Origin of the sequence: Mycobacterium sp. ENV421, assembly GCF_002887815.1 — a bacterium.
GTDB lineage: Bacteria > Actinomycetota > Actinomycetes > Mycobacteriales > Mycobacteriaceae > Mycobacterium.
In genome coordinates, this window is sequence record NZ_PDHO01000012.1 from 1 (window position 1) to 55,819 (window position 55,819).

At 68.2% G+C, this 55,819-nt stretch carries 59 protein-coding genes and 2 pseudogenes (1 of these 61 cut by a window edge); 38 read left to right on the forward strand and 23 right to left on the reverse strand.

Going from position 1 to position 55,819, the window contains the following annotated elements; genetic code table 11:
* From CRM90_RS15710 to CRM90_RS15725, 4 genes are all read left to right on the forward strand, one after another.
* Positions 1-1,010, forward strand: a 1,010-nt coding sequence (locus CRM90_RS15710) for a transglutaminase family protein (protein WP_199189915.1), incomplete at its 5' end; no start/stop codon positions are given.
* A 73-nt stretch (positions 1,011-1,083) separates the two neighbouring features.
* Positions 1,084-3,735 carry a circularly permuted type 2 ATP-grasp protein gene (locus tag CRM90_RS15715; protein WP_233209353.1) on the forward strand — a complete coding sequence of 884 codons (2,652 nt, stop codon included), beginning with the start codon at positions 1,084-1,086 and terminating at the stop codon, positions 3,733-3,735.
* Positions 3,732-4,655, forward strand: a complete 924-nt coding sequence (locus CRM90_RS15720) for a transglutaminase family protein (protein ID WP_102807892.1) — start codon at positions 3,732-3,734, stop codon at positions 4,653-4,655. Before CRM90_RS15715 ends, CRM90_RS15720 begins: the two co-directional genes overlap by 4 nt.
* Entirely contained in the window at positions 4,648-5,724 is a 1,077-nt protein-coding gene (locus tag CRM90_RS15725) for a zinc-binding metallopeptidase family protein (protein WP_102807893.1), read from the forward strand. The genes CRM90_RS15720 and CRM90_RS15725 overlap by 8 nt, the downstream gene beginning before the upstream one ends.
* Here CRM90_RS15725 and CRM90_RS15730 read toward each other — a convergent pair.
* From CRM90_RS15730 to CRM90_RS15740, 3 genes are read right to left on the reverse strand one after another with little or no spacing between them, the layout of a single operon-like run.
* A complete protein-coding gene (locus CRM90_RS15730) occupies positions 5,696-6,733 on the reverse strand; it encodes an SDR family oxidoreductase (RefSeq protein ID WP_102807894.1) in 1,038 nt (345 codons plus the stop codon). The genes CRM90_RS15725 and CRM90_RS15730 overlap by 29 nt on opposite strands.
* Positions 6,734-6,751: 18 nt before the next feature.
* On the reverse strand, positions 6,752-7,192 hold the full coding sequence (locus CRM90_RS15735; protein WP_199189916.1) for a MerR family transcriptional regulator: 441 nt from the start codon (positions 7,190-7,192) through the stop codon (positions 6,752-6,754).
* Positions 7,193-7,250: 58 nt separating this feature from the next.
* On the reverse strand, positions 7,251-8,483 hold the full coding sequence (locus CRM90_RS15740; RefSeq protein WP_102807895.1) for a serine hydrolase domain-containing protein: 1,233 nt from the start codon (positions 8,481-8,483) through the stop codon (positions 7,251-7,253).
* Between the two features lie 87 nt (positions 8,484-8,570).
* Between CRM90_RS15740 and CRM90_RS15745 the strand changes: the two genes are divergently transcribed.
* Both CRM90_RS15745 and CRM90_RS15750 read left to right on the forward strand, forming a co-directional pair.
* Complete coding sequence (locus CRM90_RS15745; protein WP_102807896.1) at positions 8,571-9,410, forward strand: DUF3097 domain-containing protein; 840 nt, start codon at positions 8,571-8,573, stop codon at positions 9,408-9,410.
* Positions 9,411-9,563: 153 nt separating this feature from the next.
* A complete protein-coding gene (locus CRM90_RS15750; RefSeq protein ID WP_102807897.1) occupies positions 9,564-10,775 on the forward strand; it encodes an acyl-CoA dehydrogenase family protein in 1,212 nt (403 codons plus the stop codon).
* Here CRM90_RS15750 and CRM90_RS15755 read toward each other — a convergent pair.
* Genes CRM90_RS15755 through CRM90_RS15765 form a run of 3 tightly spaced genes read right to left on the reverse strand, consistent with a single transcriptional unit; the run spans position 10,772 to position 12,887 of the window.
* Entirely contained in the window at positions 10,772-11,548 is a 777-nt protein-coding gene (locus CRM90_RS15755; protein ID WP_102807898.1) for an SDR family NAD(P)-dependent oxidoreductase, read from the reverse strand. The genes CRM90_RS15750 and CRM90_RS15755 overlap by 4 nt on opposite strands.
* Positions 11,545-12,021, reverse strand: coding sequence for a nuclear transport factor 2 family protein (locus CRM90_RS15760; RefSeq protein WP_102807899.1), 477 nt, complete (start codon positions 12,019-12,021; stop codon positions 11,545-11,547). Before CRM90_RS15760 ends, CRM90_RS15755 begins: the two co-directional genes overlap by 4 nt.
* Positions 12,022-12,032: 11 nt before the next feature.
* Positions 12,033-12,887: an LLM class F420-dependent oxidoreductase gene (locus tag CRM90_RS15765; RefSeq protein WP_102807900.1), complete on the reverse strand. Its 855-nt coding sequence runs from the start codon at positions 12,885-12,887 to the stop codon at positions 12,033-12,035.
* A 105-nt stretch (positions 12,888-12,992) separates the two neighbouring features.
* On the opposite strand from CRM90_RS15765, the gene CRM90_RS15770 reads away from it, so the two are divergent.
* Positions 12,993-13,718: an IclR family transcriptional regulator gene (locus tag CRM90_RS15770; protein ID WP_102808016.1), complete on the forward strand. Its 726-nt coding sequence runs from the start codon at positions 12,993-12,995 to the stop codon at positions 13,716-13,718.
* A 4-nt stretch (positions 13,719-13,722) separates the two neighbouring features.
* Here CRM90_RS15770 and CRM90_RS15775 read toward each other — a convergent pair whose 3' ends face one another.
* Both CRM90_RS15775 and CRM90_RS15780 read right to left on the reverse strand, forming a co-directional pair.
* Entirely contained in the window at positions 13,723-15,078 is a 1,356-nt protein-coding gene (locus CRM90_RS15775; RefSeq protein ID WP_233209354.1) for an HNH endonuclease signature motif containing protein, read from the reverse strand.
* A gap of 79 nt (positions 15,079-15,157) precedes the next feature.
* Positions 15,158-15,946 carry an SDR family NAD(P)-dependent oxidoreductase gene (locus CRM90_RS15780; RefSeq protein WP_102807902.1) on the reverse strand — a complete coding sequence of 263 codons (789 nt, stop codon included), beginning with the start codon at positions 15,944-15,946 and terminating at the stop codon, positions 15,158-15,160.
* Between the two features lie 97 nt (positions 15,947-16,043).
* Here CRM90_RS15780 and CRM90_RS15785 point away from each other — a divergent pair, with 97 nt between their 5' ends.
* Entirely contained in the window at positions 16,044-16,625 is a 582-nt protein-coding gene (locus CRM90_RS15785; protein ID WP_233209355.1) for a TetR/AcrR family transcriptional regulator, read from the forward strand.
* Here the strand turns inward: CRM90_RS15785 and CRM90_RS15790 are convergent.
* Positions 16,602-17,471, reverse strand: coding sequence for a DMT family transporter (locus tag CRM90_RS15790; RefSeq protein ID WP_102807904.1), 870 nt, complete (start codon positions 17,469-17,471; stop codon positions 16,602-16,604). The genes CRM90_RS15785 and CRM90_RS15790 overlap by 24 nt on opposite strands.
* Positions 17,472-17,506: 35 nt before the next feature.
* Here CRM90_RS15790 and CRM90_RS15795 point away from each other — a divergent pair, with 35 nt between their 5' ends.
* Positions 17,507-18,835, forward strand: coding sequence for a replication-associated recombination protein A (locus CRM90_RS15795; protein WP_102807905.1), 1,329 nt, complete (start codon positions 17,507-17,509; stop codon positions 18,833-18,835).
* 26 nt (positions 18,836-18,861) lie between these two features.
* On the opposite strand, the gene CRM90_RS15800 is transcribed toward CRM90_RS15795, so the two are convergent.
* Together CRM90_RS15800 and CRM90_RS15805 are read right to left on the reverse strand one after the other, a co-directional pair.
* Complete coding sequence (locus tag CRM90_RS15800) at positions 18,862-19,515, reverse strand: hypothetical protein (RefSeq protein ID WP_102807906.1); 654 nt, start codon at positions 19,513-19,515, stop codon at positions 18,862-18,864.
* Positions 19,516-19,583: 68 nt separating this feature from the next.
* The gene (locus CRM90_RS15805) at positions 19,584-20,204 is read right to left on the reverse strand and encodes an antibiotic biosynthesis monooxygenase (RefSeq protein WP_102807907.1); all 621 of its coding nucleotides are present in this window, start codon (positions 20,202-20,204) and stop codon (positions 19,584-19,586) included.
* Between the two features lie 128 nt (positions 20,205-20,332).
* On the opposite strand from CRM90_RS15805, the gene CRM90_RS15810 reads away from it, so the two are divergent.
* From CRM90_RS15810 to CRM90_RS15835, 6 genes are all read left to right on the forward strand, one after another.
* On the forward strand, positions 20,333-20,722 hold the full coding sequence (locus CRM90_RS15810) for a secondary thiamine-phosphate synthase enzyme YjbQ (protein WP_199189923.1): 390 nt from the start codon (positions 20,333-20,335) through the stop codon (positions 20,720-20,722).
* A gap of 71 nt (positions 20,723-20,793) precedes the next feature.
* Positions 20,794-23,490 (forward strand): alanine--tRNA ligase, encoded by a 2,697-nt coding sequence (gene alaS / locus CRM90_RS15815; protein WP_102807909.1) that lies wholly within the window; start codon positions 20,794-20,796, stop codon positions 23,488-23,490.
* A gap of 5 nt (positions 23,491-23,495) precedes the next feature.
* Entirely contained in the window at positions 23,496-24,029 is a 534-nt protein-coding gene (gene ruvX / locus CRM90_RS15820; protein ID WP_102807910.1) for a Holliday junction resolvase RuvX, read from the forward strand.
* Positions 24,022-25,251 (forward strand): endolytic transglycosylase MltG, encoded by a 1,230-nt coding sequence (locus CRM90_RS15825; RefSeq protein WP_102807911.1) that lies wholly within the window; start codon positions 24,022-24,024, stop codon positions 25,249-25,251. The genes ruvX and CRM90_RS15825 overlap by 8 nt, the downstream gene beginning before the upstream one ends.
* Positions 25,251-26,051, forward strand: a complete 801-nt coding sequence (locus CRM90_RS15830) for a shikimate dehydrogenase (RefSeq protein ID WP_102807912.1) — start codon at positions 25,251-25,253, stop codon at positions 26,049-26,051. The genes CRM90_RS15825 and CRM90_RS15830 overlap by 1 nt, the downstream gene beginning before the upstream one ends.
* Positions 26,052-26,060: 9 nt before the next feature.
* Entirely contained in the window at positions 26,061-26,489 is a 429-nt protein-coding gene (locus CRM90_RS15835; protein ID WP_102807913.1) for a prepilin peptidase, read from the forward strand.
* A 5-nt stretch (positions 26,490-26,494) separates the two neighbouring features.
* Here the strand turns inward: CRM90_RS15835 and CRM90_RS15840 are convergent, their stop codons facing one another.
* Entirely contained in the window at positions 26,495-26,863 is a 369-nt protein-coding gene (locus tag CRM90_RS15840) for a hypothetical protein (protein ID WP_102807914.1), read from the reverse strand.
* Between the two features lie 454 nt (positions 26,864-27,317).
* Between CRM90_RS15840 and CRM90_RS15845 the strand changes: the two genes are divergently transcribed.
* Complete coding sequence (locus tag CRM90_RS15845) at positions 27,318-27,602, forward strand: hypothetical protein (RefSeq protein ID WP_142391383.1); 285 nt, start codon at positions 27,318-27,320, stop codon at positions 27,600-27,602.
* 27 nt (positions 27,603-27,629) lie between these two features.
* Here CRM90_RS15845 and CRM90_RS15850 read toward each other — a convergent pair whose 3' ends face one another.
* The 7 genes from CRM90_RS15850 to CRM90_RS15880 are packed head-to-tail and all read right to left on the reverse strand — an operon-like array spanning position 27,630 to position 33,139.
* On the reverse strand, positions 27,630-28,427 hold the full coding sequence (locus CRM90_RS15850) for a hypothetical protein (RefSeq protein ID WP_233209356.1): 798 nt from the start codon (positions 28,425-28,427) through the stop codon (positions 27,630-27,632).
* On the reverse strand, positions 28,424-29,473 hold the full coding sequence (locus CRM90_RS15855; RefSeq protein WP_102807917.1) for a vWA domain-containing protein: 1,050 nt from the start codon (positions 29,471-29,473) through the stop codon (positions 28,424-28,426). The genes CRM90_RS15850 and CRM90_RS15855 overlap by 4 nt, the downstream gene beginning before the upstream one ends.
* Positions 29,470-30,468, reverse strand: coding sequence for a vWA domain-containing protein (locus CRM90_RS15860; protein WP_102807918.1), 999 nt, complete (start codon positions 30,466-30,468; stop codon positions 29,470-29,472). Before CRM90_RS15860 ends, CRM90_RS15855 begins: the two co-directional genes overlap by 4 nt.
* Positions 30,459-30,932, reverse strand: a complete 474-nt coding sequence (locus CRM90_RS15865; protein WP_102807919.1) for a hypothetical protein — start codon at positions 30,930-30,932, stop codon at positions 30,459-30,461. The genes CRM90_RS15860 and CRM90_RS15865 overlap by 10 nt, the downstream gene beginning before the upstream one ends.
* Positions 30,922-31,785 carry a DUF58 domain-containing protein gene (locus tag CRM90_RS15870; RefSeq protein WP_102807920.1) on the reverse strand — a complete coding sequence of 288 codons (864 nt, stop codon included), beginning with the start codon at positions 31,783-31,785 and terminating at the stop codon, positions 30,922-30,924. Before CRM90_RS15870 ends, CRM90_RS15865 begins: the two co-directional genes overlap by 11 nt.
* 3 nt (positions 31,786-31,788) lie before the next feature.
* A complete protein-coding gene (locus tag CRM90_RS15875; RefSeq protein ID WP_102807921.1) occupies positions 31,789-32,790 on the reverse strand; it encodes an AAA family ATPase in 1,002 nt (333 codons plus the stop codon).
* Positions 32,791-32,806: 16 nt separating this feature from the next.
* A complete protein-coding gene (locus CRM90_RS15880) occupies positions 32,807-33,139 on the reverse strand; it encodes a hypothetical protein (protein ID WP_102807922.1) in 333 nt (110 codons plus the stop codon).
* Between the two features lie 104 nt (positions 33,140-33,243).
* On the opposite strand from CRM90_RS15880, the gene aroC reads away from it, so the two are divergent.
* The 5 genes and pseudogenes from aroC to CRM90_RS15905 all read left to right on the forward strand — a co-directional run bounded on the left by aroC (position 33,244) and on the right by CRM90_RS15905 (position 37,534).
* A complete protein-coding gene (gene aroC, locus CRM90_RS15885) occupies positions 33,244-34,461 on the forward strand; it encodes a chorismate synthase (protein ID WP_102807923.1) in 1,218 nt (405 codons plus the stop codon).
* A 4-nt stretch (positions 34,462-34,465) separates the two neighbouring features.
* A pseudogene (locus tag CRM90_RS15890) lies at positions 34,466-34,978 on the forward strand (shikimate kinase); the annotation flags it as partial.
* Positions 34,979-35,127: 149 nt separating this feature from the next.
* On the forward strand, positions 35,128-36,213 hold the full coding sequence (gene aroB, locus CRM90_RS15895; protein ID WP_102807925.1) for a 3-dehydroquinate synthase: 1,086 nt from the start codon (positions 35,128-35,130) through the stop codon (positions 36,211-36,213).
* Positions 36,210-36,659: a type II 3-dehydroquinate dehydratase gene (gene aroQ / locus CRM90_RS15900; protein WP_102807926.1), complete on the forward strand. Its 450-nt coding sequence runs from the start codon at positions 36,210-36,212 to the stop codon at positions 36,657-36,659. The genes aroB and aroQ overlap by 4 nt, the downstream gene beginning before the upstream one ends.
* Complete coding sequence (locus CRM90_RS15905) at positions 36,656-37,534, forward strand: MBL fold metallo-hydrolase (protein ID WP_102807927.1); 879 nt, start codon at positions 36,656-36,658, stop codon at positions 37,532-37,534. Before aroQ ends, CRM90_RS15905 begins: the two co-directional genes overlap by 4 nt.
* On the opposite strand, the gene CRM90_RS15910 is transcribed toward CRM90_RS15905, so the two are convergent.
* Positions 37,531-38,406: a hypothetical protein gene (locus CRM90_RS15910; RefSeq protein WP_102807928.1), complete on the reverse strand. Its 876-nt coding sequence runs from the start codon at positions 38,404-38,406 to the stop codon at positions 37,531-37,533. The genes CRM90_RS15905 and CRM90_RS15910 overlap by 4 nt on opposite strands.
* A gap of 24 nt (positions 38,407-38,430) precedes the next feature.
* Positions 38,431-39,048 (reverse strand): B-4DMT family transporter, encoded by a 618-nt coding sequence (locus tag CRM90_RS15915; RefSeq protein ID WP_102807929.1) that lies wholly within the window; start codon positions 39,046-39,048, stop codon positions 38,431-38,433.
* A gap of 33 nt (positions 39,049-39,081) precedes the next feature.
* On the opposite strand from CRM90_RS15915, the gene CRM90_RS15920 reads away from it, so the two are divergent.
* The 4 genes and pseudogenes from CRM90_RS15920 to CRM90_RS15935 form a co-directional block, all read left to right on the forward strand.
* Positions 39,082-40,176 carry a M24 family metallopeptidase gene (locus tag CRM90_RS15920; protein ID WP_102807930.1) on the forward strand — a complete coding sequence of 365 codons (1,095 nt, stop codon included), beginning with the start codon at positions 39,082-39,084 and terminating at the stop codon, positions 40,174-40,176.
* 14 nt (positions 40,177-40,190) lie between these two features.
* Complete coding sequence (efp, locus tag CRM90_RS15925) at positions 40,191-40,754, forward strand: elongation factor P (RefSeq protein ID WP_036338071.1); 564 nt, start codon at positions 40,191-40,193, stop codon at positions 40,752-40,754.
* Position 40,755: 1 nt separating this feature from the next.
* Complete coding sequence (gene nusB, locus CRM90_RS15930) at positions 40,756-41,247, forward strand: transcription antitermination factor NusB (protein WP_102807931.1); 492 nt, start codon at positions 40,756-40,758, stop codon at positions 41,245-41,247.
* 4 nt (positions 41,248-41,251) lie between these two features.
* A pseudogene (locus CRM90_RS15935) lies at positions 41,252-41,519 on the forward strand (acyl-CoA dehydrogenase family protein); the annotation flags it as partial.
* On the opposite strand, the gene CRM90_RS15940 reads toward CRM90_RS15935, so the two are convergent.
* Entirely contained in the window at positions 41,516-42,322 is an 807-nt protein-coding gene (locus tag CRM90_RS15940; protein WP_102807932.1) for a BtpA/SgcQ family protein, read from the reverse strand. The pseudogene CRM90_RS15935 and the gene CRM90_RS15940 sit on opposite strands and share 4 nt — an antisense overlap.
* 170 nt (positions 42,323-42,492) lie before the next feature.
* Between CRM90_RS15940 and CRM90_RS15945 the strand changes: the two genes are divergently transcribed.
* The 8 genes from CRM90_RS15945 (at position 42,493) to CRM90_RS15980 (ending at position 50,469) form a co-directional block, all read left to right on the forward strand.
* Positions 42,493-43,302 (forward strand): DeoR/GlpR family DNA-binding transcription regulator, encoded by an 810-nt coding sequence (locus tag CRM90_RS15945; protein ID WP_233209357.1) that lies wholly within the window; start codon positions 42,493-42,495, stop codon positions 43,300-43,302.
* A complete protein-coding gene (locus CRM90_RS15950) occupies positions 43,299-44,783 on the forward strand; it encodes an FGGY-family carbohydrate kinase (protein ID WP_102807934.1) in 1,485 nt (494 codons plus the stop codon). The genes CRM90_RS15945 and CRM90_RS15950 overlap by 4 nt, the downstream gene beginning before the upstream one ends.
* Positions 44,780-45,553: an SDR family NAD(P)-dependent oxidoreductase gene (locus tag CRM90_RS15955; protein ID WP_102807935.1), complete on the forward strand. Its 774-nt coding sequence runs from the start codon at positions 44,780-44,782 to the stop codon at positions 45,551-45,553. Before CRM90_RS15950 ends, CRM90_RS15955 begins: the two co-directional genes overlap by 4 nt.
* 31 nt (positions 45,554-45,584) lie before the next feature.
* Positions 45,585-46,901, forward strand: coding sequence for an ABC transporter substrate-binding protein (locus CRM90_RS15960; protein WP_102807936.1), 1,317 nt, complete (start codon positions 45,585-45,587; stop codon positions 46,899-46,901).
* A 55-nt stretch (positions 46,902-46,956) separates the two neighbouring features.
* Positions 46,957-47,811, forward strand: a complete 855-nt coding sequence (locus CRM90_RS15965) for a carbohydrate ABC transporter permease (RefSeq protein WP_233209358.1) — start codon at positions 46,957-46,959, stop codon at positions 47,809-47,811.
* Positions 47,812-47,876: 65 nt separating this feature from the next.
* Positions 47,877-48,623 (forward strand): carbohydrate ABC transporter permease, encoded by a 747-nt coding sequence (locus tag CRM90_RS15970; protein ID WP_370506931.1) that lies wholly within the window; start codon positions 47,877-47,879, stop codon positions 48,621-48,623.
* 23 nt (positions 48,624-48,646) lie between these two features.
* Positions 48,647-49,729: an ABC transporter ATP-binding protein gene (locus CRM90_RS15975; protein WP_102807938.1), complete on the forward strand. Its 1,083-nt coding sequence runs from the start codon at positions 48,647-48,649 to the stop codon at positions 49,727-49,729.
* The gene (locus CRM90_RS15980; protein ID WP_102807939.1) at positions 49,729-50,469 is read left to right on the forward strand and encodes an inositol monophosphatase family protein; all 741 of its coding nucleotides are present in this window, start codon (positions 49,729-49,731) and stop codon (positions 50,467-50,469) included. Before CRM90_RS15975 ends, CRM90_RS15980 begins: the two co-directional genes overlap by 1 nt.
* Before the next feature lie 2 nt (positions 50,470-50,471).
* Here CRM90_RS15980 and CRM90_RS15985 read toward each other — a convergent pair whose 3' ends face one another.
* Complete coding sequence (locus tag CRM90_RS15985; protein WP_102807940.1) at positions 50,472-51,674, reverse strand: serine hydrolase domain-containing protein; 1,203 nt, start codon at positions 51,672-51,674, stop codon at positions 50,472-50,474.
* Between the two features lie 122 nt (positions 51,675-51,796).
* On the opposite strand from CRM90_RS15985, the gene pyrR reads away from it, so the two are divergent.
* The 5 genes in view from pyrR to carA are tightly spaced (each overlapping or abutting the next) and all read left to right on the forward strand, a layout consistent with a single transcriptional unit that may run on beyond the window.
* Positions 51,797-52,363 carry a bifunctional pyr operon transcriptional regulator/uracil phosphoribosyltransferase PyrR gene (pyrR, locus tag CRM90_RS15990; protein ID WP_102807941.1) on the forward strand — a complete coding sequence of 189 codons (567 nt, stop codon included), beginning with the start codon at positions 51,797-51,799 and terminating at the stop codon, positions 52,361-52,363.
* Positions 52,360-53,352 carry an aspartate carbamoyltransferase catalytic subunit gene (locus CRM90_RS15995; RefSeq protein WP_102807942.1) on the forward strand — a complete coding sequence of 331 codons (993 nt, stop codon included), beginning with the start codon at positions 52,360-52,362 and terminating at the stop codon, positions 53,350-53,352. The genes pyrR and CRM90_RS15995 overlap by 4 nt, the downstream gene beginning before the upstream one ends.
* Positions 53,349-54,641 carry a dihydroorotase gene (locus CRM90_RS16000; RefSeq protein ID WP_102807943.1) on the forward strand — a complete coding sequence of 431 codons (1,293 nt, stop codon included), beginning with the start codon at positions 53,349-53,351 and terminating at the stop codon, positions 54,639-54,641. Before CRM90_RS15995 ends, CRM90_RS16000 begins: the two co-directional genes overlap by 4 nt.
* Positions 54,638-55,168 carry a PH-like domain-containing protein gene (locus CRM90_RS16005; RefSeq protein ID WP_102807944.1) on the forward strand — a complete coding sequence of 177 codons (531 nt, stop codon included), beginning with the start codon at positions 54,638-54,640 and terminating at the stop codon, positions 55,166-55,168. Before CRM90_RS16000 ends, CRM90_RS16005 begins: the two co-directional genes overlap by 4 nt.
* Positions 55,165-55,819 carry the 5' portion of a glutamine-hydrolyzing carbamoyl-phosphate synthase small subunit gene (carA, locus tag CRM90_RS16010; RefSeq protein ID WP_102807945.1) on the forward strand. 467 nt of this gene lie beyond the right edge of the window, so only the first 655 of its 1,122 coding nucleotides appear in the window; it begins with the start codon at positions 55,165-55,167; the stop codon falls past the right edge of the window. The genes CRM90_RS16005 and carA overlap by 4 nt, the downstream gene beginning before the upstream one ends.

Below are 55,819 nucleotides of genomic sequence, written 5' to 3' on the forward strand. Positions count from 1 at the left end.
ATGGTCGCTCCGCAAGCGTCGCTCCCGATCATGGTCGCTCCGCAAGCGTCGCTCCGTGGATCGCCGACCGCGCGCTGCGCCACCTGCTCACCGACATCACCGGCAACACCCACCGCGCCGAGTTCTGCATCGACAAGCTCTACAACCCCGACAGTCCCCGCGGCCGGCTGGGCCTGTTGGAGCTGCGCGGTTTCGAGATGCCCCCGCACTTCCAGATGGCGATGGTGCAGTCGCTGCTGGTGCGCGCGCTGGTCGCACGATTCTGGGACCAGCCGCTGCGGGCGCCACTGATCCGGCACGGCCTGAACTTGCACGGTCGATACCTGTTGCCGCACTTCATCATCCACGATATCGCCGATGTCTGCGCCGACCTGCGTGCACACGGCGTCAACTTCGACACCAGCTGGCTTGACCCGTTCACCGAGTTCCGCTTCCCGCGGGTGGGCACCGCGGTGTTCGACCACGTCGAGATCGAGCTGCGCGGCGCCATCGAACCGTGGAACACCCTCGGCGAGGAATCCACCGGCACCGGCACCGCGCGCTACGTCGACTCATCGGTGGAGCGCATCCAGGTCCGCACCATCGGCGCCGACCGGCAGCGTCACATCCTCACCTGCAACGGCTACCCGATCCCGATGCTGGCCACCGACAACCCCGACGTCCTGGTCGGCGGCGTCCGCTACCGGGCCTGGCAGCCGCCGAGCGCGCTGCACCCGACCATCACCGTCGACGGCCCGCTGCGGTTCGAACTGGTCGACACGGCCACCGGGACGTCCCGCGGGGGCTGCACCTATCACGTCTCGCACCCCGGCGGCCGGGCGTACGACACCCCGCCGGTCAACGCCGTGGAGGCCGAATCGCGCCGCGGACGGCGCTTCGAGGCCACCGGGTTCACCCCGGGCAAGGTCGACGTCGGCGATATCCGGGAGAAACTGGCCCGGCAATCCACGGATGTCGGCGCGCCGGGGATCCTCGACCTGCGACGGGCCCGCACAGTGCTGCAGAACTGATGGGGACCACCGACCCGAATATGCTCGGGGCGGGCCACGCGTGCGCAGGTGTCTGGAATCAGGAGGTGGGCCGTTGTCGCTGTCCGCTGCCGGTTCTGGATTGAGCCGCTCGAGCCATGATCCGGACCGTCTGCTCGCCGGATACCGAGCCGCACGCGCCCAGGACGCCCTGTTCGACGTGCACGACGGTGGGGCGGGTGCCTTCGGCGACACCGGGTACGACGAGTTCGTCGACGCCACCGGGACCATCCGCCCGTCGTGGCAGGAACTCGGTGATCTCATCGGCGAGCTCGGCCGGGCCGGGCTGGAGCGGCTGCGCGGTGTGGTGCGCGGGTTGGTCGACAACGATGGCATCACCTACATCGAGGTCGACGACTCGGGAGCCGCCCCGGGCGAGGGCATCGCGACGCCGGGCACCTGGCATCTCGACGCGATACCGCTGGTGGTGTCCGCCGCCGATTGGGAAACGCTGGAAGCCGGTGTGCTGCAACGGTCCAGGCTGCTCGACGCCGTCCTGACCGATCTCTACGGCGAGCGGCGGGCGATCACCACCGGGATCCTGCCGCCGCAGTTGCTGTTCGGGCATCCCGGCTACATCCGGGCGGCCCGCGGCATCGAGAATCCCGGGCGCCATCAACTGTTCATGCTCGGCTGCGACGTCAGCCGGGCCGCCGACGGCCGGTTCGTCGTCAACGCCGACTGGGCGCAGGCACCGTCGGGGGCCGGGTACGCACTGGCCGATCGCCGGGTGGTCGCCCACGCCGTTCCCGACGTCTACGAGCGCATCGGTCCGCGCCCGGCCTCGCCGTTCGCCCAGGCGCTGCGGCTGGCGCTCATCGAGGCCGCACCCGAGGCCGCCGAGGATCCGGTGGTGGTGGTCCTCAGTCCCGGCATCCACTCCGAGACCGCCTTCGACCAGGCGTACCTGGCGTCGGTGCTCGGCTTTCCGCTGGTGGAGAGTGCGGACCTGGTGGTCCGCGACGGCAAGCTGTTGATGCGGTCGCTGGGCACCCTCAAGCGGGTGGACGTGGTGCTGCGCCGGGTCGACGCCGACTACGCCGACCCGCTGGATCTGCGACCCGATTCCCGGCTCGGCGTGGTCGGCCTGGTCGAGGTGCAGCGGCGGGGTGCCGTGACGGTGGTGAACACTCTTGGCGCCGGCATTCTGGAAAGCCCTGGGCTGCAGCGTTTTCTGCCGCAACTGGCGGAGCGGTTGCTGGGGGAGAAGCCGTTGCTCGACACCCCGCAGCTGTACTGGGGCGGATTCGACCGGGAGCGCTCACATCTGGTGGCGCGGCTGAATACCCTGCTGATCAAGTCGACGGTCGGCGGCGAGACGATCGTGGGGCCGGCACTGTCGGCGGATCAGCGTTGCGAACTGACCGCCCGCATCGAGGCACAGCCCTGGCAGTGGGTGGGCCAGGAGCTGCCGCAGTTCTCTTCCGCGCCCACCGACCGCTACCCGGGTGGGTTGTCGGCGGCCAGCGTCGGCATGCGTTTGTTCACGGTGTCCCAGCGCGGCGGATATGCGCCGATGATCGGCGGCCTCGGCTACGTGCTGGCGCCCGGCAACTCCGCCTATGCGCTGAAAACCATTGCTGCCAAGGATGTCTGGATACGGCCACCGACGCGCGCCAAGGCCGACACGCTGACCGTGCCGCCGGTGGAACTGCCCAGCGGCACCCGCTCGATCAGCTCGCCGCGCGTGCTCTCGGACCTGTTCTGGATGGGCCGTTACGGCGAGCGCGCCGAGAACCTGGCCCGGCTGCTGATCGTCACCCGCGAGCGGTATCACGAGTATCGCTACCGCCAGGACATGGACGGCAGCGAATGCGTGCCGGTCCTGTTGCACGCCCTGGGCGTGATCACCGGTACCGAGACCGACGCCGCAGGCACCTACGCCGAGGCGGTGTCCGCTGCTCAGCGCACGCTGTGGTCGTTGACCGTCGACCGGCAGCGCCCCGGATCGCTGGCCCACTCCGTGGAACGGCTCGGGCTGGCGGCCCGATCGGTGCGCGACCAGATGTCCAACGACACCTGGATGGTGCTCGGCGCCGTCGAGCGGGCGCTGGCCGAGCAGGCCGGCTCGCCGCGCGGGGCGCGGATCGACGATACGCAGCTCGCGCTCGCCCAACAGCAGACCCTCGCCGGAATGCTGGCGCTGTCGGGAGTGGCGGCCGAGTCGATGGTGCGCGACGCGGGATGGACCTTGATGGATATCGGCAAGCGCATCGAACGCGGGCTCGCCCTCTCGGCGTTGCTGCGTGCGACGCTGACCACCGTGCGCAGCCCGGACGCCGAACAGACCATCACCGAATCGGCACTGGTGGTGTGTGAATCGTCGGTGATCTACCGCAGGCGCAACCTGGGCAGGGTCAGCGTGGCCGCCGTGGCGGACCTGGTGTTGTTCGATCCGGAGAATCCCAGATCCCTTGTCTACCAACTGGAACGGTTGCGGTCGAACCTGCGGTTGCTGCCCGGCTCGTCGGGGTCGTCGCGGCCCGAGCGGCTGGTCGACGAGATCAGCACGCGGCTGCGCCGGCTGGACCCCGCCGAACTCGAGCACGTCGACGACGACGGCCGCCGAAGTGAGCTCGACGGGCTGCTGAGTGGAATGCACACCGCGCTGCGCGAGCTGTCCGACGTCATCACCCGGACCCAGTTGTCGCTGCCCGGTGGGATGCAGCCGCTATGGGGCCCCGATCAACTGCGAGTCATGCCATGACGACAGCCGAGAGCGCACCGCGCACCTACCGGATCACGCATCGGACCGCGTACGGCTATTCCGATGTGGTGACCAGTTCCTACGGCCGCGGCCATCTCACCCCCCGCGACACCACCGGACAGCGGTGTCTGGCCTACGAACTCGACATCGATCCGATACCCGCCGACCGATCCACCAGCCTCGACGTCTACGGCAACATCAGCTCCTACTTCCACGTCACCGAACATCACCGGGCGCTGACAGTGACCAGTCGCTCCGTCGTCGAGGTCGACCCGCCCCCGGCCGAGCGATATCACACCGGCTGGGCGCAATCGCCGTGGGAAGCCGTCCGGCCGGTCGGCCACAACGGGGCGCTGGCGTCCGAGTTCAGCCTGGACCTGCGCCCGCCGGAGATCACCGACGAAGTACGGGAGTACGCCGCGCCGAGTTTCGAGCCGGGTCGTCCGCTGGTCGAGGTGCTGCGAGATCTCAACTCACGAATATTCTCTGACTTCACCTACAAGTCGGGATCCACGACGGTGTCCACCCAGGTGAGTCAGGTTTTGCTGGCGCGAGAAGGGGTATGCCAGGACTTCGCCCGGCTGGCCATCGCCTGCCTGCGCGCCAACGGATTGGCGGCGAGTTACGTGTCGGGCTACCTTGCCACCGACCCGCCGCCCGGAAAGGAACGGATGTACGGCGTGGACGCCACCCATGCCTGGGCCGCGGTGTGGACACCGCAGAACGATTGGCTCGGGCTCGATCCCACCAACGATCAGCTGGTCGATGAGCGCTACATCACCGTGGGCTGGGGGCGGGACTATGCCGACATCCCGCCGCTGCGCGGAATCATCTACACCGACTCCGAACACAGTGTGATCGACGTCTCGGTGGACGTCGCGCCCTGCCCACCGTTTCAGGGGGATCTCCTTCATGCGTGACTTCATCTGCCCCAACTGCGGGCAGCATCTGGCGTTCGAGAACTCGGTCTGCCTGTCCTGCGGGAGCTCGGTCGGATTCTCGTTGGACGACATGGCGTTTCTGGTGATCGCCTCCGGTGAGGAAAGCGAGCACGGTGGCGCGGTCGACGCTGCCGAATTCCAGTTGTGCGCGAATCTGCATCTGGCCGAATGCAATTGGCTGGTTCATGTGGAACCGGTCCGGCGGTTGTGCGCGTCCTGCCGGCTCACCAGGACCCGGCCCAACGACAACGACGCCCCAGCGCTGGCCGCCTTCGCACTTGCCGAACGGGCCAAGCGCCGCCTCATCGCCGAACTGCACGAACTCAAGCTGCCGATCGTCGGCCGCGACGAGGACCCGGAGTTCGGGTTGGCCTTCGACCTGTTGTCCAGCGCCAACGAGAAAGTGTTCACCGGCCACGACAACGGCCTGATCACACTGGATCTCGCCGAGGGTGACGATGTGCACCGCGAGCAGCTGCGCACCTCGATGGACGAGCCGTACCGCACGTTGCTCGGACACTTCCGGCATGAGGTCGGCCACTACTACTTCTATCGACTGGTCGGCACCTCTCCGGCGTACCTGGAGCGCTTCAACGAACTGTTCGGCGACCCGGACGCCGACTACCAGGACGCGCTGGACCGGCACTACAGCGAAGGCGCGCCCCCCGGATGGGAGGAGAACTACGTCTCCTCCTACGCCACCATGCATGCGGCCGAGGACTGGGCCGAGACGTTTGCGCACTACCTGCACATCCGCGACACCCTCGACACCGCCGCCGCGTTCGGTATCGCCCCGGCGAATGCCACCTATGAGCGACGAGTGTTGGGGCCCAGCGGATTCGACAACATCCTCGAGATGTGGCTGCCGTTGGCGTGGTCGTTGAACATGGTGAACCGGTCGATGGGCAAAGACGACCTGTATCCGTTCGTCCTCCCGGTGCCCGTGCTGGAGAAGATGCGGTTCATCCACACCGTCATCGACGACGTGACGTCGTCGCCGACCAAACTGGACGCGGCCGTCAGCGGTCAGCAACAGCAACAGAACTGAGCGCCAGCAGGCCTTCCGCGGTCGCCGCAACGGTGTCGGCGGCCGAGCGTGGGTTCCAGCCCAGCTGCGTGACGGCCTTGGTGTTGTTCACCGACTTGGGTGTGCCGAGCAGACCGGCCAATTCGCGTAGCGGTGGGAGGAACCGCGCGCCGACCCGCACGGCCCAGTCCGGGATCTGCCGGCGCGGCACGTGTACGGCGCCGGCTCCGAGGCGGCCACGCAGCACCGCCGCGATCTCCGGCAGCGTCACCGGTTGGCCCGCCGCGGCCAGGTAACGCTGACCTGCGGCCTGCGGACTGGTCATCGCGCGGACCAACAGGTCGGCGACATCACGCACGTCGACCACCGCGAACGATGCGCGGGGCAGCAGTGGCGGTTGCCCGCGCAGCAAGGCGTCGATGATCTGCACGGAGGTCGACAGGTTCTGGTCCAGTGGCGGCCCGAACACCCCGACCGGGTTGATCACGGCGAGTTCAGGGCCACCCGGGCGTTGCGCGAAGTCCCATGCTGCGCGCTCGGCGAGCGTCTTGGACTTCACGTACGGACTGACTGCGTCGTCGGGGTTGGTCCAGTCGGTTTCGTCGTAAGGCGTCCCCGCCGGTTTGGGGCTGTAGCCGATCGCCGCGAACGATGAGGTGATCACCACGCGGCGCACTCCTTCGGCGGCGGCGGCGCGCAAGACCCGCAGGGTGCCTTCGCGCGCCGGGACGATGATCTCGTCCTCGTCGGCCGGCTGGCGGGGCGGGAACGGTGAGGCCACGTGCTGGACGAACCGGCAGCCGCGCACCGCCGCCGCCCAGCCGTCGTCGGAGTTCAGGTCGGTCACCACGACGTCCAGCCGGTCGAGGTCGGCGCCGGCGGCGGCCAGGGTGTCGCGAAGTTGCTTGTCGCGGTTGCGGTTTCGGACGGTTGCCCGAACCAGGTGGCCGTCGGCGAGCAGTCGCACGATCAGATGGCCCGCGATGAATCCGGAGCCACCGGTCACCAGTACCCGAGCAGGTTCAGACATGAGTCTTCTCCTCGGATATCAGTTGCGCTCCCAGCGCGATGATGTCGGGCACAACCGCTTCTTCAGCGGCGGTGTCACCCCGTTCCCGCGCCGCCCACAGCTGGGCTTTGGCGGCCGCGTACTTCTGGCGCACCTGCAGCCGGGCGATGTCGTCGGCCAGTCGTCTGGCGTGGTCGCTGAAAAGCTGCCGCTGTCGGCAGCGGCCGCGGTGCCGCGGCGGATGTTGTCGACATAGGCGCGCATGTTTTGCACGCTCATGCCGGTGCTACGCAGGCAGCTCAGTGATTCGATCGCGTCCACCAGTGCGGGCGGATAGCGGCGGTGACCGCTGCTGTCGTCGCGCGGTACCGGCTCGATGAGCCCGATCCGCTCGTAGTACCGCAGCGCGGACTCGGTCAGACCGCTCTGACGGGACACCTCCTGGATGGTCAGGTCCCTGGTCAACGGTGTGGTTGGCATAGAGCCACTATGGCGAACTTGAAGCGCTTCAAGTCAAGTGTGCGGCTGCTCACGTCTGCTAGGACTGGGGGCGTACGCCGAGAACATCGCGGAACACCGCCTGCCGCAACGCCAGTTCGCGTGGATCGCTGGCCAGGTGGAAGCCCAGGCGATTCATGACGTAGCCGAAGCCGACGCCGGTGTCGGGATCGGCGAAACCGAACGATCCGCCGAAACCCGGTGTGCCGAACGCCTTGTCGGAGGACCCGAACTGCACCATCGGCACCGGCTTGCAGAACCCCAGCGAGTACAGGATTTTGACGTTCATCACCCGGTCGCGGATCCCGCCACTGGGCGCCGAGGCAGGCCCGGTGAGGTCGTCCAGAACTGCGCCGGTCAGGCCGAGGTCGGCACCGCCGGCGGCGGCCGCGCCGTACAGCCGGGCCACCGCGCGGGCCGTCCCGATCCCGTTGCTCGACGGCATCTCCACCGCGCGCACCTCGTCGCGGTTGTAGTCGCCGTCCCACGGTTTGACGTCGCTGGGCACGCCGGTGGCGCGGGCGGCGAGTCCCACCGGGTTCAGCGCTGCCAGTGCGAAACCGGCCGGCATCACATTGAGGTGCAGCAGCGACTCGGCCCGTTTCCACTGATGCAGGTGCGCGACCCGGCCGCGGTCGACGTCGGCAGGAAGGCCGATGTGCAGATCCAGCCCCAACGGCGCGGCGATCTCGTCGGCCAGGAAGCGGCCCACCGTGCGGCCCGCCGGGTCGGTCCGGCGAATCAACTCGGATTGATACCAGCCCAACGTGATCGCGTGATAGCCGTGCCGGGTGCCCGGCCGCCACGCCGGCGCCTGACGGGCCAGCATGGGCGCCAGCCGCTCCGGGTCGGCGATATCGGCCAGGCTCGGCGCCGGGGTGAGTGCGCACAACCCGGCCTGATGAGCCAGCAGCTGGCGCACCGTCACCTCGCCCTTGCCGGCCTGAGCGAACTCCGGCCAGTAGTCCGCGACCTTGGTGTCGTAGGACAGCAGCCCCTTCGAGACCGCCACAGCGACGGCCATCGCGGTGACACCTTTGGTCGTGGAGAACATGTTGACCATCGTGTCGCGCTGCCATGGCGCCTTGGCTGTTCCGTCGCGGTAGCCACCCCACAGATCGACGACCTTGACGCCGTCGCGATACACCGCCACGGCGGCGCCGATCTCCTTGCCGGACGCCAGATTCGCGCGGAACGCGTCGGCGACCTTGCCGTACCCCTCGTCGACGTCGCCGCCCATCATGTCCGGGGACACGGCAACTTTGAGCACCATCGGCGACTCCCTTTTGTTGCCGAGAGGATATGCCGACGCGCCGCGCGGCAGGGCCGCATTCGCCGGGGCGGCCCCTACGATCGCCGGGTGGCTGATCGCTATGGCGCCGATGTACTCGCCAACAACCCGCACACCTCGAACCGAACCCGCTCGACCGAGCAGGCCGTCGAGCTCGGAATGGTCGTCGAGGACCCGCAGTCAGGATTCGTCGGCGCGGTGGTCGGCGTCGAGGGGCCGCGGGTGGAACTCGAGGACCGCAACGGCAAGCGGCGGGTGTTTCCGCTCGGACCGGGCTTCTTGTTCGAGGGCAGGCCGGTGATCCTGACCGGACTGCGTCGGCAGGCACCGGCGGCGGCGCAACGCACGAAATCCGGCTCGGTGAAGGTGGCCGACACCCGTGCCAAGGTGGCGCTGGCGAGCCGAATCTACGTCGAAGGCCGACACGATGCCGAGCTCGTCGAGCAGGTGTGGGGTGAGGACCTGCGGGTCGAGGGCGTCGTCGTCGAATATCTCGGCGGCGTCGACGATCTCGCCGGCATCGTGGCCGACTTCCGGCCAGGTCCGGGTCGCCGGCTCGGTGTCCTGGTCGATCACCTGGTGACCGGGTCCAAGGAGGCTCGCATCGCCGACGCCGTCCGGCGCGGTCCCGGCGGGGACCACACGCTGGTGGTCGGCCATCCGTATGTGGACATCTGGCAGGCCGTCAAGCCTGAACGCGTGGGGTTGAGGGCGTGGCCGTCGATCCCACGCGACGTCGAATGGAAGCACGGGATCTGCGCCGCGCTGCGCTGGCCGCACCAGGATCAGGCCGACATCGCCCGGGCGTGGCAGCGGATCCGGTCGTCGGTGCGGGATTGGACCGATCTGGAGCCCCAGCTGATCGGCCGGGTGGAGGAGCTCATCGACTTCGTGACCCAACCGGCCTGATCTCGCCCGAACATGTGACGAATGTCGCAGGTCCGATCGGTTCGCGCTCGGTGTACAGTCGTTCACTGTACGAGATTTACCGCCGACTGCAGTCTGGTCGTCGTCACTTGGTGCGGCCGACGCGGTACGACTTGATCCGGAGCCTGCACAGCCATGACTTTCTCCCTTGAACTGCCAGAAGAAGTCGTCACCGTCCGCGACTGGGTGCACCAGTTCGCCGCCGAGGTGGTACGACCCGCGGCCGCCGAGTGGGACGAGCGCGAAGAAACCCCCTGGCCGCTGATCCAGGAGGCCGCCAAGGTCGGCCTCTACACCCCGGAGCTTTTCGCCGAGATGTCCGTCGAACCGTCCGGCCTCGGAATGCTCACCGTGTTCGAGGAACTGTTCTGGGGCGACGCCGGCATCGCGCTGTCGATTCTCGGCACCGGACTGGCCGCCGCGGCGCTGGCCGCCAACGGCACCCCGGAGCAGCTGGGCCACTGGCTGCCCGAGATGTTCGGCACCCCCGGCGACCCGCACCTGGCGGCGTTCTGTTCCTCGGAGCCGGGCGCCGGTTCCGACGTCGGCGCCGTGCGGACCCGGGCCCGCTACGAGCAGGCCACCGACGAGTGGGTGCTGGACGGCACCAAGACCTGGGCCACCAACGGCGGTATCGCCAACGTCCACATTGTGGTCGCGTCGGTGCATCCCGAGCTCGGGACCCGCGGTCAGGCAACGTTCATCATCCCGCCGAACACCCCCGGCTTCTCGCAGGGGCAGAAGTTCAAGAAGCACGGTATCCGCGCCTCGCACACCGCCGAGGTGGTGCTCGAGAACGTCCGCCTGCCAGGCAATCTGATCCTGGGCGGGATGGAGAAGTTCGAACAGCGGGTCGCCCGCGCGCGGGAAGGCAAGCGCACCTCCGGGCAGGCGGCGATGGCCACGTTCGAGCGCACCAGGCCCGCGGTCGGCGCGATGGCGCTGGGCGTGGCCCGGGCCGCCTACGAGTACGCGCTCGAATACGCCTGCCAGCGTGAGCAATTCGGACGCCCGATCGGCGACTTCCAGGGCACCGGCTTCAAGCTGGCGGACATGAAGAGCCGCATCGACGCCTCCCGGCTGCTGATCTGGCGGGCCGGCTGGATGATGCGCAACAACAAGCCGTTCGCGTCGGCGGAGGGGTCGATGGCCAAGCTGTTCGCCAGCGAGACCGCGGTGTACGTCACCGACGAGGCGATCCAGATCCTCGGCGGCAACGGCTACACCCGCGACTACCCGGTGGAGCGGATGCACCGCGACGCCAAGATCTTCACGATCTTCGAGGGCACCAGCGAGATTCAGCGACTGGTGATCGCGCGGGCGCTGACCGGTCTGCCGCTGCGCTAGTCGCCCAGGTCCGGCGCCCAGGCCACACCGTTGATGTGGCTGCCGCCGTCGGCGAACAGGGTGTTCCCGGTCAGGTAGCGCGAGCCCTCGCTCGCCAGAAACACTGCGACTGGCGCGATGTCGTCGTATGGGTCGCCCATCCGGCCCATCGGGTTCGCGGCGTCGGCGATCGCCGCGATCTCGGGATGCTGGGCGGCCACCGCCAGGAATGCCTGGCTTTTGGCCGCTGGGCAGATGGCGTTGACCGTCACCCCGGTCGGCGCCCATTCCCGTGCGGCGGTGCGGGTGAGGGTGCGCAGTGCCTCTTTGGCGGCGTTGTATTCCAGTGAGCCGACGTGGGCGTTGACCCCGTTGAGGCTGCACATGTTGATCACCCGGCCCCAGCCGCGCTCTTTCATGTGGCCGAACGCTTTTCGCATCGCCCAGAACGGGCCGTAGTAGCCGACGGCGAGACCGTGGGCCAGCTCGTCGTCGGTCTTGTTCTCCACCCGGCCGATACCGCCGCCGCCCCAGGCGTTGTTCACCAGGACATCGATCGACCCGTATTCGGACACCGCCGCGGCGACGGCGTTCTCCACCTGGTCGCGCTGCGAAACGTCCGTCGCGACGAAGAGGCCACCGATCTCGTCGGCGACCGACGTGCCTGCCGCGGAATCGAATTCGGCCACGACAACTCGGGCGCCCTCGTCGGCGAATCTGCGCGCGATGCCCGCACCGATTCCCGCGCCTGCGCCGGTGACGAGTGCGACCCTGCCCTCCAGTGCGCCGCTCATCGGGCGAGTCCTTCCGCGATCAGGGCCATGGCCTGACCGCTGCCGTCGAGCTGGCGGGCCGTGCGACTGACGATCTCCCAGCCGTGGTCGGCGCGCTGCAGGCGGATGAGGTGCACGCCGGCCCGGGCGACGGCGAAGCCGCGGGTTTCGCGGCGCACCAGCAACATCGACTGGCAGATCGCTACCGCCTCGTCGCCGTCGACGGTGACCGCGGGCGGGCCGAAGAAATGGCAGCAGCCGCGGGCGATCAAGCCGCGGTGCTCCTGCGAGCGCACCATGGCGGCGACGTCGTCGCGGCTGGACATCTGCCAGTCGCCGGTGTCGTAGCCGCCGTCGACCGCCCACAGTGCGGCGACCGCGTCGGGGTCACCCGAGTCGACGAGCGGTCCGTAGGAGGCGATCAGACGGGCGATATCGCGTTCGTCTTCAAGGGTTTTCACGCGTCGTGCGAGGCTCTCCACGGTGTCACTCACAGGCTTCCTCTCTACAGTTCGTCGGCCAGATCCCGGAGCGCGGCGAGCTGGTGGCAATAGTGCTCGGGGGAGTCGGCCCTCACCGAACTGGTGATCGCGGTGGCGCCGACGTCACGTAACGCGATGAGGCGCTTGACCGTTCGGCCGGCATCGGCGATCGGGTCGACGGCACGGCCGGTCGACAGCACCACCTCGAAGCCAGGCGGCACGTCCGCCTTGGCCAGCATCGCTTCGATCTCGGTGGTGTTGAGGCCGAACGGCATCCAACCGTCGGCGAGGCGGACCGCGCGGCGCAACGATCGCAGGGTGCGCCCGCCGACCAGAATCGGCACCCGCTCCTGCACGGCGCAGGGCTCGACGGCGAACCCGTCGAACTCGTAGTGGCTGCCCCGGTAGGACGGCCGGGTGGTCGACAGCGATGCGCGCAGGGCGCGGAGGGCGTCGTCGGCGCGTTCACCGCGGCCGTCGAAGGGTGCGCCGAGCAGGTCGAACTCCTCGGCCAGCGACCCGACGCCCACACCGAGCACCAGCCGGCCGCCGCTGAGCCGGTCCAGCGTGCCGAACCGCTTGGCAATGTCCAGCGGGTGGTGATAGCCCAGCACCACCACCGATGTCGTCAGCGAGATCCGGGTGGTGTGGGCGGCCAGGAAGCCGAACGTCGAGAGCGGATCCCAGTAGGTCACGCCGCGCTGCGCGCCGTCGCCGACCGGGACGGCGACGTGTTCGGCGCAAGTGAGGTGGTCGAAGCCGAGCTCGTCAGCGGTGCGGGCGATACGGGCCAGGTCGTCGACGCCTGCGGTGGTCTCCCACGCGGAGGACACCCCGGGCAGCTGCATCACCATCGGCGTCGACAGTCCGATCCGCACAGTGCTGTTCTAACCGGCGCCACACCGGTCGAATGCTTGCGTCCCGGTGATCGAGACCGCTACGGTGCGGTAGAACGAATTCTCCCCAACCGGACAGGAGTGCTGATGACCGCGGCTCTCACCGATACCGCGCCGGCCTCGATGCTCGACCGGTTCACGGCCATCATCGACGCGTTCGACGACACGTCAGCAGGTCTCACGCTGGACCAGATCGCCGCACGGGCGCATCTGCCGCGCTCGACCACGCACCGCATCCTCGACCAGCTGGTGCGGTTGCAGTGGCTGACGCATTCGGGTCGCGGGTACCGGCTCGGAGCGCGGACCTCGGCGTGGGGCGCCGGTGACAGTGCCGATGTCCGGCTGCGGTCGGTCGCGGCGCCGGTCCTGCACGAGCTTCAGGTGCGCACCGGTGCGGTGGTGCATCTCGGTCTGCTCGACCGCGGCGAGGTCGTTCACCTGGACAAGCTGGGCGGGCCGTCGGCGCGCCAGGTGCCGACGTCGGTCGGCGTGCGGATCCCGGCCCACCGGGTGGCGCTGGGCGTCGCCGCGCTGGCGGGGTTGTCGCCCGAAGACGTGGTGGCCGAGCTGAGTTATGTCCAGGGCTGGGAGCCCGACGCGATCTGGTGGGGCGAACTTCACAAGGTCCGCCGCCGCGTCGTCGTGCGCCACGGTGACTACGCCGGCCCGATGGTATCGGTGGCCGCCACGGTCGGGGCGCGTGCCGCGATCGGACTTGTCACCTCCGACCGGGTGCTCGCCCAACGCTGTCAGCCGCTGGTCGCCGCGTCGGCGGCACGGATCGCCCGCGCGCTGGCGGGCGCCAACAACTAGGCGACTAGCTCGCCGAGCGGGTATCAGACGGCGGGTCGCCGTCGTTGCCGAGCAGCTGCTCGGGGTGGTGATAGTCGTTGGTGCCGCCATGCAGCATGGGCAGTGCGGGTGGGGGGATCCACTCGGTGTCGCCATTGGCGAGCTTTCGAGTTCGCCAGCCTTGGTCGAGTAGCCGGTGGTCGGGTCGGCAGGCAAAAGTGAGCTTGTCGATGTTGGTCAGGCCGCCTGCGGCCCATTCGTCGACGTGGTGCACCTCGGTCAGATAGCCCGGTGCGTCACATCCGGGGCGGGTGCAGCCACGTTCCTTGCTGTGCAGCATGATTCGCTGATCGGCCGAGGCGACGCGTTTGGTGCGGCCCAGCCACAACCCGCGGCCGTCAACTTTGTCGAACAGGGCCAGATAGTGATACGCGTGGGCGCCGAGCCGGATGACCTCCGAGATTGGCAGCAGCGTGCCAGCGGCGGTGACCCCATGTCCGGTCTTGGCCTGAATGTCCTGCAGGGTCGCCGACACGATCACCGTCACGGGTAACCCGTTGTGCTGGCCGAACTTCGGATCACCCAACGACACTCGTAGCAGGGCCTTGAGCGCATCGTGCTGACGTTGGCCATAACTGCGCGCATCCCGCTCGGCGACTTCGTCGGTCGGGTTGGTGGTCGGGCTCTCGTCGGCCGGATTGCACATCCCCGGTGCGGCGAACTTTGCCATCCAGGCGTCGACCAGCGACCGCAGCTCGGGGTCGGCGATCAATCGGCCCACACTCATGCCGTCGACCTGCTGACCGCCGCACCAGACGAATCCGCGCTTGCGGGCCCGGTCTTCGTCGGAGAATGTCCCGTCAGGATTGAGATGCAAGGCCAACCGGTGGGCCACTTTTTCGAGCTGATCGGGCCGCAACGCCGTCGCCTTGTCGGCCAATGATTTCTCGGCCTTCTCGACCTCGACCGGGGGCACGTGATCGGGCAGGTCGCGGAAAAACTTCTGGATCACCCGGAGGTGTTCGCCGTCGAGCTGCCCCTCGTGCCATGCCTTCGAGGTTTCCGGCAGCAGTGGCGGTAGCGGCTCGCCGGTCAACGCTCGGCGGGGTGCTAATTGTTGGGCATCCCGAATCCGTCGCTTGGCTTCTCGCGGGCTGATCCGCAGCACATCGGCCAGGGTGATCGGCACCGGCGGGCACCCTTCAACCTGCTCTAGCCGAGAAATCACTGCGTGAGATAGCGCGACCTGGTGGCGTAGTGCGGACTCCCACTCCTCGAGCACCACGAACCGGTCAGCGGGGGAGAGTTCATCGAGATCGACGGTGGACAAGCACTCCAGGTATCGATCGCGCGCCTCCCGCATGACGTCGATCCCACTCACACTTCGAACATTAGTGCGACCCACCGACAAAAGGTGGTCCCGAAGGTCACGCTGGGCATCAACGCGGATCTGGGGATAACTACGTCAGGCCCATCAGCTTCTGCATCATCCGGTGCGCTCCCGCGACCACCTTCGTGCGGTCCGGATCATTGCGTCGCGCAACGTCTTCGGCGTTCCCGCCCGCGACGAACACCGGGCCGTTCGGTAACTGCTCCAGCCCTTCGCGAGCGACGTCGGCCGGATCGGCCACCCGCATGCCGGGCACGTCGAAATTCAGACCGACCCGCTCCATCGCCGGTGTGCGGGTGACACCCAGCACCAGCTCCAGCACGTCGACGCCGTACTCACGCAACTCCAGCCACAGCCCCTCGGCGAAGATGCGGCCGTAGGCCTTCACCCCGCCATACACCGTGTGACGTACCGAGCCCAGATATCCCGACATCGACCCAACCAGCAGGATGCCGCCGCGGCGCCGCTCCCGCATCAGCCGGCCGTAGTGCTGCGTCAGTGCCATCATCGTGCCGATGTTCAGGTCGATGACCTTCTGGAAGTCCGCCAGGTCGGCGTCCAGAAACTCGGCGCTGCAGGTGTTCGCGCCCGCGTTGTAGATGAACAAGCCGACCTCGAGCCCGTCGGTGGCCGCGGTCACCTCGGCGAGCGCCGCGGGGGAGACGAGATCGATTGCCACAGTGCGTACTTCGACGCCGAGCTCACGGCACTTGTCGGCCGTCACCTCGAGGGGATCCGGTTTGCGGGCCACCAGAACGAGATTCACGCCCGACTCGGCCAACAAGCGGGCGAATTCGGCGCCCACGCCTTCAGAACCGCCGGCGATCACCGCCCACGGACCGTATTTCGCATAGGACATCTACCGATCGTGACGTGCCGTGTCTGAACCCGTGACGAGGGTCTCGCTGATCGGTACCAGTGCGCGAGCGCGTAGCGGATGCCCGATACTGAGTGGCGTGCCGCGGATCGGAGAGCCCCGGGCGCCGGCCCGCCCGGCGACCGATGACCAGGAGAATCGGCGCGGCGCCATCCTCGCCGCCGCCGCCCGATTGGGTGCGACCAAAGAGATCGACCGCATCGGCGCCCAGGAGATCGCCGCCGACGCCGGAGTGGCGCTGCGCACCCTCTACCGCTACTACCCGTCCAAGCACCACGTGTTCGCCGCGGTGCTGTTCGCCCAGGTGTCCAAGTTCCGGCCGCCGCCTCCCAGTGGCGACCCGGCCGGAGACATCGCCGCGCTGATGGTGGCTGCCTGCCGAAATCTGTTGCGTCACAAGCACCTTGCACACGCGATGATCACCTCCACGCAGATCGTCCGCGCACAGGAGGACGCTCCCGACGATCCCACGCTGCGTGAGCTCATCCTCGATATCGCCGGCGTCGAGAACCCCACCGCCGAACAGCTGCGCCGCTCCCGGCTGGTGCAGCAGGCCGCCTTCGGGATCCTCACCTGGACGGTCGGCGGTGCCCTGCTTCCCGAGGACGCGCTGGCCGACGTCGACGTGGCCTGCCGGCTACTCGTCGGCGACGTTTTCTGACGTCGTGCGGCTTGCCAGCACCGAGCCCGTCAGGATCAGCGTCAGCCCGGCGATGTGAAACCACGTCAAAGGTTCACTCAGCAGCAGCACCCCGGCGATCAGCGCCACCGCCGGATTGACGTAGGTGAACAGCAGTGCGCGGGTGGCTCCCACTTCTTTGATCAGCGCGAAGAACACCACGAACGCCAGTGCCGTGCAGATACCGGCCAGCGCCGCGATGGCCGCGTACGCGTGCGGAGTCAACGTGTGGCGGGGCCAGGTCAGCGCCGCCGGCGTCAGATACACCACGGCGGCCAGGCCCAGGCAGGCCGACGTCAGAGCGGGACCCGGCACGTCAGCCAGATACCGCGCGGCGATCAGCGGCGCGATCGCATAACACGTCGCGGTCAGCATTACCTCGATCACCGGCCGAGCGCCACCTGACGACAGACCCGGTCCGGCCAGCACCGCCACACCTGCCAGCCCGAGGCCGAGCCCGGCCAGGCGCAGCGGCCCCAGCCGCTCACCGCCGGTCAGCCGGTCCAGCACTGCCGCGATGATCGGGGCGGCGGCGATCAGCAGGCCGGTCAGTGAACTCGTCAGGTGCCGCTCGGCGTCGGACAGCAGCAGCCAGGCCGCGATCATCTCGAAGAACGCGAACGCCGCCACCGCTTTCCAGTGCCTGCGCAACAGCGTGCGGGAGCCGGCGGACACCGCCAGCGGCAGCAGCAGCACCGCTCCGACCGCGCACCGGGTGAACACCAGCACCGGCACCGATACCTCGTCGACGGCCACCTTTATCAACAGATAGGGGATGCCCCAGATGACGCTCATCGCGGCGAACAGGGCCCAGCCGCGCGCAGTCACGACGACCAGATTACGAACGTGGTAAGTCTGGGGGCGTGTCCGACAGCCTGTTCGATGTGCCCGGCGACGCCGACGCCCGGGTCGGCTCGGCGGCGCCAACGTCGGCACCGCTGGCCGTCCGGATGCGCCCGGTCAGCCTGGACGAGGTCGTCGGGCAGGAGAACCTGCTGCGCCAGGGCTCGCCGCTGCGCCGCCTGGTCGAAGGCTCCGGCGCCGCATCGGTGATCCTGTATGGGCCGCCCGGCACCGGTAAGACCACGCTCGCGTCGCTGGTGTCGCAGGCCACCGGGCGACGGTTCGAGGCGCTGTCCGCGCTGAGCGCCGGCGTCAAGGAAGTGCGCGCCGTCATCGACAATGCGCGCCGCGCCGCGGCCTACGGCGAGCAGACCGTGCTGTTCATCGACGAGGTACACCGCTTCTCCAAGACCCAGCAGGATGCTCTGCTCGCGGCGGTGGAGAACCGGATCGTGCTGCTGGTGGCGGCCACCACCGAAAACCCGTCGTTCTCGGTGGTCGCGCCGCTGCTGTCGCGCTCGCTGATCCTGCAACTGCAGCCGCTGACCGCAGACAATGTGCGCACCGTGGTGCTGCGCGCCATCGAAGACTCGCGGGGGCTGGGCGGCGCGGTCACCGTCGACGACGACGCCGTCGACCTGGTGGTGCAGCTGTCGGCCGGGGATGCCCGACGGGCGCTGACCGCGCTGGAGGTCGCCGCCGAATCCGGGGAGCACGTCACCGTCGAGGTGATCGAGCAGTCGCTGGACAAGGCGGCTGTGCGCTACGACCGCGACGGCGATCAGCACTACGACGTCATCAGCGCGTTCATCAAGTCGATCCGCGGCTCGGACGTCGACGCCGCGCTGCACTATCTGGCGCGGATGCTGGTGGCGGGGGAGGACCCCCGGTTCCTGGCGCGCCGGCTGATGATCCTGGCCAGCGAGGACATCGGGATGGCCGACCCGACGGCGCTGCTGACCGCGGTCGCCGCCGCCCAGACTGTCCAGCTGATCGGCATGCCCGAGGCGCAGCTGACGCTCGCGCACGCGACCGTGCACCTGGCCACCGCGCCGAAATCCAATGCCGTGACCACCGCGCTCGGTGCCGCGATGAACGACATCCGCGGCGGCAAGGGCGGTCTGGTGCCTGCGCATCTGCGGGACGGACATTACGCGGGGGCGGCCAAACTCGGTAACGCGGTCGGGTACAGGTATCCGCACGACGACCCCGATGGCGTTGTGCCGCAGCAGTATCCGCCGGATGAGGTGGTCGGAGTCGACTACTACAAGCCGACGAACCACGGCGCCGAGCGTGAGATCGGCAGCCGGTTGGACAAACTGCGCGCGATCATCCGGCGCAAGCGCTGAGACGGTGCCGAATCCGCCGCGGTAGGTCAGTGCGGAAGCGACGCCGGTCGCGCCGGCCGCTGCGCCCGCTCCCGGATGCCGCGCAGCATCCCGCGTTCCATCAGGAAATGCACGATGTCGAAAGCTGATTGACCGACCGGAGCACCGCTGCCGCGAACCAGCAGCCGGGTCCCTGCGTTGTGCGGCCGCAGACAGAACGCCCACGACCCGAAGGCCTTCTCGCCGCGCTGCACCCGGTCGTAGTCGGCCGCCGACATCAGCACGAGATGCGAGTTGGGCTCGATTTCTGCGACCAGCTGTCGGGCCCGCTCGCCGTAGCGTTGAGCCAGCCACACCGTGTCACCGACGCGGAGCTGCTGCCATTCGGGGTGTACGACGTCCGCGTTGTGAATACGGGTTCCCACCAGACGCTCGAGAACGTCGTAACTGTAGAAACCGCCGCGGTTCTCGCCGATCTGCACCAGCCACGGCCAGACGTCCGCGACGGGCGCGTCGATGGTGATCGCCCGGGTGGTGCGGGCGCTTCCCGGCTCGACCAAGCTGTCCCCGGGCAGCTCGGCGGCGACCTCCGCATCGGTGGCGCCCCACGCGTACATCGCGGGTCGCAGCACCCAGCGGTAGGCCGCGGCGATCCCGGCGGCCGCCATCCACGTGGCGAGCACCGGCCTCTGCTTGCTCATAGCCGACAACGTTGCCCCGTCCGACGGGCCGGGAGCAGGGCCTTAAGTCCCGGGGTTGTCCTCGTGCTCTAGGCCAGCTCCGGGACCCGCAGCCGCGCGATCGCCAGCTCGAACTCGCCGACGTCGAGCTGGTCGGCGCCCAGATCGCGCAGCAGTGCGGTCCGCAGCGACCGAGCCGCGTCGCGGCTGCGTTCCATCGCGTCCTGGCTGTCATACGTGGTCGACACCACGGCGCGCCCGGTGGATCGGTCGCACATCATGCTCGTGCTGCAGAACCCGTCGAGCTGCTCGATCTCCGGGAGCACCGTCGTCTTGTAGAACTCGACAGCCTGGTCGAACTGGTCGGGCCTGGCCTGCAGCCAGGTGGCCCGCACACAGGCACCCGCACCGGAGCGGTGGTCGCGATGCACCGCGGCGATCTCCCATTCATCCACCGCTGGGGTGGCTCCGAGCACCTGGGCCGCCCGGTCGCGAAACAGCCGGACCTCGTCGGCGCTGGAGTGCATGGCCGCGTCGTCATCCCAGGCGGTGGTGACGATGCAGCGGCCAGACTCGCGGTCGGTCAGAAGCGACATGCCGACGCATCCGGTCATGCCCTGAAGAGCCGGCATCACCTCGTCGCGGAAGACCGCGATTCCCGCATCGATGGATTCCGGGCGCGCGGCAAACGTGGTAGAGCGTGCGTGCACTTCTCCACCCCCTTCGACTCGGGGCGGCGCCCCGGCGGCGCCACCGGCACTGTTCACCTTCCTCCCCTCGATATGGGCTGGCAACGGTTTCGGCGAGGTCGCCTAGGCTGGAAACCGTGGACACCGACGTGCTTGACATCGACAGCTCGCGGCGCCGGATCGTCGACCTGACGGACGAGGTGCGGTCGTTCTGTCGCGGCCGCGGTGACGGTCTGTGCAACGTGTTCGTGCCGCACGCCACCGCCGGCGTGGCCGTCATCGAGACCGGGGCCGGGTCCGATCATGATCTGCTCGACACGTTGGATCGCCTGCTGCCGCGTGACGACCGTTACCGCCACTCGCACGGTTCGCCGGGGCACGGCGCCGATCATGTGCTGCCGGCCATCGTCGCGCCGTCGGTGACCGTTCCGGTGGGCGACGGGACGCCGCTGCTGGGCACCTGGCAGAGCATCGTGCTGGTGGACTTGAACCAGGACAATCCGCGACGATCGGTCCGGCTGAGCTTCGTCGGCGGCTGAGGAGAAGGCGCCCGGTAATGTGGTGCGGTCGAAGCGTCCGTCGAGCCGCACCCCGAACGCAAGGAAACCCAGTGCAGACACACGAGATCAGGAAGCGATTCCTGGATCACTTCGTGCAAGCGGGCCACACCGAGGTACCGAGTGCCTCGGTGATCCTCGACGACCCGAACCTGTTGTTCGTCAACGCGGGCATGGTGCAGTTCGTGCCGTACTTCCTCGGGCAGCGCACGCCGCCGTATCCGACGGCCACCAGCATCCAGAAGTGCATCCGCACACCTGACATCGACGAGGTGGGCATCACCACCCGGCACAACACCTTCTTCCAGATGGCGGGCAACTTCTCGTTCGGCGACTACTTCAAACGCCGCGCAATCGAGCTGGCGTGGACGTTGCTGACCAAGCCGGTCGAGCAGGGCGGTTACGGGTTCGACCCGGAACGCCTGTGGGCGACGGTGTTCTACGACGACGACGAAGCCGTACAGCTGTGGCAGGAGGTCGCCGGTCTGCCGATCGAGCGGATCCAGCGCCGCGGGATGGCCGACAACTACTGGTCGATGGGCATCCCCGGGCCGTGCGGGCCGTGCTCGGAGATCTACTACGACCGCGGTCCGGCCTACGGCGTCGAAGGCGGCCCGGAAGCCGACGAGAACCGCTACATCGAGATCTGGAATCTCGTGTTCATGCAGAACGAACGCGGCGAGGGCACGTCCAAGGACGACTTCGAGATCCTCGGGCCGCTGCCGCGCAAGAACATCGACACCGGTATGGGTGTCGAGCGGATCGCCTGCCTGCTGCAGGACGTCGACAACGTCTACGAGACGGACTTGCTGCGCCCCGTGATCGACCAGGTGGCGCAGTTCGCGCCCCGCGGGTACGGGCAGGGGTCGCACGACGACGACGTCCGCTACCGGGTGATCGCCGACCACAGCCGGACGTCGGCGATCATCATCGCCGACGGGGTCACCCCCGGCAACGAGGGCCGCGGCTACGTGCTGCGCCGGCTGCTGCGGCGCATCATCCGCGCCGCCAAACTGCTGGGTGTCGAGCAGCCGATCATGGCGGACCTGATGCTCACCGTGCGCGACGCGATGGGTCCGTCCTATCCGGAACTGGTCAGCGATTTCGACCGGATCCAGCGCATCGCGGTGGCCGAGGAGACCGCGTTCAACCGGACGCTGGCGTCGGGGTCGAAGCTGTTCGAGGAGGCCGCCGCCGCAACGAAATCGGCGGGCAAGACGGTGCTGGGCGGCTCGGAGGCGTTCACCCTGCACGACACCTACGGCTTCCCGATCGAGCTCACGCTGGAGATGGCCGCCGAGGCGGACCTGAGTGTCGACGAGCTCGGCTTCCGTGAGCTGATGGCCGAGCAGCGCCGCCGCGCCAAGGCCGACGCCGCAGCCCGCAAGCACGCCCACGCCGACCTGTCGGCGTTCCGCGAGCTGGTCGACGCCGGGCCGACGGAGTTCACCGGTTTCGATGAATTGACCTCTGAGGCAAGGATTCTCGGAATCTTCGTCGACGGCAAGCGGGTTCCGGTGGTGGCGCACGGCGGCCGTGAGCAAGCTCCCGAGCGCATCGAGATCGTGCTGGACCGCACTCCGCTCTACGCCGAGTCCGGCGGCCAGATAGCCGATGCCGGCTCGATTTCCGGTACCGGTGGCAGCGCGTCGGCCAAAGCCGCCGTCACCGATGTGCAGAAGATCGCCAAAACCCTGTGGGTGCACCGGGTCAACGTCGAGTCCGGCGAATTCGTCGAGGGCGACACCGTCACCGCGGCCGTCGACCCGGAGTGGCGTCGCGGTGCCACCCAGGGCCACTCGGGCACGCACATGGTGCACGCCGCATTGCGACAGGTGTTGGGCCCCAACGCAGTTCAGGCCGGCTCGCTGAACCGCCCGGGCTATCTGAGGTTCGACTTCAACTATCAGGGCGCGTTGAGCGACGAGCAGCGCGCTCAGGTCGAGGAAGTCACCAACGAGGCCGTGCAGGCCGACTTCGAGGTGCACACCTTCAACGAGAAACTGGAGAAGGCCAAGGCGATGGGCGCCATGGCGATGTTCGGCGAGTCCTACCCCGACGAGGTCCGGGTGGTCGAGATCGGCGGGCCGTTCTCGCTGGAACTCTGTGGCGGCACCCACGTGCACAACTCGGCGCAGATCGGTCCGGTCACGATCCTCGGCGAGTCGTCGGTGGGCTCCGGTGTGCGCCGCGTCGAGGCCTACGTCGGCCTGGATTCGTTCCGCCACCTCGCCAAGGAACGCGCGCTGATGGCCGGTCTGGCGTCGTCGCTCAAGGTGCCCTCCGATGAGGTGCCGGCCCGGGTGGCCACCCTCGTCGAGAAGCTCAAAGCCGCGGAGAAGGAACTCGACCGGGTTCGGCTGGCCACTGCGCGCGCTGCGGCGGCGAACGCCGCCGCCGGTGCCGAGCAGGTGGGTAAGGTCCGTCTCGTGGCGCAGCGAATGTCGGCCGGGATGAACGCCGGTGATCTGCGTTCCCTGGTCGGTGACATCCGCGGCAAGATGGGCTCCGACCCCGGGGTCGTGGTGCTCATCAGCGAGGGTGACGACGGAACGGTGCCGTTCGTCGTGGCCACCAATGCGGCCGCACAGGACGCCGGGCTGCGCGCCAACGAACTCATCAAGCAGATTTCTTCGGCTGTCGACGGGCGGGGCGGCGGCAAGGCTGATCTGGCGCAGGGATCCGGCAAGAACCCGGCCGGAATCGATGCGGCACTGGGGGCGGTTCGCGCAGAGATCGCGCGGAGCTAGCGTCAGTGCTCTCCGCACAGAACCGTGTGCCTGACCGGCCCGGCGCAGACGATCCCGGGCGAGGCCGACGGCTCGGCATCGACGTGGGCACGGTGCGCATCGGGGTGGCGGTGAGCGACCCCGACGGCATCCTGGCCACTCCGGTCGAAACGGTGCGCCGCGAGCGGACCGGCAAGCACCTGCGCCGGCTGAGCGCATTGGTTGCCGAACACGACATCGTCGAGGTGGTGGTCGGATTGCCGCGCACGCTGGCAGATCGGGCCGGGACGTCGGCGCAGGACGCGGTTGAGGTGGCCGATGCGCTGAGCGAGCGGATCGCGCCGGTGCCGGTCCGGCTGGCCGACGAACGATTGACGACGGTGGTCGCCCAGCGGTCGCTGCGGGAGGCCGGCGTGCGCGCCAAGGCTCAACGCGGCGTCATCGACCAGGCGGCCGCGGTGGGGATCCTGCAGGGCTGGCTCGACCAGCGCCGGAACGCCTCTGGGGGGCACAGCGAAGCGACCCGGGAAACGACGAGCGCCGGGAGCGACGATGTCTGACGGTTATGACGACCGGTCCGGTCCGGTGGCGGTCGGTCGGCCACGGCGCAAGCTGAGCCGCCTCGAGCGTGTCCGCGCCAAACGAAACCGCCACCGGCGCAGGATGATCGGGGCCGGGGCAGCCGCCCTGCTGGTGCTGGTTGTGGTGGCGGCGGTGTACTTGGGCGGCAAGCTCTTCAGCGGGGACAGCGGCTACTCCGGCGAGGGCAAGGACGACGTCGTCATCCAGGTGCACGACGGTGACTCCACCACCCAGATCGGTCAGACCCTGCGCGACAAGAACGTCATCTCCAACGTCAAGGGATTCGTCGACGCGGCCAAGAACAACGCCTCGATCGCCGCGATTCAGCCGGGCTTCTACACGGTGCGAACCGAGATGTCGGCGTCGGCGGCGGTGGATCGCCTGGCGGACCCGAAGAATCGGGTGGGCAAGCTGGTGATCCCCGAGGGCCGGCAACTCGACGACATCGCGGAGGTCGGCTCGGGCAAGGTCACCGACGGCATCTTCACCCTGATCTCGAAGTCCACCTGTATCCCGGTGAACGGTCAGCAGAAGTGTGTTGCCGCCGAGGATCTGCGTCGTGCCGCCGAGCAGGCGCCGGCGGCGGAGTTGAACGTGCCGGAGTGGGCGGCACAGCCGGTGATCGCGCTGGGCAAGAACCACCGCCGGCTGGAGGGGCTGATCGCCCCGGGCACCTGGAACGTCGATCCGTCGGCATCACCACAGGAGATTTTGGCCAAGCTGGTCGGACAGAGCGCCGACCACTACGTCGCCGTGGGGCTGCTGGACACCGCGGCCGCGATGCGCCTGTCGCCGTATCAGATCCTGATCGTCGGCTCGCTGGTGCAGCGCGAGGCCAAGCCCAACGATTTCGCGAAGGTCGCCCGGGTGATCTACAACCGGCTGGGTGTGCCGCAGAAGCTGGAATTCGATTCGACGGTGAACTATCCGCTGGACCGCCAGGAAGTCGCCACCACCGACGGCGACCGCGCGCAACTCACGCCGTGGAACACCTACGCGATGGAAGGCCTGCCGGCCACTCCGATCTGCTCGCCCGGCCAGGACGCGCTGGCCGCGGCTGAGCGCCCCGAGCCCGGGGATTGGCTCTACTTCGTCACCGTCGACACCGAGGGCACCACGCTGTTCACCCGGGATTACCAGCAGCACCTGGCGAATATCGATCTGGCGCGACACAACGGCGTGCTCGACTCCGCTCGGTGATGAGCCGGCGCAAGGCGGCGGTTCTCGGTTCGCCGGTCGCGCATTCCAAGTCGCCGCTGTTGCACCTGGCCGCCTACCGCGCGCTGGGCCTGACCGACTGGACCTACGAGCGCATCGAATGCACGGCCGCCGAACTACCGCGCCTGGTGCGGGGTTTCGGTCCGGAGTGGGTCGGGCTGTCGGTGACGATGCCGGGTAAGTTCGCCGCCCTTGCGGTCGCCGAGGAGCGCACCGAACGCGCCGATCTGGTCGGCTCGGCCAACACCCTGGTGCACATCGGTCGCGGCTGGCGCGCCGACAACACCGACATCGACGGGGTCGCCGGTGCCCTGGGGCACATCCGGCATCTGCGGCGCGCCATCGTGCTGGGCTCGGGCGGCACCGCGCCCGCGGCGGTGGTGGCGCTGGCCGACCTCGGCGTCACCGAGGTCACCGTCGTCGCCCGCGATCGTGACAAGGCGGCCCGGCTGCTGGATCTGGGGCGGGCGGTCGGGGTCACCGCGGAGTTCTGCGACCTGATCGACGGCGGCCTTCCGGCCGTGGTGGCCACTGCTGATGTTCTGGTGAGCACGATCCCGGCCGACGCCGCGGCCGCCTTTGCCGGGGTGTTCGCCGGCGTGCCGGTGTTGCTGGATGCGATCTACGATCCGTGGCCCACCCCGCTGGCCGCCGCCGTGCAGGACAGCGGCGGCGAGGTCATCAGCGGTGTGCAGATGCTGCTGAACCAGGCGTTCAGTCAGGTCGAACAATTCACAGGCCGGCCGGCGCCGCGAGAGCAGATGGCGGCCGCACTGGGCTAACGTGCGCCCATGCGCGCTGTGGTGGTCGGCATGCTGCTGGTGTGGGCGGTGGCGTTGACGGTCTTCGACGTGCGCCAGCGGCGGCTGCCCAACTCCTTGACGCTGCCCGGAGCGGTCATGGTGTTCCTCGGCGCTCTGGCGTGTGGACGTGGATTGCCAGCGCTGACAGGAGCATTGGCGTTGGCAGCGTTCTATCTTGTTGTGCACCTGGTGGTTCCGGATGGGCTGGGCGCCGGTGACGTGAAGCTGGCGCTGGGTGTCGGGGGACTCACGGGCGCTTTCGGATTCGACGTATGGCTGCTGGCGGCGCTGGGTGCCCCGGTGCTGACGGCGGTCCTGGCAGTCGCGGTGGCCGTGCGGAACCGAACCGCGAGCGTGCCGCACGGTCCGTCGATGTGTCTGGCGAGCCTGGCTGCTGCGGCGCTGGTGGTGTTCTGACGCAGTTACGTAGTCGCCGTCACTGGCTTCGCCGCGCCGGACGCCACCGTGGGCAGTGAGATCGACATCGAGTCAATGGTGATGTCGCCATAGGAGTAGAAGTTGAGGTACTCGATGGCAGAGGTGACGAGTTGGACATGCACCGATTGCCCTGGCGCCAAAGTCTGTGCGATCTCGCTCATCGCGAAATTGGTGACGGTGCGCGTCTGTCCGTCGAGCGTGACCGGGATCGGCGTGGAGATGGTGCCGAGGACCTGGTTGGTGGTGTCGTCGACGATTTGGGCGTAGACGTGTCTGGCGTTTCCGGTGCCTGAGTAGGTGAAGCTGATCAAGGGTGCGCCCACGATCTGGGTGTCCTCGGTGACCGGTGCCACCTGGAGGTTGACCGCGTTGAGGGCCGGCCCTGATGCGCCAAGGCCGAGCAGCGCCTGCAGTGGGCCTTTGAGCAGGATGCGGGGGTCGGGCCCGGTAACTCCGAAAAACGGGATGTAGGGCAGCGTCTGCGGTGTGGTGCGTACCGCGGTCAGGGGAGTGTCGTCGGTGCGGCTGCTACTGCAGCGCCGGCCAGTACGCCCACACCGATACCCAGGGCGACCGCTAGACCACCAACTCTGCCCACGTATGACCCCGCACCCATGAGCGCTTTTCCACCTCGTTTGCCGCAGATCACCAAGTAAACGCCGAATTACTACTCGAAAGTCAGGTGAACCGAAAGTGCTGTGCCCGTTCGGGTCTCACTTCCGTCGGCGACCGGCACATGTTGACGCAGCCGTTGATTCTGCTGGATCGGTGCCGACCGTGAATATTGCGGCGAGGCACAATCGGATGATGAAGGAGATCGGCAACGAGGACTATTACAACATTCAGATGGCCCTGATCCGCAACTATGGCTACACCGCCCGGAAGGTGGCCAATGCTGATGACGGTGCTCTGGCCCTCGAGGTGATCGACAGCGGCGACCGTGTGCTCATGACCATCACACCTTCCCTTGACGGGGGCAAATGGGTGATCAAGGTGCCGCGCGGCGAACCATTCGAAATACCCGTGGAGACTCCGCTCGACGAGTTGATAGACAAGATTGTCGCGGAATTGGAACGAACCCCCGAGAGCTGACCGGCCGCCCCCTCAGATCGCAGGGGGTCAACCCGTATCGCTGCCCGACGACGCGGCGTCGGTGAGCAGCTGGCGCAGCCGGTCCAGCGGGTCGCCGCCACCGAGCTGGTGTGGCGCCGACGGTGGCGCCCCGGGGCTGGGCAGCCGGTCAGGTGCGATGTCCGACAGTCCCTGGCCAGACGGCCCCAAAGCCGTTGGCGGCGTATCGGATTCGGCGGGAGCGACACCGACCGGGGGTGTGGGAGGCGGTGGCGGCGGTGGCGGTAGGGCTGCGTCGGCCTCCGGCGGTGGCGGAGCCGCCTGCAGATCAGCGATCTTCGAGTTCAACCGGGCCTCAGCACCCGCGCGGACCGTCCGCCGGTCGGGCTGCGGATCGTCGTTGCCGGCGAAACAGCCAGCGGGTGCCTCGGTGACGAGGCTCAGTGCGCTGCGATAGCGTTCCCCGGCTGCAGCGGTGCGGCCGGCAGTCGCCGCCACATCACCTTGCGTTTCTCGGACCAGTTCGGAGTTCACCAGTACCGGGCACGACGGATCGTGGGCCATCGCGCGGCTGAACTCGGTGTCGGCGTCGGCGAGGCGGCCCTCCAGGACAGCCGAAGAACCGCGGGCGAACGGCGCTTTCGCGGGCTCGATCACATTCAGCACGCCGAGCGTGGTGGCATCGGAGTGCAGCGCAGCGCCGTCACCGCGCTGAAAATGCGACACCGCCGAGTCGCCCACCAGGACAACCGACATCATCTTGATTGCCGCCACCACCGCCAGCAGCACCACCGGCGCGGACCACAGCAGCAGCCGCCGGCGCAACCGCAACCGCCCGGCCGTCACCGCGCCCCCCGCCGCGATGTGCGGTTTCGCGAGAACGCCCGCACCGCCAGATAGATCTCGGGCAGCAGCAGGACGGCGGACAGAAGTGCGAACAACCAGTACAGCTCGACGCGATCGGGAACCGGGGTGGACGACAACGACGCGGCCTCGGTGCCGCCGTCCGGTCGCAGGGCGGGTAGGTCGCGCGTCACCGGCTGAGCCGGGTCCCGATGTACGTACTGCACGCCGAGTTCGTCTGCAACGCGGCGTAATCGGCTCTCGTCGAGAGTGGAGATCGCCGGGCCGCCGGAGCGGCCGTCAGACAGATACGTCACCGCACCGTCGACGTAGGCGCCCGGAATCGGTCCGCCCGCCGCGGTGCCGTAACCGAACACCGCGCCGCCGGACACCCGGTCGCCGCCGTCGAAACTGCCCTGCGGTGTCGTCGACCCGCCGGCGCCCTCGCCGAGGTAGAACACCAGGTTCCGCGCGCCGGGGTATTGCTGGGCGGCCTGAATGAGTTGGTAGCGAAGCAGATTCGCCGCCGCCCCGGCGTTCACCTGAGCGGCGGCGTCCGGGGGCACGCTGACGTACGGGGAGAGCCCCGCGATCGCCGCCTTGAGACTCCAGACGTCTTCGGACAGCGGCCAGTCGATTTCCGGGTCCGACGCGAATCCGATCATCGCGAACCGCGCCTTCGGGTAGGTGTCGACGATCGCCGCCATATCGGTGCGGATGCCGGACATCCGCGTGGCCCCGCCGTAGTCGGAGACCCGGGAGTCCACCGAGCGGTCGACGACGAAGAACACGTTGGTGTTTGCGCCCTGGCTGACGGCAGCCGCATCCCGATCGGGTTGGGGCTGGGTGGGCGACTCGATGCCTGGCCGCGCTGCTGCGACGACCAGCATCAGCATCGCCACTGTCGTTGCCCCCCAGCGCAACAGCACCGCGCGGCGATGCTCACCGGGGTGGGCCAGGACCGTCGACAGGGTGACGGCCCGGGCGCCGACGATGACGGCGGCGAGTACCAGCAGTACGGCGATCGGCAGCACGGGATGCACGGTCATCGGCGCGCCACCACCAGGGCCACGCCCAGCAGGGCGGCGGCCGCCAACCCGGTGATGAGCAGCGGGCCGGGCTGGTCGGGCAGTTGTCCGCTGATTCGGGCACCGCCGGGTAGCACCACCGGCGCGGGATGGACGGCGATCGCCTGCAGATCATCGGGCAGGGTGGGATCCGATCCGCCCGGTCCCGCGGCGTGGTAGCGGAAGAACCGGCCGCCGGTGCGCCCGGCGAGTGCGTTGAGTTCGGTGTCACCGCGCTGGGCGGCATCACTGACGTCCACCCGGGATATGGCGTTCACCTGGATGCCGGCCTTGTCAGCCATGTCGGCCACCTGTTGCTCGCTGAACAGGGTGCGTCCGTCACCGGTCCCGAATGTGCTGGGCCCCAGATAGATCAGTGACCGGCGATGAGCGGTGGGTTCGGTGCCGAAGCCCGCCATGCACAGTGCGAGGGTGTCCCGCAGGTTGGGCGCATAGTCGGTGTAGTTCACCGACTTGGCGAACTGCGCGGCCTGCTGCGGAGTCGGCGCGCCGTAGTCGCCGAGGCGCTGGGCGGCGTACTGGTAGTCACGGGTCAGCGGCAGCACCCGCACCGTCGGGGAGGTCAAGCCGATCCGCTGGACGTCGAAGGTCGTTGCCTGTCTGGCGAAGTGGTCGAGGAACTGCGCGGTGGTGCCGTCGGTGACCGGCGCTGCGACACACAACATCACGTCCTCGGGGTGCAGCGCGTCGAATTCCCGCCCTGACCCCGACGGCCGCGCCGCGGTCAACGCGGCGGTCAGGAACAGGACCACCAGCAGCGCGATAGTCGTTGCCGCCAGCGCGGTTTCGCGCCGCCGGATCCGGGCGTACTCGGGTAGTGCGGTCAGCCGGTCGACGTGGGCCAGCGGCCGCAGCGTCCGGTCGCCTTTCGCCGTCGGCAGAGTGAGGGCGAGCACCACGCAGACGGCCAGGCATGCCATCGCGGCCAGCGCAACGGGCCACCATCTCAGGTCCACGACCGGATCAACTCCTCGGCCTGCGCGCCCAACCGGTCGGGGTCGGCGTCGGTACCGGCGTCGAATCGGGCGTCGCGCAACGCCGCGATCAGCGGGGCGGCCGGCGCCAGCGTTCCCGCCGCGATCTCGTCGACATGCAGATACTGCGCGCGCACACCGGTCGCCTGATGCAGGAAGCTGCGCACGGTGTGGCTCATCTGGTCGTAGGCCTGCGCATCGGACAACTCGCCGCGACCCCGCAGTTCGAGGATGTGGCGGATAGCGCCGGCAAAGCGCCGTCGCATCAGCCGGGCATGCAGGTCGCCGAGCGCGGGTAGCTCGCGAAGCCGGGTACCTGGCAGGGTCACCACGAAAACTGCTGCATACCAGACGATCACGACCACGAGAAGGATGATCGCGAGCCACAGCCACCAGGACGAGTACGGCGTGGGGCCGCCGACGAAGCGCAACAGGTCACCCGGCACGGGCGAACACCTCCGCCATAGCGGTGAGCCGCGACCGGATCTCGTCACGGCGTCCGATCGCGGTGAACGGGATCGCGTGGGTGGTCAGGAACGCCTCGAGCCGCGCCCGCCGCCGCTGCTCGGCGCGCCGGTAGGCGGCCTCGACCCGCTTGCCCAACCGGGCCCGGCTGGGCACAACCGCGCCGGTGGCGACGTCGTAGCCGTCGCTGTCACCGCTGACCGCGGGCATGTCGGAAACAAAAGCCCACAGCATGTCGTGGCGGGCCGCCAGCCGGGCGGTGACCTCGTCCAGGCCGGCGGTCACATCAGGTTCGTCAGACACCACGACCACCAACATTCGGCGGCGGTAATGCGTTGCCACATAGCGTAATTGGTCTTCGATACTGCTCTGTCCCGGGCGGTTCGCGGTGTGCCGGTAGAAGTGGTCGAGCATGCTCTCGATATGCGTCTCGCCGCGGCCGGCCCGGATGCTCACACACCCCCTGGAGTCCCCGTACACCATCCCGATCTCGTCCGAGCGGCCCAGCGTGATCAACCCGAACGCACCCAGGATCGCCTCGGCCACATCGCGTTTGGTTTCACCGCCGGCAGCCAATGCGGTCATGTTCCGGCCCGCGTCGGCAACCAGCAGGATCTTGTGATGCTTCTCCGACACGAAGCGCTTGATCAGCACCGTGCCCGAACGCGCGGTGGCCTTCCAGTCGATATCGCGGACGTCGTCGCCCGGCACATACGGCCGCAGGTCGTCGAACTCCATGCTGCGGGTGTGCAGCAACGCGTAGCGGCCGCCTTCCAGGAGCCCGCGGCTGTCGGAGCCGAAGAATCGCTTGGCCCGGTTGAGATGTTGACCCATGCCTTAGGGCACTCGGACCGCGTGCAGGATCGCGTCGATCACCGTATCGGAGGTGACGCCGGTGGCCGCCGCCTCGAAGCCGAGGATCAGCCGGTGCCGCAGGATGCGGTGGGCGAGCTTGGCGATGTCGTCGGGGATGACGTGGCTGCGCCCGGACAGCACCGCCAGCGCACGGGCGGCCCGGCAGAACGAGATCGTGGCACGCGGACTGGCGCCGTACTCGACGAGTCTGGCCAGCTTGGGCTCCAGATACACCTGCGGATTGCGGCTGACAGCGACCAGTTCACTGGCATAGCGCATCAGCGCCGGATCCATCTGCACTCCGCGCACCACCCGCTGCAGTGCGCGGATGTCGTCGAGGCCGACCACCGCGCCGCGGCGCCGGTCCTTGTCGAACAGGCCGGCGTCCATCCGGTGGATCATCTCGACCTCTTCGGCCACCGACGGATAGGCCACGACGTCCTTGAGCATGAACCGGTCGGTCTGGGCCTCCGACAGCGGATAGGTGCCCTCCTGATCGACGGGGTTCTGGGTGGCGACCACCAGGAACGGCTCGTCGATCGGGTAGACGGTGCCCGCAATCGTGGTCTGGCGTTCCTCCATCGCCTCCAGCATCGCGCTCTGGGTCTTGGCGCTGGACCGGTTGATCTCGTCGAGCAACACGATGTTGGTGTGCACCGGGCCCAGCTGGGTGACGAACCGGTTGGTCGCGGCCTCGTACACCTGGGTGCCGATGATGTCGCTGGGCAGCAGGTCCGGGGTGCACTGAATGCGGTGGAATCCGCCGTGGATGGATTCGGCAACCACCCGGGCGGCGGTGGTCTTGGCCAGCCCGGGCACGCTCTCGATCAGGACGTGGCCGCCGGCGGCAAGCCCGATGAGCAGCGATTCCCGCAGGTTGTCCTGGCCGACCACGGTCGCGGAAAAGGCGGCTGATACCGCATCCACGGTGCGCCGGGCCTGGTCGAGGGAACGTGGGTCAGTCTGCAGTCGAGCGGTGGTCATCGAGTCCTTTCACCGACTAGGCGATTCGGGTGTCGTCATCCACCGGGGTCGGAAGGGGATCGCCGAACGGGAAGTCGTAGTCACCGTATTCATCCCCTTCTTGGTCGGGCTCCGTTACGTCGTCTGCATCGCCGTCGGTGATGTCGGGAGCGAAATTCTCCGGCACCAACACATGCACGACGCCGGTCGACTCCTCGCTGCTCTGCTCCCGGCGGACGTCCGCGGCGACCAGCCCCAGGCCGGCCAACGCCAACACGATCACCCCGGTTGCGGCCCAGACGCTGCCGCTGATCAATGCCACCAGGAACATCACGGAGCCTGCTGCGGCGACGATGACCGCGTTGCGCATGATGTCCTCCCGAAGGACGGGTTACCCGCTGTTCGCATGGCGAACACCCTGGCGGTGGGAAAGCAGATTGGGTCTGCCGTGACCGACGTGGGAAGATGGGACGCGTGTTGCGATGGACGACCGCCGGTGAATCTCACGGCCGCGCGCTGGTAGCCGTGGTCGAAGGCATGGTCGCCGGTGTCGGCGTGACCTCGACCGACATCGCCGATCAGTTGGCCCGCCGGCGCCTGGGCTACGGCCGCGGCGCCCGGATGAAGTTCGAACAGGACCAGGTCACCGTGCTGGCCGGAGTGCGCCACGGCGAGACGCTGGGCGGCCCGATCGCCATCGAGATCGGCAACACCGAGTGGCCGAAGTGGGAAACCGTGATGGCGTCCGACCCGGTCGCGGCCGACGAGCTGGATGTGGCACGCAATGCGCCGCTGACCCGCCCCCGGCCCGGTCACGCCGACTTCGCGGGCATGCTCAAGTACGGCTTCGACGACGCCCGCCCGGTCCTGGAGCGGGCCAGCGCCCGCGAAACCGCCGCCCGCGTCGCGGCGGGCACCCTGGCCCGGTCCTTCTTGCGGCAGGCCCTCGGCGTCGAGGTGCTCTCACACGTCATCTCGATCGGGGCGTCGGCTCCGTACGACGGACCGCCGCCGGCCGCCGGCGACCTGGACCGCATCGACGAGAGCCCGGTGCGCGCCTCCGACAAGGACGCCGAAGCCGACATGATCGCCCAGATCGAGGCCGCCAAACGCGACGGCGACACCCTGGGCGGCGTCGTCGAGGTCGTCGTGCACGGCCTGCCGATCGGGCTCGGCTCGTTCACCAGCGGTGAGAACCGGCTGGACAGCCAGCTCGCGGCCGCGGTGATGGGGATCCAGGCCATCAAGGGTGTCGAGATCGGCGACGGCTTCGAGACGGCGCGCCGCCGCGGCAGTCAGGCCCACGACGAGATGTTCCCCGGCCCCGACGGTGTGGTCCGCTCGACGAACCGGGCCGGCGGCTTGGAAGGCGGCATGACCAATGGCCTGCCGCTGCGGGTGCGCGCGGCGATGAAGCCGATTTCCACGGTGCCCCGGGCGCTGGCCACCGTCGACATGGCCACCGGCGACGAGGCCGTTGCGATCCACCAGCGTTCCGACGTGTGCGCGGTGCCCGCCGCCGCCGTGGTCGTCGAGACCATGGTCGCCCTGGTCCTGGCGCGTGCGGTGCTGGAGAAGTTCGGTGGTGACTCGCTTCAGGAGACCCGCCGCAACGTCGAGGGCTACCTCCGGGCTGTGGCTGAGCGGATGCCCGCGCAGACGCAAGATTCGCCTGTGCGGGCGTCGGGATAGCACGATGGCGCCGAAGGCCGTGCTGATCGGACTGCCCGGCTCCGGGAAGTCCACCATCGGGCGGCGGTTGGCCAAGGCGATGGGCGTGGCGATGCTGGACACCGACGCCGCCATCGAGGAGAAGACCGGTCGCACCGTCGCCGACATCTTCGCCAATGACGGGGAGCCGGAATTCCGCCGCATCGAAGAAGAGGTCATCCGCGACGCGCTGGCCACCCACGACGGCGTCCTGTCGCTGGGCGGCGGGGCGGTCACCACACCCGGGGTGCGCGACGCGCTGTCCGGGCACACGGTGGTGTTCCTGGAGATCAGCGCCGCCGAAGGTGTGCGACGGACCAGCGGCAGTACGGTACGCCCGCTGTTGGCCGGGCCCGACCACGCCGAGAAGTACCGCACCCTGATGAACGAGCGGGTGCCGATCTACCGTCGGGTCGCCACGATCCGGATCAACACCAATCGCCGTAATCCCGGTGCCGTTGTGCGCCATATCATTTCGCGTCTGGAGAATCCACAGCCGCCCCGCCGGCGCAGGCCGCCCTGGCGGCGTTCGTCGTCGACGTCTGAAAAAGGTTCCACCCCAACGCCACCGGATGAGCCGGTGGAGTCCACCCCGGTCACGCCCGCCACCCCGGCGGCGCTGGCCGCTCGCCGCGCCGGAGTTCGCAAATGACTGAGTCCCTGTCGCCGGTGACCATCGAGGTCGCCGTCGATCCGCCCTACCCGGTGATCGTGGGCACCGGCCTGCTCGGCGAGCTCGGTGAGCTGCTCGGCGGCCGGCACAAGGTGGCGATCCTGCACCAGCCGGTGCTCACCCAGACCGCCGAGGCGATCCGGGCGCACCTGGCGGAGCTGGGGGTCGACGCGCATCGCATCGAGATTCCCGACGCCGAGGCAGGCAAAGACCTGCCGGTTGTCGGGTTCATCTGGGAAGTGCTGGGCCGCATCGGAATCGGACGCAAGGATGCGCTGGTGAGCCTCGGCGGCGGTGCGGCCACGGATGTGGCCGGCTTCGCCGCGGCCACCTGGCTGCGCGGTGTGGACATCGTGCACATCCCGACCACACTGCTGGCCATGGTCGACGCCGCGGTCGGCGGGAAGACCGGGATCAACACCGAGGCCGGCAAGAACCTGGTCGGCGCCTTCCATCAGCCGGCCGGTGTACTGGTCGACCTGGCGATGCTGGAGACGCTGCCGCGCAATGAACTCGTCGCCGGGATGGCGGAAATCGTCAAGGCCGGCTTCATCGCCGACCCGAAGATTCTCGACCTCATCGAGGCCGACCCGCAGGCCGCCGTCGACCCGGCAGGTGAGGTGCTGCCGGAGCTGATCCGGCGGGCGATCGCGGTCAAGGCCGAGGTGGTGGCCGCCGACGAAAAAGAGTCGGCGTTGCGCGAAATCCTCAACTACGGGCACACATTGGGCCACGCCATCGAACGCCGCGAGCGCTACAAGTGGCGCCACGGCGCGGCTGTCTCGGTGGGCTTGGTGTTCGCCGCGGAGCTGGGCCGGCTGGCCGGTCGGCTCGACGATGAGACCGCGGCGCGCCACCGCGCGGTGTTGACGGCGCTGGGCCTGCCGGTCAGCTACGACGCCGACGCCCTGCCCGATCTCGTCGAGAGTATGGCCGGCGACAAGAAGACCCGCTCGGGGGTGCTGCGGTTCGTGGTGCTCGACGGGCTGGCCAAGCCGGGGCGGCTGGAAGGTCCCGACCCGGCGCTGCTGGCTGCGGCCTACGCGGAGGTGGCGAAGTGACCACAGTGCTGGTGCTCAACGGCCCGAACCTCGACCGGCTCGGGCGCCGCGAACCCGAGATCTACGGCAGCACAACCTATGACGACCTCGTCACCCTGATCGAGACGCAGGCAACCGAACTGGGGCTCACCGCCGTGGTGCGCCAGAGCAACAGTGAAGGCCAGCTGCTGGACTGGTTGCACGCGGCCGCCGACGCCGGCGACCCGGTGGTCCTCAATGCCGGCGCGCTGACCCACACCTCGATCGCGCTGCGCGATGCGTGCGCCGAGCTGACGGCTCCGCTGATCGAGGTGCACATCTCCAATGTGCATGCGCGAGAAGAGTTTCGGCACCATTCGTACCTGAGCGCGGTGGCGACCGGTGTGATCGTCGGGCTGGGGGTACAGGGCTACCTGCTGGCGCTGCGCTACCTGGCAACCCTGGACGCCACGCCCGAGCAACCGTGAACAACCGGCTGGTGCTGGGCCAGGCCCGCGTCACACGCGTGGTCGAAACTCAGGTCCAGATGCGGACATCGCTGTTCGCCGACACCCCGGCGCAGGCCTGGGACGACAACGCCGATCTGCTGGAGCCGCACTTCTGGGATGGTGGCGGGCAGCAGTGGCGCATCGCGATGCAGTCCTGGGTGGTGGAGGTCGACGGTCTGATCGTTGTGGTCGACACCGGGGTCGGCAACGATCGCGACCGGCCGCACATGCCGCCCCTGGACCATCTCTCGACCGACTTCCTCGCCGCATTCACCGCGGCCGGCTTCGACCCGGCCGACGTCGACATCGTGGTCAACACCCACCTGCACACCGATCATGTCGGCTGGAACACCCAGCTGGTCGACGGTCGCTGGGTACCGACATTCCCCAACGCCCGCTACGTGATGCCCGAAGCCGACTACCGCTTCTTCGGTCCCGGGGGAGACGGCGAGAACGACGGCATGCGAACGGTGTTGGCCGACAGCGTGATTCCGGTGACCGATCAGATCCAGCTGTGGTCGGACGACCTGAAGCTCAGCGACTCGCTGCGACTGCGCCCGGCCGCCGGACACACGCCTGGATCCTCGGTGCTGTGGCTCGACGCGGGCAGCCCCGCCGTATTCGTCGGCGACCTCACACACTGCCCGATCCAGATCCGCAGGCCCGACGACGCGTGCGCGTTCGACGTCGACCCGGCCGCGGCCCGCGGCACCCGGCGTCGGGTGTTCGCCGAGGCCGCGCAGGCGCACGCGACACTCTTCCCCGCGCACTACCCCGGGCACGGGGGACCGGTGCTGGTCGAACGCGGTCAGGGGTTCGACGTCGACGGATGGGCGCCGATCGACCCGATCTAGCGACCGCGGCGAATGCGCTGCTCGTCGGTGCTCGCCACCGAGTTGCAGATCGCCGCTGTGAGCAGTGACGGCACTACGTAGGTCAGAACCAGGACGAAGATGACGACCGCCATGTTTGGCGTGGTCAGCCAGTCCTTCGGGAAGCGGTTGATGCTCATCGTCAGCCAGGCCCCGACGATCGCAAGAAGCGTCATCCCGACGGTGGCGAACCTGATCGAACGCAAACTCAGCCGCGTCGGCTCCTCGACGTCGAGCAGCGATTTGCGCAGTGCCCTGGTTCGTACCCGGACGAGCCAGAAGTCGATCACGATGATGACGGCCGCCGAAACGGTGATCAGCCCCACCACCCACAGCGGCGGTCGCTCGCCGTACATGAAGTGCAGATAGTCGATGGATGTTTCGCTGAGCACCAGCGTCATGGCCATCGCCGATGCGAACGTCAGCCAGCCCCCGAGGTCGGCCAGGAAGCAGTAGGAACTGACGTCCTCGGGTTCTTCTTCGGCCGATCGGCTGACCGCATGACTGGCCAGCATCCAGCCCAGGCCGCCGAACAATGCCGTTGCGCCCGCTGCCAGCATGCCGGTCAACACGGCTCCCTGCGTCCAGACGATCGCGCAGATGCCGCGTCGGTCGCCGTCGTCGGGGACCACGGCGCCGGTGATGATGCTGAACAGGTAGCTGTCGAGCATCAGGATGAGCACTGCGGCGGAGAAGAGCGCGATGGTGTGGACCGACTCGCGGTTTTTGCGGTCGAACAAGAGCGCGATGGCGGTGATCAGAAATCCGCCGAGCACACCGGCCAGTTGCGAGATCGACGCCGCCGACGTGATCATGCTCCACTGGTCGGAGCTACACGACTGATCCGGATTCATGGGGCGCCCCCGGCGCGGTACGGGTCAGGACTTGTCGGACTTGCCCGTCATGTCGATCTGCTCGGTCGGCTCGTCGCGCTCGGCGGTGGCCACCGCCGAGGTGTGCGCCTCGGTGGCCGCGGACTCCTGGTTGAGACCGGCGATCGGCCCGGTCCGGTCCTCGGTCTCGACGGCGTCGAACACGTCGTGCGCCTCGCCGTAACGGCGGCGCGGTTCGTCGGGACGCTTGCGGTCGACCAGGAAACGCCCGATCGCGACGGCGGCGATGGCCGGCACGAACACCATCAGCGCGGTGAACGCCGCGAAGGTGGTGACCTCACTGATCAAGCCCTCGGCGTAGACGTTCTTGTAGAACAGCGAGACGATCCAGGTGACCAGGCCGCTCAGGATGCCGGCGACCAGTCCGGCCAGCAGCCAGGTCATCGCCAGATCGCGGCGACGGTCCGGGTCAGGGTTGTCGTTGGCGTCGCCGCGGCCGTCGATCAGACCCCACAGGAATGCCGCGATCCCGAACACCACGACCAGCACGATGCTGATCAGTCCCGCCTTGGTTTCGTAGATGTTGATCAGCGTGCCTTGCACGAGACGGACGATCACCATGCCGGCAGCGAACGCCAGGCCGCGCAACAACCACGTAGTCATGAGGGACCAGCGTAGCGAGTACCGTCAGCGACCGTGACACATTGCCAACGTCGGGACCGGCTGGCCGCCCGGCTGTCCGCCGACGGACTGGACGCAATCCTGGTCAGTGACCTGGTCAACGTGCGTTATCTCTCCGGTTTCAGCGGGTCGAACGCGGCGCTGTTGGTCTTCGCAGGCGACACGCCCGACGTGTTGGCCACCGATTCGCGTTACCGGACGCAGGCCGCACAGCAGGCGCCGGACCTGGAAACGGTGATCGAGCGGGCCTGTGGGCGTCACCTCGTCGGCCGCGCGGTGGCCGACGGGGCCCGCCGGATCGGGTTCGAGAGCCACGTCGTGACCGTCGACGGGTTCGACGCCCTGGCCCGTGAAGTCGACGAGCACCCGGCGGCCGAACTGGTGCGGGCCTCCGGCACGGTCGAGGCGCTGCGGGAGATCAAGGACGCCGGTGAGATCGCCCTGCTGCGGCTGGCCTGCGAAGCCGCCGACGCCGCCCTGGCGGTACTGGTGAGCAGCGACGGGCTGCGGCCGGGACGCACCGAACGCGAGGTCGGCCGCCAGCTCGAAGCGCTGATGCTCGAGCACGGCGCGGACGGGCCGTCGTTCGAGACCATCGTGGCCACCGGAGCCAATTCGGCGATCCCACATCACCGGCCCACCGACGCGGTGTTGGGCAGCGGCGACTTCGTCAAGATCGACTTCGGCGCGCTGGTCGGCGGTTATCACTCCGACATGACCCGCACGTTCGTGCTCGGCGCCGCAGCCGAGTGGCAGCTGGAGATCTACGAGCTGGTGGCGGCGGCCCAGCGGGCCGGCCGCGACGCTCTCGAGGTGGGGGCGGATCTTCGTGACGTGGACGGTGCGGCCAGGCAGGTGATCGTCGACGCGGGCTACGGCGAGTTCTTCGGGCACGGCCTCGGGCACGGTGTCGGACTGCAGATCCACGAAGCGCCGGGAATCAACTCCGCCGCCGCCGGTACACTGCTTGCTGGCTCCGTGGTGACCGTGGAACCCGGTGTCTACCTGCCCGACCGTGGCGGTGTCCGCATCGAGGACACCCTGGTCGTCGGCGAGCGAAGCCCAGAACTACTGACCCGGTTCCCCAAGGAACTGACCGTCCTGACCTAGGAGAACGACCTACCGTGGCATCCACTGCCGATTTCAAGAACGGCCTTGTGCTGAACATCGACGGCCAGCTCTGGCAGATCACCGAGTTCCAGCACGTCAAACCGGGCAAGGGCCCGGCGTTTGTGCGCACCAAGCTCAAGAACGTGCTGTCCGGCAAGGTGGTCGACAAGACCTACAACGCCGGGGTGAAGGTGGAAACCGCGACCGTCGACCGGCGCGACGCCACCTACCTCTACCGCGACGGCTCGGATTTCGTGTTCATGGACTCGGAGGACTTCGAGCAGCACCCGCTGCCCGAGGCGCTGGTCGGCCGGCTGGCAGATTTCCTGCTCGAGGGCATGCCGGTGCAGATCGCGTTCAACGAGGGCGCGCCGCTGTACCTGGAGTTGCCGGTGACCGTCGAGCTCGAGGTCGCCAGCACCGAGCCCGGCCTGCAGGGCGACCGTTCCAGCGCGGGCACCAAGCCGGCGACGCTGGAGACCGGGGCCGAGATCCAGGTTCCGCTGTTCATCAACACCGGGGACAAACTGAAGGTCGATTCCCGCGACGGCAGTTATCTGGGGCGTGTGAACTCCTGATATGGCCGACCGCAAGGCCGACAAGGGTCGGCATCAGGCGCGCAAGCGTGCCGTCGACCTGCTGTTCGAGGCCGAGGCCCGGGGTCTGACCCCGGCCGAGGTGGCCGAGGGGCGCAGCGCGCTCGCCGAGTCGAACGCGGACGTGTCGGCACTGAACCCGTACACGGTGACCGTCGCGCAGGGCGTCACGGCGACCACGGCCCATATCGACGAGCTGATCACCTCGCACCTGCAGGGCTGGACGCTGGAGCGGCTGCCGGCCGTGGACCGCGCGATCCTGCGGGTGGCGGTGTGGGAGCTGCTGCACGCCGAGGACGTTCCGGAGCCGGTGGCCGTCGACGAGGCGGTCGAGCTGGCCAAGGAGCTGTCCACCGATGACTCACCTGGTTTCGTCAACGGGGTGCTCGGCCAGGTCATGCTGGTGACCCCGCAGATCCGTGCGGCCTCGCACGCGGTCACAGACGCGGTCCGGGGCCCCATCCCGGAGACGTAACCTCGCCGAGGCGGTCGCCGACGGGTTCGCCGCCCGCCTCGGTGAGCGAGTGCCGGCCTACTCCGGGGTGGCCCAGAAACAACAGCCAGCCGCGCACCGATCTACTCGAATCCTCCGGCGCCAGTGCGCATTTCCTGCACAACCCACTGCAGCGCGCGAAACGGGACGTCGACGTCATCGCCGGCCACGTGGTGTTCGACTACGACGTGAGCCGCGAGCTGGCCGGCGCGCTGGAGATCGGCGCGCCGGTCTCGCCGATCGCGATGGTCTAGCGGGCGCTCCTGGCATTGGCCATGAGCTCGGCCACCCGTTCACGCTGAGCCGGGTTCTCGAAGACGCCGTCCTTCTTGAAATACGTCCCGACGATGGCGCCGTCGGCCACAGCCAGCTGGTCGGCGACGTTCTCGGCCCTGACGCCGGTGTTGACGAACACCGGGACGGTGCCCGCGGATTTCTTGACGACGGACAGTGCCTCGAGATCCGTTGGGGCGCCGGCGGTCAGACCTGATACACAGATGGCGTCGGGAAGCGTCGCGAACACCGTGGTGCGGGTGATCGACGCGAGATCGCGCTGAGCGAGGTAGGTGGCGGACTCCGGAACGATGTTGAAGAACAGCTTCACCCCGGCGCCGCCGATGCGGGTGCGGTGACGGGCAACCTCACCGATGTTGGTGTCCCACAACCCGAAATCGCTGGCGTACACACCGGTGAAGATCTCGCGGACGTACTGTGCGCCGGTGGCGACCGCGAGGTCGATCGACGCGCGACCGTCCCACAACACGTTGACCCCGTACGGAATCGAGATGTCGCCGAGCAGCTGACCGATGATGCGGGCCATGGTGATCGCGGTGATCGGTTCGGTCTTCGTGAGGTAGGGCAGGCTGAACTCGTTCGAGATCATCACCCCGTCGACGCCGCCCTGCTGAAGCGCGTCGAGCTCCTCCTTGGCGCGGTCCACCACGGCTGTGAGTCCGGCTCGGGTGTCGAATCCGGGGTCGCCGGGCAGCGCGGAGAGATGAAGCATCGCGATCACGGGCTTCTGTACGGAGAAGACCTCGCGCACCCAGTCGGCCATGTGAACCCCTTTCGGTTGAGACTGTCTGTTTCTAACGCACCGCTGTCGAGTTCTGCAAGAAAATTACAGATTGTTCGGAATAGTCCGGTAATTGTTGCAGCAAAGTCGTGAAGACTTTACATTGAGTCCCACACTTCGTGAATCACTCACAACAAGGAGCGGGCGAACTGGTGTCAGCCAAGACGCGGCGTGCGCAGATAGAGCAGCGGGTCCTCGACGAAGGCGAGATCGAATACGCCTCGTTGGCACAGGAGTACGGCGTCTCCGAGATGACGATCCGCCGAGACGTCGACGCGTTGGAGGCATCCGGTCTGGTTCGTCGCATCACCGGTGGTGCGATCAAGGCCTACCAGAAGGCCGAAGAACCATCCTTCGAGAGCCGGGCGTCGAGATCGGCCACCGAGAAGATGCACATCGCCGAGGCTGCGGTCGAACTGCTCGAGCCCGGCGAGACCGTCATCCTCGACAGCGGCAGCACCGTGCTGGCGGTGGCTCGCGCCATCCGCGGGCGCCGGCTCGGGCTCACCATCGTGACGCCGAGCCTGCTGGCCGCCATCGAGCTCGCGGACGAACCCGACACCACGATCATCGTCACCGGCGGGAACCTTCGCCCCGGCGAGCTGAGCCTGATCGGCTTCGAAACCGAAGCGGTGTACCGGATGTACAACTGCGACACCTACATCATGGGTGTCGCCGGCGTCGACCCCGTCCGTGGCCTGACCGACTATCACCGGGTCGAGGGCAGCGCCAAGCGTGCGGCCGCCGGCGCCGCCGACCGCATCATCGTCGTCGCCGATGAGTCCAAACTCGGCCGGGTCCAGCTGTTGACCGTTGCTCCGCTGAGCGCGGCGGGCCACATCGTCACCGACAGTCCTCCCGACCACCCCACCCTGGTGGCCGCTCGCAACCTCGGCGTCGAGGTGCTGTGCGTGGATCGAGACGGCAGGCCCGGCGACGGCGTCCTGGATGAAGCCCTGTGAGCGGCTACACCATCGGGGTGGACATCGGCACGACCGGCACCAAGACGGTGCTGCTGGACACCGACGGTGGCATCGTCGCGCACACCAGCCGTGAATCAACACTTTTCAGTGACCGACCCGGCTGGGCCGAGGCGGATCCGGACCAGTGGCTGGCCAATGTGGTCAGCTCGCTCACCGAGGTCGTCTCCGCCGCGGGTATCGCACCGGCGGATGTCAAAGCCATCGCCACCACGGGCATGGTGCCTGCCGTGATCGCCATCGATGCCGCCGGCCGGCCATTGCGGCGGGCAATCCTGCAGAACGACGCCCGGGCCGCCGACGAGATCCGCACCCTGGCAACGGCCCTGGCCGATATCGACCTCGTCGAATTGACGGGTGCCGCGCTGACCCAGCAGTCGGTCGCGCCCACCGTACTCTGGCTGCAGCGCCACGAACCTGATATCGCCTCGCGGACAGCCTATTTCGTCGGCTCCTACGACTGGTTGCTGGTCGCTCTCGGTGCCCCGGCTCATGTCGAGAAGAACTGGGCCCTGGAGTCCGGCCTGTTCACCATCGGCGGCGAGCCGGTCGGCGCGGTGATGTCCGCCGCCGGTATCGATCCCGCGCTCCTGCCGCCGGTCCGCTCGCCCGGAGACGTCGCCGGCGGGCTCAGCGACGAGATGGCCGAACGCACCGGTCTGCGCGCGGGCACCGCGCTGGTCGTCGGTGGTGCCGACCACGTGTTGTCGGCGTTCGCGGCGGGCGTCGAAGAACACGGCGACTGGTTGGTGAAGCTGGGGGGAGCCGGCGACATCCTGGTGGCCAGCGACGATCCCGTCGTCGACCGACGCCTGTACCTGGATGCCCATCCGGTGCCCGGACGGTGGCTGCCCAACGGCTGCATGGCCACCAGCGGCAGCCTGATCCGCTGGTTCCAAAGCCTCATCGGCGGTGCGGATCTGCTGAACTTGGACAGCGAAGCGCAGCAGCGCAGGCCCGCCGAAGTCCTCTGCCTTCCGTACTTCCTCGGCGAAAAGAGCCCGCTGCACGACCCGGACCTGCGCGGTGTCTACGCCGGCCTGCACTTGGGTACCACCCGCGCCGACATGTACCGCGCGACCCTGGAGGCCATCGCCTTCGGCTTCCGCCACCACGTCGAAGTGTTCGGCGAGCTGGGTATCGAGCTCGGCCGTGCATCGATCACCAACGGCGGCAGCAAGTCCACGCTCTGGAAGCAGATCCACGCCGAGGTCCTCGGCGTGCCGGTGCATCCGATCGTCGACCATCCCGGCGCCTCACTGGGGGCCGCGCTGATCGCCGCGGTCGGTGTCGGAGCGCTGGCGGGATGGGACCAGTGCCGGCAGTTCGTCCGGCTCGGCGAACCCGTCGTGCCCGACCCCGCCAATGTCGCGGTCTACGACGCCGCATACCAGGAATGGCGCGACCTGGCCACCGACACCACCGCCATCTCGCACACGCTAGCTGAAAGGACTCGTCAATGAGCAAGACCGTGGTCGTCACCGGAGCCGGATCGGGAATCGGCAAGGCGATCGCTACCGTTGCCGCCCAACGCGATTGGCGGGTGGTCGTCACCGACATCGATCTCGACGCGGCCGCCGCCGTTGCGGCCGGCCTTGACGACCCGGCCGGCCTGGGCCACGAAGCCACCCAGCTCGACGTCACCGATCCGGCGCAGGCCGCCATGGTCGCCGACGACATCGCCGACCGGCTCGGGCTGGACGCGTGGATGAGCAACGCCGGCATCTCGTTCATGGTGCCGTTTCTCGACGTGTCGCTGGACAACTACGAGCTGACGATGGACATCAACCTCAAGGGGGTCTTCATCTGCGGTCAGGCGGCCGCCCGCGCCATGGTCCGCACCGGGCGCCGGGGGACGATCGTCAACACCGCGTCGATGGCGGGCAAGCAGGGCCGCGTGCCCTATCTGTCCGACTACGTCGCCTCCAAGCACGGGGTCGTCGGCCTGACCCAGGCGATGGCATACGAACTCGCCGAGCACGGCATCACCGTCAACTGTGTGTGCCCCGGATTCGTGGCCACCCCCATGCAGTCGCGCGAATTGGACTGGGAAGCGCAACTTCGCGGAACCACGCCCGAGAAGGTCAAGCAGATGTGGATCGACGACACACCGCTGGGCCGTTTACAGCAGCCGGAGGACGTCGCCTACACCGTCGCCTTCCTGCTCTCCGATGACGCCCGGTTCATCACCGGCGAGGCGCTGGCCGTCAACGGCGGCGCCTACATGGATTAGCCCTGATGTTCACCACCGAAAAGGGGAAGCAATGAAGTTCACAACTCCGGGGTTGCGGCGCGCCGCAACATGTCTGGGCGCCATCGGCGCGTCGGCGCTCCTACTCTCGGGGTGCGCGGGCAGCGGCGGGCCGGAAACCCCGTCCGCGACCGGCTCTGGCCAGATCCCGACCGACATGTCGGGCACCGTCAACATCTTGATGGAAAACGTGCCCGACACCGACATCGTCAAGTCGATGATCCCCGAGTTCAACAAGAAATACCCGAACATCAAGGTGAGCATCGAGCCGCAGACCTACGACCAGATCCGCGACAAGCTGGTCGCATCCTTCCAGGCGCCCAAGGCGACCTACGACCTCGTCGTCGTCGACAACGTCTGGATGAAGGACTTCGTCGCTGCGAACTGGTTGCAGCCGTTGGATTCTCGCATCGACTCGACGGCCGACTACGACTACGCGGACTTCTTCAAGCCGCTCACCGACATCGACACCGTCGACGGTAAGCGGTACGCGGTGCCGTTCTACAACTACGCGCTCGGTTACATCTACAGCGTGCCCGACTACCAGAAGGCGGGCCTGACCGAACCGAAGACCCTCGAGGACCTGGTGGCCAACTCGAAGAAGCTGGTCTCCGGTGATCGGGCCGGCATCGCCATGCAGCCGCAGCGCGGCTACAAGGTGTTCGAGGAATGGGCCAACTTCCTGTTCGCCGCGGGCGGTTCGATCTACGACGACTCGGGCAAGTACACCCTCGACACCCCCGAGGCCAAGAAGGCGCTGTCGGCCTACGTCGACCTGTACAACACCGCAGCCCCGAAGAACAGCCTCAACTGGGGCTTCGACGAGGCCGGCCGGTCGGTGTCCAGCGGGCAGTCGGCGTCACTGGTCAGTTACAACTGGAACCTGCCGTCGCTGAACGCCCCGGACGGAACGGCCGCCAAGTCCGGCGTCGGTCCGTTCAAGTTGACCGCCATGCCCGGTGGCGTCGACGTGCTGGGCTCGTGGAGCTGGGCGATCCCGCAGAACTCCGGGAACGCCGACGCCGCATGGGCATTCGCCTCGTGGCTGACGTCCAAGCCGGTCGACCTCGAGCGGGTCATCAAGGGCGGCGCAGTCATTCGCAGCAGCAGCACGCAGGATCCCAAGGTGCTCGCCGACGGATTCGGTGCCGACTATTACTCGGTGGTCAAGGACATCCTGTCCAAGGCCAAGCCGCTGAGCAACCAGACCAACGCCGAGGAGATGATCCAAGCCGTCGGAACGGAATTGAACGAGGCCGTGGCCGGCACCAAGAGCATCGACGACGCCCTGCGCGATGCGCAGGCCGCCGCCGAGAAGACCCGAGGCTGACCCCGATTCTGACACTGTGGGATCCGGCGACCGTGACGAGTAGGAAGGACCCGGCATGACCAGATTCAAATACGGGATGTTGAGTCCGCTGCTGGCGCTGTTCGTCGCGGTCGTCGGATTCCCACTGTTCTACGCGCTCTACCTCAGCGCCACCGACTACAAGCTCACCGATCGGCGCGCACCCCGGTTCGTCGGACTGACGAACTACGTCAACACCCTCACCAACGCCGATTTCTGGCAGGCATTCGGGACCACCGCCACCTACGTCCTGGTGGCGGTGGTACTCGAGCTGGTCATCGGCCTGGTGCTGGCGATGGCGCTGCAGCGTCAGAAGTGGGCTCGGGATGTCACCCGCGCAATGTTGCTGGCGCCCATGTTCATCACGCCGGTCGCCGTCGGTCTGACGTTCCGATTCCTGCTCAACGACCAGCTCGGCGCAATCCCGTTCGTGCTGAAGAAGTTCGGTGTGGACATCGATTTCCTGGGCTCGGGTCATGCGCTCTACACGTTGGCCCTCATCGACGTCTGGCAGTGGACACCGTTCATGGTGTTGCTGTTGCTGGCCGGCCTGGAATCGATCCCCAAACAGCCGCTGGAGGCGGCACGCGTGGACGGCGCGCCGCCCTGGTATGTGTTCTGGCGGGTCATCCTGCCGCTGCTGCGGCCCGTGCTGGCGGTCGCGGTGCTGCTGCGGGCGCTGGACGCGATGAAGGTCTTCGAATACGTCTACGCCACCACCAAAGGCGGACCCGGCACCGAAACCCAGACCCTGCAGTACTACACGTATCAGACCGGCGTGCAGTTCTTCCGGCTCGGCAGCGCGGCCTCGATGGCGTTCGTGGTGCTCGCCGTGGTGCTGACCGCGGTCGTGATCACCTTCCGGCTGCTGGAGAGGAACCGCGACGCATGAGCGGTGTGAAGGGATACACGCTGGCCCGCATCGTGGTGCTGTGGGTCGGTGTCGTCGTGGTGGTCATGCCGATCGCATGGATCGTCCTGGCGAGCTTGAAATCTCCTGTACAGCTCAATGATCCGGCCCTCATCCTGTTCAGCCCCAATCTGGACAGCTGGCGGTCGGTGCTGTCCTCGGGCATCCTCGACGCGGCGGCACGCAGCTTCGCAGTCGCGTTCATCAGTGTGGCCATCAGCCTTGTGGTCGGCTGCATGGGTGCGTACGCGATCACCACGTACCGCGCCGGCGGCACCGCCACCCGATTCGGGCTCCTTGCCGCGCAGATGATTCCGCCCGCCGTGCTGGTCTTTCCGTTCCTGACCATGGCGTATGCGCTTCGCCTGCAGGACAGCCTGGTACCGGTGATCTTCGCGCACCTGAGCTTCGTCGCGCCGGTGGTGACGTGGTTTCTCATCGGCTTCTTCGAGGCGGTGCCGAAGTCCATCGAAGAGCAGGCCCGCGTCGACGGCTTCGGCCGGTTCCGGGCGTTCCTGCTGGTCGTCCTGCCTCAGGTGTTGCCGGGCATCGGGGCGTCGGCGATCTTCGGCTTCACGCTGTCGTGGAACGACATGTTCTACGGCCTGATCCTGGCGCCGGGCAACGCCAAGATCCTGCCGGTGGCGATCGCCGGGTTCAACACCTTCCGCGGAGTGCAGATCGGATCGATGTGCGCGGCGATTTTGATCGCCGTCGTCCCGGTTGTCATCGCGAGCTTCTTTGTTCAGCGCCGCCTGGTCCAGGGCATCAGCGGCGGCGCGGTCAAGACCTAGCACGGCAGGAGAACGAAAACAGGATGGCTACAGTCACTTTCAGTGGTGTGAACAAGGCCTACGGTGACGCTCGCATCGTCCACGACCTCGATCTCGAGATGGCGGACGGCTCGTTCACCGTGTTGGTGGGTCCGTCGGGATGCGGCAAGTCGACGTCGCTTCGGATGCTGGCCGGCCTGGAACCCGTCACCGCAGGCACCATCCGGATCGGCGACAAGGACGTCACCGCGCTCGAACCCAAGGACCGCGACATCGCGATGGTGTTCCAGAACTACGCGCTGTACCCGCACCTGACCGTCGAGCAGAACATCGCCTTTCCACTGCGCGCCAAGAAGATAGCCAAGAAGGAAGCCCGCGATCGAGCCGCGGCCGTCGCCGAGACACTCGGCCTCACCGGTGCGCTGTCGCGAAAGCCCAAGGACCTCAGCGGCGGTCAACAGCAGCGCGTCGCGATCGGCCGGGCGATCATCCGGGAGCCCGCGGTGTTTTTGTTCGACGAGCCGTTGAGCAACCTGGATGCCAAGCTCCGCGTCGAAACCCGCACCGAGCTGTTGCGCATCCAGCGCAGGCTGGGCATCACCTCGCTGTACGTGACCCACGATCAGGAAGAGGCGATGACCCTGTCCGACCGCATGGTCGTGATGAACGAAGGCCGCATCGCGCAGCAGGGCGCCCCGTTGGAGGTCTACACCAAGCCGGCCAGCACCTTCGTCGCCGGCTTCGTCGGAAGCCCCAAGATGAACCTGGTGCCCGGCGTGATCGACGGCGGGACGTTCCGCTCGTCCGACGGCCTGGCACTGCCGGTCGGGAATGTCGCCCGGCACTCGGAGCCGGTGACCGTCGGCTTCCGTCCGGAGCATCTCGTGCTCCACCGGCCCGACGGCGACAACGACTCGCCGCTCGGCTCCACCGGCCGAGTGGCCCTGATAGAGCATCTCGGCCCGCGTGCGATCGTCGCCGTCGAGGCGTCCGGCTGCACGCTGGTCAGCGTTCTCGACATCGCGCAGCTCGGTGATCTCGCCGAAGGCGCCCGGGTGGCGATGTCGGTCCGCGACGGCGGACTGCACGTGTTCGACAAAGCCACCGGCGCCCGCATCGAGTCGTGATGAGCACCGCGGAGTTACTCGACGTCGCGCTGGCGGCCGCCCGCAGCGGGGCGGACGTGCTCGCCGCAGGGGCCCGAGGCGAGCTCCAGATCACCACCAAGGGGGAGCAGGGCAACCTGGTCACGAACGTCGACGTCGCCGCCGAGCATGCGGTGCGCGGTGTGATCGACGCGCGGCGGCCGGCCGACGAGATCACCGGGGAGGAACTGCCTCCCGCCGGACGGCAAACGGCTCAGGTCAGGTGGTCGATCGATCCACTCGACGGAACCACCAACTTCACCAGGGGAATCCCTTACTACGCAACGTGTGTCGGCGCGGTGGATGCCGACGGCCGCTGGCTGGCCGGGGCGGTGGTGGCCCCGGCGCTGGGCAAGACCTACTTCGCGCATCGCGGCGGGGGCGCGTGGCTCGCCGACAGCGGCGGGGTGCGTCGGCTCACCGGCCCCGACGGTCACCGAGGCGCGCGACTGCTCGGCATGGGGTACTCGTACTCCGCCGATGTGCGCCGCGAGCAGTTCACGTTGACGGCGCAGCAGATGCGCGACTACACCGATGCCCGGATCTTCGGTTCGGCGGCGTTGGCGATCTGCGCCGTCGCCGAGGGTGCGATCGACGGGTTCGTCGAAACCGATCTCGCCGAGCATGATTGGGCCGCCGCGGCCGTCATCGCCGAAGAAGCCGGACTTGCGGTCAGCCGGCCGGTGGCGGGGTCGTCGGCAGTGGCAGTCGAGCTGCCGTAGCGCTAGAGACCCAGCGCGCCGTAGGTGCGCCGGACGAACTTCGGCTGCACCGACTGCAGCTTGGCCAGCGAGGTGTTGCCGGCCACCGCCTCGGCCGGCGCGCTCATGTTCGGATAGTTCTGGATCAGGTAGATCAGGATCAGGTCGTTGGCCGGGTCGGCCTGCCACCAGGTTCCGTACGCTCCTGGCCAGCTGAACGTGCCCAGCCCGCCAGGGCCGTACAACTGCCCGGATTTCGCCGGATCGGTCACCACGGACAGGTTCAAGCCGAAGCCACGCCCCACCCAGAACGGCAGACCAAGGAACGGGAACTGCTTCTGCTCCGCGGTGAGGCGGTCGGTACGCATCGACTGCACCGACTCCGGCGACAGGACCCGCACCCCGTCGACGTCACCGCCGCCGAGCAGCATGCGGGCAAAGCGCAGATAGTCGTCGACGGTGGTGACCAGACCGGCCCCGCCCTGAGCGAACCGCGGCTCGGTCACCGGGATGGGCCCCATGGCGTCGTGCTGCAGGCCGGATTCCGGGTCGAGGCGATACATCGTGGCGGCCCGGGCGCGCTTGTCGGGGGAGATGAAGAAGCCGGTGTCGGACATGCCGAGGGGCTCGAAGATCCGCTCAGCGAGGACCGTGTGCAGCGGTTTGCCCTCGATCCGGGAGATCGCGATGCCGAGCACGTCGGTGGCCTGGCTGTAGGTGAGCCGCTCCCCAGGCTGGTGCACCAGCGGCAGCTGGGCGATCTCGGCGAGCCAGTGATCCTGGTCCTGGCGCAGCGACACCCGGCCGTAGGCGCGGCTGATCGGGCCGGCCACCGAGAACACGTAGGCGAGCCCGCTGCGGTGGGTCATCAGGTCGTCGATCGTGATGGCCCGGCGCGCGGGCACCGTGCGGTCCAGCGGGCCGGCCGGGTCCACCAGGACCTGCATGTCGGCCAGCTCGGGCAGCCAGCGGGTGACCGGATCGGTCAGTGTGAGCTTGCCCTCTTCGACCAGCGCCATCGCGGCCGCCACCGTCACCGGCTTGGTCATCGAGGCCACCCGGAAGATCGTGTCGCGCTGCATCGGCAGACCGGCCTCGACATCGCGATACCCGATCTCGTTGACCTGCAGTATGTTTCCCCGCTGCCAGGCCAGGGTGACGGCCCCGGCCAGTAGTCCGGAATCGACTGCCTGCACGACGGAGGTGCGGTTGTCCCCGAGGTTCACCGTAAGAACTCTACTGACGGGCGTGTTTCGGGATCCGCCGGCAAGGGGTGTTAGGCTCCCCGACAGTTCGACATCCTTTAACGATCCGTCCAGAGAGGCGGAGAAGGAGGTCCGGAAAGCTCGTGGGCTCCACCGACCGCGAATTGATGTCCGATGCGGACGTCGGTAGAACCGTTTCCCGCATCGCCCACCAGATCATCGAGAAGACCGCTCTCGACGCCCCCGATGCGCCCCGCGTCATCCTCCTCGGCATCCCGACCCGGGGCGTCACCCTCGCCAACCGGCTGGCCGCCAAGATCCATGAATTCTCCGGCGTCACCGTCGAGCGCGGTGGCCTGGACATCACGCTCTACCGCGACGACCTGGACTTCAAGCCGCCCCGCGCCCTGGAGGAGACCTCCATCCCGGCCGGCGGGATCGACGGCGCCCTGGTGATCCTCGTCGACGACGTGCTCTACACCGGGCGGTCGGTCCGCTCGGCGCTGGACGCCCTGCGCGACATCGGCCGCCCCACCGTGGTGCAGCTGGCGGTCCTGGTCGACCGCGGGCACCGTGAGCTGCCGCTGCGGGCCGACTATGTCGGCAAGAACGTGCCCACGTCACGCAGCGAGAACGTCAAGGTGCGGCTGGTCGAGGACGACGGCGTGGAAGGTATCTGGATCGCACCGCAGGGAGGTCCCGCCAGATGACCATCCGGCATCTACTCTCGGCGGGCGACCTGACCCGCGACGAGGCCACCGCCATCCTGGACAACGCCGACCGGTTCCGGCAGGCGCTGCTCGGACGCGAGGTCAAGAAGCTGCCGACCCTGCGCGGGCGCACGATCATCACGATGTTCTACGAGAACTCCACCCGCACCCGGGTGTCGTTCGAGGTGGCAGGCAAGTGGATGAGCGCCGACGTGATCAACGTCAGCGCCTCGGGGTCCTCGGTGGCCAAGGGTGAATCGTTGCGGGACACCGCGCTGACGCTGCGCGCCGCCGGCGCCGACGCGCTGATCATCCGGCACCCCGCCTCGGGGGCGGCCCAGCAGCTGGCGGAGTGGACGGCCGAGGAGCCGGCACCGGGCCTTGCCCAGGGGGCAGGAGCGGAGCGACTCGGGGGAGGACCGTCGGTGATCAACGCCGGCGACGGCACACACGAACATCCCACCCAGGCGCTGCTCGACGCGCTGACGCTGCGCCAGCGCCTCGGTGACATCGAGGGCCGCCGGGTGGTGATCGTCGGCGACATCCTGCACAGCCGGGTGGCGCGGTCGAACGTGTCGCTGCTGGCCACATTGGGCGCCGAGGTGGTGCTGGTCTCGCCACCGACGCTGCTGCCGGTCGGGGTTTCCGACTGGCCGGTGACGGTGTCGCACGACCTGGACGCCGAGCTGCCCGGCGCCGACGCGGTGATGATGCTGCGGGTGCAGGCCGAACGGATGAACGGCGGGTTCTTCCCCTCCGAGCGCGAGTACTCCATCCGCTACGGGCTGTCCGATCGCAGGCAGGCGGTGCTGCCCGGGCATGCCGTGGTGCTGCACCCCGGCCCGATGCTGCGCGGTATGGAGATTTCCTACGCGGTGGCGGATTCATCGCAATCGGCTGTGCTGCAACAGGTTTCCAACGGTGTGCACGTGCGGATGGCGGTGCTGTTCCATCTGCTGGTCGGCACGGACGAGGCGGTGAGCGTATGAGCGTGTTGATCCGCGGTGTGCGGCTCTACGGCGAAGGCGACCAGGTAGACGTCCTGGTGACCGACGGCCAGATCGCCGAGATCGGCCCCACGCTGGCGGTCCCGGATGATGCCGACGTGATCGACGCCACCGGCCAGGTGCTGCTGCCCGGCTTCGTCGACCTGCATACCCACCTGCGTGAGCCGGGCCGCGAGTACGCCGAGGACATCGAAACCGGTTCGGCCGCCGCGGCTCTGGGCGGTTACACCGCGGTGTTCGCGATGGCCAACACCGACCCGGTGGCCGACAGCCCGGTGGTGACCGACCACGTGTGGCGGCGCGGTCAGCAGGTCGGCCTGGTCGACGTGCACCCGGTGGGAGCGGTCACCGTGGGGCTGCAGGGCAAGCAACTCACCGAGATGGGCCTGATGGCCGGCGGGGTCGCCCAGGTCAAGTTGTTCTCCGACGACGGTGTGTGCGTGGATGATCCGCTGGTGATGCGCCGAGCGTTGGAGTACGCCACCGGCCTGGGCGTGCTGATCGCCCAGCACGCCGAGGAGCCCCGCCTCACCGTCGGCGCCGTCGCGCACGAAGGCCCCAACGCCGCGCGACTCGGCCTGGCCGGCTGGCCGCGGGCAGCCGAGGAATCGATCGTCGCCCGTGACGCGCTGCTGGCCCGCGACGCCGGTGCTCGGGTCCACATCTGCCATGCGTCCACCGCCGGAACGGTCGAGATCATCAAATGGGCCAAGCAGCAGGGCATTTCGATCACAGCCGAAGTCACCCCGCATCACCTGCTGCTCGACGACAGCAGGCTGGCCAGCTACGACGGGGTGAACCGGGTGAACCCGCCGCTGCGCGAGGTCGCCGACGCCCAAGCCTTGCGCCAGGCGCTGGCCGACGGGGTGCTCGACTGTGTGGCCACCGATCACGCCCCGCACGCCGAACACGAGAAGTGCTGTGAATTCTCCCGGGCCCGGCCCGGCATGCTCGGTCTGCAGACCGCGCTGTCGGTGGTCGTCGAGACCATGGTGCAGACCGGCCTGCTGGACTGGCGCGGCGTCGCACGGGTGATGAGCGAGAACCCGGCCCGCATCGTCGGTCTCGATGACCAGGGCCGCCCGCTGGAGATCGGGGAGCCGGCCAACCTCGTCGTCGTCGACCCCGACACCACCTGGGTGGTCGAGGGCACCGAATTGGCCAGCCGCTCGGCCAACACCCCGTTCGCCGCGATGACGTTGCCTGCCACGGTCACCGCGACCCTGCTGCGCGGTGTGGTCACGGCGCGGGACGGGAAGAGCCCCGCATGAACACCGGTACGGCGATCGGATCGTTCGTCTTCGCGTTCGTGATCGTCGTGATCATCGGTGTGCTGATCGGCCGGATGCTGCGTGGCTGGAAGCAACGGGCCCGCCGGCAGATGGACCTGCTCGGCGAATTGCCAGCCCTGCCGGACCTACTGGGCTCGGCCACCGTCGCGCCGACCCGCGGCCTCTATGTCGGCAGTACGCTGGCACCGAATTGGCTGGAACGCATCGCAGCCGGTGACCTGGGCTACCGGTCCAAAGCGGTATTGACCCGCTACCCCGAGGGCATCCTGCTCGAGCGCTCCGGCGCGACGCCGATCTGGATCCCGCAAGACGCCATCACCGCCATCCGCACCGAGCGCGGACTGGCGGGCAAGGTCATCCCCGGTGGCCGCAACAAGACCGACTCGCCGGCAGGCATTCTGGCGATTCGGTGGCGGCTGCCATCAGGCACTGAGATCGATACGGGCTTTCGCGGCGACGACCGCCGCGACTACGCCCGGTGGACGACAACAGGAGAAGCAGCGTGACGGGTAAAGCCCATCTGGTACTGGAGGACGGGCGGGTCTACACCGGTACCGAATTCGGTGCTGTCGGACAGACTCTCGGTGAGGCGGTGTTCTCCACCGGAATGTCGGGCTATCAGGAGACCCTCACCGATCCCAGCTACCACCGCCAGATCGTGGTGGCCACCGCCCCGCAGATCGGCAACACCGGCTGGAACCACGAGGACGCCGAGAGTCGCGGCGACAAGATCTGGGTGGCCGGCTACGTCGTGCGTGACCCGTCGCCGCGCCCCTCGAACTGGCGCGCCACCGGGACACTCGACGACGAACTCACCCGGCAGGGCATCGTCGGGATCGCAGGCATCGACACCCGCGCGGTGGTGCGCCACCTGCGCACCCGCGGCTCGATGAAGGCAGGCGTGTTCTCCGGCCCGGCGCTCGCAGACACCGAGGAACTGCTGAGCCGGGTCCGCAACCAGCCCTCGATGCTGGGCGCCGACCTGGCCGGCCAAGTCTCGACCGACGCGGTGTACACGGTCGAACCTGAAGGGGCGCAACGGTTCACGGTCGCGGCCATCGACCTCGGCATCAAGACCAACACCCCACGCAACTTCGCCAAGCGGGGGATCGCCACCCACGTGCTGCCCGCCGGGGCGACGTTCGAGCAGATCGCCG

What these genes read in the sequence shown, in the direction of transcription:
- CRM90_RS15720 (WP_102807892.1), top strand. Translation starts at nt 3,732, where the DNA reads ATGACGACAGCCGAGAGCGCACCGCGCACCTACCGGATCACGCATCGG.
- CRM90_RS15725 (WP_102807893.1), top strand. Translation starts at nt 4,648, where the DNA reads ATGCGTGACTTCATCTGCCCCAACTGCGGGCAGCATCTGGCGTTCGAG.
- CRM90_RS15730 (WP_102807894.1), bottom strand. Translation starts at nt 6,733, where the DNA reads ATGTCTGAACCTGCTCGGGTACTGGTGACCGGTGGCTCCGGATTCATC.
- CRM90_RS15735 (WP_199189916.1), bottom strand. Translation starts at nt 7,192, where the DNA reads ATGCCAACCACACCGTTGACCAGGGACCTGACCATCCAGGAGGTGTCC.
- CRM90_RS15740 (WP_102807895.1), bottom strand. Translation starts at nt 8,483, where the DNA reads ATGGTGCTCAAAGTTGCCGTGTCCCCGGACATGATGGGCGGCGACGTC.
- CRM90_RS15750 (WP_102807897.1), top strand. Translation starts at nt 9,564, where the DNA reads ATGACTTTCTCCCTTGAACTGCCAGAAGAAGTCGTCACCGTCCGCGAC.
- CRM90_RS15755 (WP_102807898.1), bottom strand. Translation starts at nt 11,548, where the DNA reads ATGAGCGGCGCACTGGAGGGCAGGGTCGCACTCGTCACCGGCGCAGGC.
- CRM90_RS15770 (WP_102808016.1), top strand. Translation starts at nt 12,993, where the DNA reads ATGACCGCGGCTCTCACCGATACCGCGCCGGCCTCGATGCTCGACCGG.
- CRM90_RS15780 (WP_102807902.1), bottom strand. Translation starts at nt 15,946, where the DNA reads ATGTCCTATGCGAAATACGGTCCGTGGGCGGTGATCGCCGGCGGTTCT.
- CRM90_RS15800 (WP_102807906.1), bottom strand. Translation starts at nt 19,515, where the DNA reads ATGAGCAAGCAGAGGCCGGTGCTCGCCACGTGGATGGCGGCCGCCGGG.
- CRM90_RS15825 (WP_102807911.1), top strand. Translation starts at nt 24,022, where the DNA reads ATGTCTGACGGTTATGACGACCGGTCCGGTCCGGTGGCGGTCGGTCGG.
- CRM90_RS15830 (WP_102807912.1), top strand. Translation starts at nt 25,251, where the DNA reads ATGAGCCGGCGCAAGGCGGCGGTTCTCGGTTCGCCGGTCGCGCATTCC.
- CRM90_RS15835 (WP_102807913.1), top strand. Translation starts at nt 26,061, where the DNA reads ATGCGCGCTGTGGTGGTCGGCATGCTGCTGGTGTGGGCGGTGGCGTTG.
- CRM90_RS15845 (WP_142391383.1), top strand. Translation starts at nt 27,318, where the DNA reads ATGAAGGAGATCGGCAACGAGGACTATTACAACATTCAGATGGCCCTG.
- CRM90_RS15855 (WP_102807917.1), bottom strand. Translation starts at nt 29,473, where the DNA reads ATGACCGTGCATCCCGTGCTGCCGATCGCCGTACTGCTGGTACTCGCC.
- CRM90_RS15870 (WP_102807920.1), bottom strand. Translation starts at nt 31,785, where the DNA reads ATGGGTCAACATCTCAACCGGGCCAAGCGATTCTTCGGCTCCGACAGC.
- CRM90_RS15875 (WP_102807921.1), bottom strand. Translation starts at nt 32,790, where the DNA reads ATGACCACCGCTCGACTGCAGACTGACCCACGTTCCCTCGACCAGGCC.
- CRM90_RS15880 (WP_102807922.1), bottom strand. Translation starts at nt 33,139, where the DNA reads ATGCGCAACGCGGTCATCGTCGCCGCAGCAGGCTCCGTGATGTTCCTG.
- aroB (WP_102807925.1), top strand. Translation starts at nt 35,128, where the DNA reads ATGACTGAGTCCCTGTCGCCGGTGACCATCGAGGTCGCCGTCGATCCG.
- CRM90_RS15910 (WP_102807928.1), bottom strand. Translation starts at nt 38,406, where the DNA reads ATGAATCCGGATCAGTCGTGTAGCTCCGACCAGTGGAGCATGATCACG.
- CRM90_RS15915 (WP_102807929.1), bottom strand. Translation starts at nt 39,048, where the DNA reads ATGACTACGTGGTTGTTGCGCGGCCTGGCGTTCGCTGCCGGCATGGTG.
- nusB (WP_102807931.1), top strand. Translation starts at nt 40,756, where the DNA reads ATGGCCGACCGCAAGGCCGACAAGGGTCGGCATCAGGCGCGCAAGCGT.
- CRM90_RS15940 (WP_102807932.1), bottom strand. Translation starts at nt 42,322, where the DNA reads ATGGCCGACTGGGTGCGCGAGGTCTTCTCCGTACAGAAGCCCGTGATC.
- CRM90_RS15955 (WP_102807935.1), top strand. Translation starts at nt 44,780, where the DNA reads ATGAGCAAGACCGTGGTCGTCACCGGAGCCGGATCGGGAATCGGCAAG.
- CRM90_RS15960 (WP_102807936.1), top strand. Translation starts at nt 45,585, where the DNA reads ATGAAGTTCACAACTCCGGGGTTGCGGCGCGCCGCAACATGTCTGGGC.
- CRM90_RS15965 (WP_233209358.1), top strand. Translation starts at nt 46,957, where the DNA reads ATGACCAGATTCAAATACGGGATGTTGAGTCCGCTGCTGGCGCTGTTC.
- CRM90_RS15970 (WP_370506931.1), top strand. Translation starts at nt 47,877, where the DNA reads ATGCCGATCGCATGGATCGTCCTGGCGAGCTTGAAATCTCCTGTACAG.
- CRM90_RS15975 (WP_102807938.1), top strand. Translation starts at nt 48,647, where the DNA reads ATGGCTACAGTCACTTTCAGTGGTGTGAACAAGGCCTACGGTGACGCT.
- CRM90_RS15980 (WP_102807939.1), top strand. Translation starts at nt 49,729, where the DNA reads ATGAGCACCGCGGAGTTACTCGACGTCGCGCTGGCGGCCGCCCGCAGC.
- CRM90_RS15995 (WP_102807942.1), top strand. Translation starts at nt 52,360, where the DNA reads ATGACCATCCGGCATCTACTCTCGGCGGGCGACCTGACCCGCGACGAG.
- CRM90_RS16000 (WP_102807943.1), top strand. Translation starts at nt 53,349, where the DNA reads ATGAGCGTGTTGATCCGCGGTGTGCGGCTCTACGGCGAAGGCGACCAG.
- CRM90_RS16005 (WP_102807944.1), top strand. Translation starts at nt 54,638, where the DNA reads ATGAACACCGGTACGGCGATCGGATCGTTCGTCTTCGCGTTCGTGATC.